This window comes from Klebsiella oxytoca NBRC 105695, from assembly GCF_001598695.1.
GTDB classification, from domain to species: Bacteria; Pseudomonadota; Gammaproteobacteria; order Enterobacterales; family Enterobacteriaceae; genus Klebsiella; species Klebsiella oxytoca.
Genome location: NZ_BCZK01000023.1, coordinates 1 through 45,602, shown reverse-complemented (window position 1 = coordinate 45,602; position 45,602 = coordinate 1). Strand labels below are relative to the sequence as shown.

Here is a 45,602-nt window from a genome sequence, read left to right as displayed (position 1 = left end):
TTCACCGCCGTCTGCCAAACGGTAGCCCGGACAGGCGCAGCGCGCCGCCTCCGGGATTTTCCTCCATCCCCCATCCTCTGCACCTTTTCCCCATCCTGACCGCTGGCGGCCAACCCGCTCATTTTGTGATCGAGTTAAAGTAAATCACTCCCGACGGTTTAATTTAGTAAAACTTTTACTAAAATACTTTCTATCCGTTTAGTCCGTTCAGGGAGGCGATATGAATCGCTGGGAAAATCTTCAACTCACTCATGAAAACCGGCTGCCTCCGCGCGCCTATTTCTTCTCTTACGATTCGCAGGCCCAGGCGCGAACCTTCGCCCGTGAAACCAGCAGCCGCTTTTTGTCCCTTAGCGGACAGTGGAAATTCTGCTTCTTTAACAACCCGCTGCGGGTGCCGGAAGCGTTCACCTCGCAATACATGAGCGACTGGGGGCCGATTACCGTACCGGGAATGTGGCAGATGGAAGGACACGGCCAGCTACAGTACACCGACGAAGGCTTTCCCTTCCCGATTGACGTTCCCTACGTGCCGACCGACAACCCTACCGGCGCCTATCAGCGCATCTTTACCCTCAGCGAGGGCTGGCAGGACCAGCAGACCCTGATTAAATTTGATGGCGTCGAGACCTATTTTGAAATTTACGTTAACGGTCAGTACATCGGTTTCAGCAAAGGCAGCCGCCTGACGGCGGAGTTTGATATTAGTCACGCGGTAAAAAACGGCGACAACCTGCTTTGCGTGCGCGTCATGCAGTGGGCGGACTCCACCTATATAGAAGATCAGGATATGTGGTGGTCGGCGGGTATCTTCCGTGACGTGTATCTGGTGGGCAAAAACCCGCTTCACGTCCAGGACTTCACTCTGCGCACCGATTTTAACGATGACTACGTCGACGCCACCCTCTCCTGCCAGCTGGTGCTGGAAAATCTCGCCGCGCAGCCGGGCGCAGCCACACTGGAATACGCGCTGTTCGACGGCGAAAAGGCGCTGTATGAAGGCGTAACGCCGCGCCTGAGCATCAGCCAGCAGCTGAACGTCAACTTTGCGATCGACGTGAAGGCGCCGCAGCAGTGGTCGGCGGAAAATCCTTATCTCTATCACCTGGTGATGACGCTGAAAAACGCCGCCGGAGAGATTATCGAAGTTATCCCGCAGCGCGTCGGTTTTCGCGATATCAAAGTGCGCAACGGCCTGTTCTACATCAATAACCGCTACGTGATGCTGCATGGCGTTAACCGCCACGACAACGACCATCTGAAGGGGCGCGCCGTAGGGATGGACCGCGTTGAGAAAGATCTGCTGCTGATGAAGCAGCACAATATCAACTCGGTACGCACCGCCCACTACCCCAATGACCCGCGTTTCTATGAGATGTGCGACATTTACGGTCTGTTCGTGATGGCGGAAACCGATGTCGAATCCCACGGCTTCGCCAACGTCGGCAATCTGAGCGCCATCACCGATGATCCGGCATGGGAGCATATATACGTCGAACGAATCGTGCGCCACATTCACGCGCAGAAAAACCATCCGTCGATCATTATCTGGTCGCTGGGTAACGAGTCCGGCTACGGCTGCAACATTCGGGCGATGTATCACGCCGCTAAAGCGATCGACGATACCCGTCTGGTGCATTACGAAGAGGATCGCGACGCGGAGGTGGTGGATATCATCTCCACCATGTATACCCGCGTGCCGCTGATGAATGAATTCGGGGAATATCCGCATGCCAAGCCGCGAATTATCTGCGAATACGCCCATGCGATGGGCAACGGTCCCGGCGGGCTGAGCGAATACCAGAACGTGTTCTATCAACACGACAGTATTCAGGGCCACTACGTCTGGGAGTGGTGCGATCACGGGATTCAGGCCACCGATGACAGCGGCGCGGTTTGGTACAAATTCGGCGGCGACTACGGGGACTATCCTAATAACTACAACTTCTGTCTTGACGGTCTGATTTTCTCCGACCAGACGCCTGGGCCCGGCCTCAGAGAGTACAAACAGGTTATCGCCCCGGTAAAAGTTCAGGCGACCGACATCGCCCGCGGCGAACTGCGCATCGATAATAAGCTCTGGTTCTCGACGCTGGATGACTATACCCTGCGCGTGGAAGTTCGCGCCGAAGGGGCTACGCTTGCCAGCCAGCAGCTTAAGGTGCGCGATCTTGCGGCAAACAGCAGCCGCGATATCACCATTGACCTGCCAGAACTGGACGATCGCGAAACCTTCCTCAACATCCTGGTGACCAAAGACTCGCGCACGCCGTATAGCGAGGCCAACCATCCGATCGCCGTTTACCAGTTCCAGCTAAAAGAACAGACGGCAACGAAATCGCCGCTGATGAATGCCAGCGCAACCCCGCTACAGATAGTTGATGAACGACTGAGCTACAACATCACCGGGCATAACTTCCGCGTGGTCTTCTCTAAAGTCAGCGGCAAACTGAGCGAATGGCAGGTGAACGGCGTAGACCAGGTGACCCGTGAGCCGAAGATTAACTTCTTCAAGCCGATGATTGATAACCACAAGCAGGAATATGAGGGGCTGTGGCAGCCCAGTCACCTGCAAATTATGCAGGAGCATCTGCGTGAATTCAGCGCCGAACAGCGTGGAGACACGGTGATTATCACCACCCGCAGCATTATCGCTCCGCCGGTTTTCGATTTTGGCATGCGTTGTACCTATCGCTGGCAGATTACCCCGCAGGGCCATATTAACGTTGAGCTTGCGGGGGAACGTTATGGCGACTATCCGCATATCGTGCCGTGCATCGGTTTTATGCTGGGCATTAACGGTCAGTTTGAACAGGTGAATTACTACGGTCGCGGTCCCGGTGAAAACTACGCCGACAGCCAGCAGAGCAACATCATTGATGTCTGGCGCACCACCGTGGACGACATGTTCGTGAACTACCCGTTCCCGCAGAACAACGGCAACCGCCAGCACGTCCGCTGGGCCGCGTTTACCGACCGTCACGGCAGCGGCCTGATGGTGGTCCCGCGCGATCCGCTCAATATCAGCGCCTGGCACTATACGGCGGAGAATCTGCACGCCGCGCAGCACTGTAACGAACTGCGTCGCAGCGATGACATCACCCTGAATATCGACGCCCAACTGCTCGGCCTGGGCTCTAACTCCTGGGGGAGCGAGGTGCTGGATAGCTGGCGGGTGTGGCTCAAACCGTTCAACTATGGCTTTACGCTGCTGCCGCTGGAAGGCGGGAGCGCTTCCTCGCAGACGCTGGCGAATCATAGCTTTGGCGCCGGTTTCTTTTCCTCCGATTCATACAGCGAGGCTGAAAAATGAGAATTCTCGATAATTTAGAACAATTTAAGCAAATTTATCACAGTGGACGTAAATGGCAGCGCTGCGTAGAAGCTATCAATAATGTCGATAATATCCGGCCTGGAGTTGCCCATTCGATAGGCGATTCGCTCTCCTATCGCGTGGCAAGCGACAGCACCACGGATGCGTTGTTCGTTGGCAACCGCCGCTATTTCGAGGTGCATTACTACCTCCAGGGTCAGCAAAAAATTGAGTTTGCCGCTAAAGAGCAGCTGCAGACCGTCGCCTGCTATCGCGATGAAACTGACCGTGAATATTTGAAAGGCATTGGTGAAACCGTGCAGGTCCATGAAGGACAAATGGTGATTTGCGATACCCACGAAGCTTATCGCTTTATCTGTGACTCGCCGGTCAAAAAGGTGGTGCTCAGAGTGACTATCGAAGACGGCTACTTCCTGAATAAGTAAGCCCGCGTTACGCAAGGTGAGGCCAGCGGATCGACTCGTTGGCCTTCCCGGTCCCAGCCCTCAATGCGGGCCAGATCATTTTCCGGAGGACTTATGTCCGAATCAGTTCGTGCCAAAATAGGGAAGTTCGCCCTACTGTCGATGGCGTTTGCCGCCGTATTTAACGTACGAAATATCGTTAATAATAACATAGAGTTAGGGCTCAGTTCCGCCCCTATCTTTCTGTTTGCCACGGTGGTCTATTTTATTCCGTTTGTCTTTATCATCGCCGAATTCGTGTCAGCAAATAAAAATTCCGAATCAGGTATGTACGCCTGGCTGAAGCAGCCTTTAGGTACCCGCGCGGCCTATCTCGGCTCGTTCCTGTACTGGTTTGTGAACCTGTTCTTTTTCCTGTCGCTGCTGCCGAACGTGGTGGCCTACGCCTCGTACGCCATTATGGGTTACGCCATTCCCTTCTCGCCGATGGTCACTTCGCTGATCTCTATCGTTCTGTTCGCCATGGCCACCCACATTTCCACCAAAGGCGCGACCTGGCTGGGGAAAATCTCCGAATGTGTGGCTTATGGCGTCTTCGCGCTCTTTGCGATTTACGTGGTCGGTGCTATTACCGCGCTGGGCGCGGGCCATGTCCCCGCGCAGCCGATTACGCTGCACGCCATGGCGCCTACCATCAACTGGGCGACGCTGGGGATTATGTGCTGGATCTTCCAGGCGGCTGGCGGGGCTGAAACCGTTGCCGCATATCTGAACGATACTAAAGGCGGCCAGAAATCGTTTATTAAAGTCATCATCACCGCCGGGATCCTGATTGGCGGCATGTATGCGCTGGGTTCTCTGCTGGTCAACGTCTTTGTGGCACGGGAAGACCTGACCTATGCAGCCGGTATGGTGGAAATTTTCACCGGTCTCGGCGCTTATTTCCATATTTCCGAAGCGCTGATGGGCCGCTTCGTCGGCATCATTCTGTTTATCGCCATTTTCGGCAGCATGATGATGTGGACCGCCGCACCGGTAAAAATTCACTTCTCGGAAATTCCTGCCGGCATCTATGGCAAAAAAACCACCGAGCTGAACGTCCACGGCGTGCCGGTGCGCGCCGCCTGGTGGCAATTTGTCTTCGTCTTTCTGATGCTCATCGTGAATGGTTTCGGCTCCGCCAGCGTTCAGCAAATGATGAACACCGCCATCAACCTGACCGCCGGGACCGCAATGCTACCGCCGCTGTTTATCATGGCCGCCTACTTTGTTTTCCGCTGGAAACATGACGACACGCCGCGCGACTTCCGCATGGGTTCAAGAAAAGTTGGGATGGCCGTGGTGTCGATGCTTATCGTTATTTTCCTGGTCAGCATGACCGCCTCCGCTTTCCCGCCAGGAGTCGACCTGGTGAACGCCTTCTTCATTAACGTCTTTATGACCGCAGTCTTCTCCGGACTCGCATGGTGGTGGATAACCCGCTTTGAGAAAAAACAGCGCAAGAACCAACAACCAGGCCTGAAATCAGCGGCAAATACGGTGAAATAAGCCACCGTTGCTCCCGCCAGCGGTATATCCCCTGGCGGGATTTTTTTACCCGCAAGCCATGATCTGTCGCCCAACCATTTTCGTGATCGAGTTAAAGCAATTCATTTTTACCGCTTTTATTTACTAAATATTTTACTAAAATTAACCACAATACTTAACTGCCTCTACCCTACAAACAACACAATCCCCTTCGGCCATTCTCTGAAGGACAATGTGTGGAGATGTGTTATGTCTGATATCAAACGTAATACCATCGGCAAGTTTGGCCTGCTATCGCTAACCTTCGCCGCCGTCTTCAGTTTTAATAACGTGATCAATAACAATATTGAGCTGGGACTGGCGTCGGCGCCGATGTTCTTCCTTGCAACCCTGCTCTACTTTGTTCCTTTCTGTCTGATCATCGCGGAATTCGTTTCGCTGAATAAAAACTCCGAAGCGGGCGTTTATGCCTGGGTAAAAAGCTCGCTAGGGGGGCGCTGGGCCTTTATTACCGCCTATACCTACTGGTTCGTGAATCTGTTCTTTTTTACCTCGCTGCTGCCGAGGGTAATCGCTTATGCCTCCTACGCTTTCCTCGGATACGAGTACATTCTGACGCCCGTGGCCACCACGATGTTGAGCATGGCGCTGTTCGCCCTGTCGACCTGGGTTTCCACCAACGGCGCAAAAATGCTGGGCCCAATCACCTCGGTCACCTCATCGTTAATGCTGCTGCTGACGCTCTCCTACATTCTGCTTTCCGGCGGCGCGCTGGTGGGCGGTATTCAACCAGCGGATCCGATTACCGTGGATGCAATGATCCCGAACTTTAACTGGGCGTTCCTCGGCATCACCACCTGGATCTTTATGGCGGCCGGCGGGGCGGAGTCCGTCGCGGTGTACGTCAATGACGTGAAAGGCGGATCGAAATCATTTGTTAAGGTCATTATCCTCGCCGGGATCGTGATTGGCGTGCTGTACTCCATTTCCTCGGTACTGATAAACGTGTTTATCAGCAGTAAAGAGCTGAAATTTACCGGCGGATCGGTACAGGTCTTCCACGGTATGGCGGTATGGTTTGGCCTGCCCGAAATCGTGGTCAACCGTTTTGTCGGCCTGGTCTCCTTTACCGCCATGTTTGGTTCGTTATTAATGTGGACCGCGACGCCGGTCAAAATCTTTTTCTCCGAAATCCCGCCCGGAATATTTGGTAAAAAAACCGTTGAGCTCAATCAAAACGGCGTACCGGCGCGCGCGGCGTGGATCCAGTTCCTGATTGTGATTCCGCTAATGATAATTCCGATGATGGGCTCCAGTACCGTGCAGGATTTAATGAATACCATCATCAATATGACCGCCGCCGCCTCGATGCTGCCGCCGCTGTTTATCATGCTGGCGTACCTTAATCTGCGCCGCAAGCTCGATCATCTGCCGCGCGATTTTAAAATGGGTTCCCGCACCACCGGTATTACGGTGGTCTCCATGCTGATTGTTATTTTCGCTATCGGCTTCGTCGCCTCAACCTTTCCCACCGGCGGCAATATTCTGACGATTATTTTCTATAATGTCGGCGGAATCGTTATCTTCCTCGGATTTGCATGGTGGAAATACAGCAAATACGTGAAAGGTTTAACTCGGGAAGAAAAAAGAATTGAAGCAGCGCCAGCCTCTGACGCGTCTTAATCTATTTTTCTTAAATAAAAAACCACAATACCTCTAAATAAAATGATGAAAAAGAACAGGCCTATTTACTGGGCGCTTGCCGCCCTGGCTTTTTGCACACCGGCTATTGCCGTCGATGTGGCGCATCCGGCGGAACATGATGACATGAAAACGCCTGAACTTAATGTCACCTCATACCGTTTTTACGGTGAATTGGGGGTTGGCGGATATATGGATCTAGAAGGCGAGGACAAGCATAAATATAGTGATGGCACCTATATTGAAGGCGGACTGGAAATAAAGCACGGCAGCTGGTTTGGTTTAATTTATGGCGAAGGCTGGACGGTTCAGGCCGATCGTCAGGGAAATGCCTGGGTAGCGGACCACGGCTGGGGCGGATTTGAAGGTGGAATAAACCGCTTCTACGGCGGATATAAAACCGAGAGCAGCACCGAGATTATGCTCAGCCTGCGCCAGGATTCATCGCTCGACGATCTGCAGTGGTGGGGCGATTTCACGCCCGACCTCGGCTACGTGATCCCCAATACGCGCGATATCATGTACGCGCTCAAGGTGCAGAACCTGGCGGGAGATTTTCGCTACAGCGTGACCGCGACCCCCTCCGGGCACCACGATGAAGGCAAAGCGTGGCTCCATTTCGGCAAATACGACCGCTACGACGATAAATATACCTACCCGGCGATGGTCAACGGCTACATCCAGTACGATCTCGCGAACGAGGTGACCTGGATGAATGGGCTTGAGGTGACGGATGGGACCGGCCAGCTATTTTTGACCGGTATTCTCACCCCCAACCTCGCCGCCCGCGCCTGGCATCATACCGGGCGCGCCAGGGGAAAAGACGTGCCGGGAACGGAGACCGGCTTTATGGCCAGCGCTATGTATGAAGCGCTCAAGGGCGTGTATCTCTCTACCGCCTATAGCTACGCCAAACACCGCCCGGATCGCGCCGCCGAGGAAACCACCTCGTTTATGCAGTTCGGCATCTGGTACGAATACGGCGGCGGACGTTTTGCCACCGCTGCGGACAGCCGCTTCTACATGAAAAATGCCTCCGGCAACCCGAGCGATCAGGTTTTCCTGATGCAATATTTCTATTGGTAAAAAGGGATATCAATACCGTGAAGATTACCACTACTCTTACGCCGCTGGCCTGCGCCCTACTGCTAAGCTTTTCCGCCCACGCGCTGACCGCGGATGACTTTAAAAATGTTATCAACCGCAGCGGCGCGCCGCAGGCGATGCAGGATTTTGATAACGATGACCACCAGCGCTTCAACCCGTTTTTCGATTTGGGCGCATGGCATGGGCATCTGCTGCCTGATGGTCCGGCCACCATGGGCGGATTTCCCGGACCCGCGCTGCTCACTGAGGAGTACATCAACTTTATGGCGACCAATTTCGATCGCCTGACGGTATACCAGAACGGCAAAAAAGTCGCCTTCACCCTGCAGGCCTGGAGCCTGCCCGGCGCGCTGGTGCAAAAGCTCTCCGCGGCCGGCGTACAGGTCGAGATGACCCTGCGCTTTGCCAGCGCGCACACCTCTTTACTGGAGACTAAAATCACCAGTAGCAGCCCGCTTAAGCTGGTCTGGGACGGCGAGTTGCTGGAGAAACTCTCCGCCAAAGAGGGGAAACCGCAGTCAACGCAAACCATCGACCAGGCTTTCCCGGACTATCAGCGCCGCCTGAGCGCGACCCACGACGGCCTGACCGTCAGCTTCGGCAAAGTCCGCTCCGCATCGGATTTAATGACCTCCGGCGAATCGCAGTATCAGATCCATCGCTCCCTGCCGACGGTCACCCAAATCGACGGCCATCGATTCACCAGCAGCGCGCAAATCAACGGCTCGACCACGCTCTATACCACCTACTCGCACCTGCTGAACGCCGAGCAGGTTCGGCTCGAGAAAGCGCAAATCCGCGATATTCTTGCGCGACCGGCACACTATCTGCGCGCTTCCGAGGCGCGCTGGAACGGCTATCTGCAAAAGGGGCTGACCAATCCTGATGCTACGGCGCAGCAAACCCGGGTGGCGGTAAAAGCGATCGAAACCCTTAACGGTAACTGGCGCGCGCCGGGCGGCGCCGTTAAGCACAACACCGTCACGCCGTCGGTAACCGGGCGCTGGTTCTCAGGCAACCAGACCTGGCCGTGGGATACCTGGAAGCAGGCCTACGCCATGGCCCACTTCAACCCGGAGATCGCGAAAGAGAACATCCGTGCCGTCTTCTCTTGGCAGATTGCCGCCGACGATAAAGTGCGGCCGCAGGATGCCGGGTTCATTCCGGATCTGATCGCCTGGAACCTGAGCCCGGAACGCGGCGGCGACGGCAGCAACTGGAACGAGCGAAATACCAAACCGAGCCTGGCGGCCTGGTCGGTGATGGAAGTCTATAACGTTACGAAAGATAAAGCCTGGCTGGCGGAGATGTATCCGAAGCTGGTGGCCTACCATGACTGGTGGCTGCGCAACCGCGACCACAACGGCAACGGCGTGCCGGAGTACGGCGCGACCCGCGATAAAGCGCACAACACCGCCGATGGCGCGATGCTGTTTACCGTGAAAAAGGGCGATAAAGAACGGACGCTTTCCGGCCTGAAAACCTACGAGCAGGTGACGGCGAAAGGCGATTACGACAGCCTGGAGATCCCGGCGCAGGTGGCCGCCTCCTGGGAGTCGGGGCGCGACGACGCGGCGGTTTTCGGCTTTATCGATAAAGTTCAGTTGGATAAGTACATCGCTGGCGGCGGCAAGCGTAGCGACTGGACGGTGAAATTTGCTGAAAACCGGGATAAAAGCGGCAATCTGCTCGGCTATTCGCTGCTGCAGGAGTCGGTCGATCAGGCCAGCTACATGTACAGCGACAACCACTATCTGGCGGAGATGGCGGCCCTTCTCGGTAAGCCGGAGGAGGCAAAACGCTACCGGGCGCTGGCGAAAAAGCTCGCCGACTATATCAACACCTGCATGTTCGACCCGCAGAGCAAATTCTATTACGACATTCGCATTGAAGCGCAGCCGCTGGCAAACGGCTGCGCCGGTAGGCCGATCGTCGAGCGCGGCAAAGGCCCGGAGGGCTGGTCGCCGCTGTTCAACGGCGCGGCCACTCAGGCGCATGCCGATGACGTCATTTCGGTGATGCTGGACGCCAAAGAGTTCAACACGTTCGTACCGCTGGGTACCGCCGCATTAACGAATCCGGCGTTTGGCGCGGATATTTACTGGCGCGGCCGCGTGTGGGTGGACCAGTTCTGGTTCGGCCTGAAGGGGATGGAGCGCTACGGCCACCGCGAAGAGGCGCTGCAGCTGGCGGACGCCTTCTTCAGACACGCCCGGGGACTCACCTCCGATGGCCCGATTCAGGAGAACTACAATCCGCTCACCGGCGCTCAGCAAGGCGCGCCGAATTTCTCCTGGAGCGCGGCGCATCTGTACATGCTGTATAACGAGTTTTTCCGTAAACCATAGGCTAGTGCCCTCACCCTAACCCTCTCCCACAGGGAGAGGGAACGGTCCGGCTCCCGATTTAACAGACGGCTCCTCTTTTCCCCCTCTTTCCGTGGGAGAGGACTCGTCTTACACCTCCGGCAGCAGGCCGATAAAGCTGCGTTTCTGCCGCGGCTGCGACATCAGCGCCTCCAGCTTCTCTACGCAGGCCAGATAGTGCGGGGTTTTCTTGTGCGCCAACACCGCTTCATCATCTTTATAGGCTTCATAAATAAAAAAGCGCGTCTTCACCTCCGGGTCCTGCAGGACATCAAAGCGAAGATTGCCCGGCTCCTGCAGCGCCCCTTCGTGGTTGGCGCGGAATACCTCAAGAAACTCGTCGACCCGTTCCGGTTTGATATTGATTTCTACCAGCGTTACGTTCATTGCAGCTCTCCCTGTTTTTCCTCCTGCCAGAACTGATACGCCTCGCGGGCGCTCAGGTTCTCATGCACCACTTTTTTCACCGCCTTCAGCATCGCGCGCGGCGCGCTGGACTGGAAGATATTCCGCCCCATATCGACGCCGGATGCGCCCTGGTCAATCGCCCGCCAGCACATCTCGAGCGCCTCCTGCTCCGGCAGCTTTTTGCCCCCGGCGATGACGATCGGCACCGGGCAGCTGGCGGTCACTTTCTCAAAGCCTTCCTCAACAAAGTAGGTTTTTACAAACTGCGCCCCCATTTCAGCGGCAATGCGGCTGGCCAGCGAGAAGTAGCGGGCGTCGCGGGCCATCTCTTTACCCACCCCGGTTACCGCCAGCACCGGCATACCGTAGCGGTTGCCGGCGTCCACCAGCTTGATGATGTTGTTGATGGACTGATGCTCATGTTCGCTGCCGATATAGACCTGCGCCGCCACCGCGCAGACGTTCAGGCGCAGCGCATCTTCCATCGCCACCGCCACGCACTCGTTGGAAAGTTCGCTGAGGATCGAGTTGCCGCCGGAAGCGCGCAGCACCACCGGTTTGTTGGTCGCGGCCGGCACCTGACTGCGCAGTACGCCGCGGGTGCACATCAGCACGTCGGTCTCCTCGAACAGCGGCGCGATAGAGAGATCGATACGCTCCAGACCGGTAGTCGGCCCCTGAAAATAGCCGTGATCGAAAGCCAGCATCACCGTGCGATTGCTCTGCGGATTAAAGATACGCGCCAGCCGCGACTGCATCCCCCACTCCAGCGACCCACAGCCCTTCAGCGTATAGAGCGTGTTCTGCTGCGGACGGTCTAAGCCGAAGTTTTTTCCCTCTTTGATATCGTCTAAATCAGCCATCTCATCCTCCATCAGAAATCGTAGTTATTGATATTCTCTTTGGTGAACACCACCCGCTCCGGCAGCAGCACGATGCCGTTGCCTTTCGCTTCATACTGATAACCCTGCACGCTGTTGGGCTCGACTTTCAGGGTGCCGAGATCTTTCACATCAACGCTGTCGCCGACGTTAAGATCGCCCTTTTTCAGCAGACGATCGGCGACGTTAACCGCGATCTTGCCCTGCTGTACCACGTCCCACAGGCCGAAGGCTTTTACCGTGCCGCGCTCTACATAGGGGCGCATCACGTTCGGGGTACTGAAGCCGACAATCGCCACGCCCTGGCGCTTGAGATTCTCTGCCGCCTGGGCGGCGGCCGGAAGCGCGTTGGCGTCCGGGGCGATAATGGCGTCGAGATCCGGGTACGCTTTTAAGATCCCCTCGGCGGTTTGCAGCGATTTGGTGGCGTCGTTATAGCCAAACTGCGTGGTCACCACTTCCCACTGCGGATGCGCTTTTTCAATTTTGGCTTTCGCCTCTTTTACCCACTGGTTCTGATCGGTCACCGTTGGGCTGGAGTAGAAAAACGCGACTTTGGCGGTGGGTTTCGTCACCTGTTTTTCCGCCATCTCCACCAGCAGGCCGCCAAGCTGCTGCGGCGTCCCCTGGTTGATATAGATGCTGCGGCACTCTGGTTTGGTATCGGAGTCCCAGGTCAGAACCTTGACCCCGCGCTGCATCGCCCGCTTCAGCGCCGGGCACAGGCCGTCCGGTGATACGGCGGAGACGATAATCGCGTTGTAGCCCTGGTTGACGAAGTTGTTGATCAGCTGCACCTGGCCGGAGACACTCGGTTCGGTCGGGCCGTCATAGGTGACGTCCACGCCGAGCGCTTTGCCCGCCTCTTTCGCGCCGTTACCGCCGCTGGTAAAGAAGCCGACGCCGACCAGCTTAGGAATAAAGGCGATGCGGTCCGCCGCCTGAGCGGTTGCCACGCTTAACGCCAGCGCCAGGGCGCTCGTTTGCAGGATTCGTTTGGTTTTCATCGTATGTTTATGCTCCGATTGTCTTATGCGCGAGAAAGACGCCGCCAGGTCATCCGCACCCACTCACGGTGCAGACTCAGCGAACGCCCCATCACCACCACAACCAACAGCGCCCCTGACAGCGCGCTCGACACCTGGTTGGGGATGCCGACCATTTGCAAACCTTGTTGTAAATAGCCCACCAGCAGCGCGGCAAGCGCCGTGCCGACGATCGAGCCGGAACCGCCGTAGATATTGGCCCCGCCGAGCACCGCGGCGGTCAGCGCTGGCATCAGCAGGTCGCGGCCTAAGTCCGAGCGCGCCGAGCCGAAATAGGAGACCATCACCAGCGCCGCCACCGCCGACGCCACGCCCACCAGGCCATACAGCGCGTAGGGCATCCCGTTAACGGAAAGCGCGGCGTAGCGCGCGGCGCGCGGGTTCTGCCCGAGCAGAAAAAGGTGCCGCCCAAAGCGCCCGCGGTGGGCCAGCAGCCAGAAAAAAAAGGTGATAACGGCGAACAGCACCAGCGGTATCGGCAGGCCGAACAGGGTCAGATTGGCGAAGGCGGTAAAGCTATCCGGGAATCCGCCGATGCCTTCGTAGCCGGTCGCCCCGGCCATGCCCGAAAGCAGCAGCGCGCCGCCGCCGTAGAGGTACAGGGTGCCAAGGGTAATCACCAGCGGGCTAATGCCGGTGTAGTGAATCAGCGCCGCGTTCAGCAGCCCGCACAGCAGGCCGAGCAGCAGCGTCAGGGGGATCGCGAGGCTCATCGGCCAGCCCGCCTGCATCATCACCCCCAGCGCGATGGCGCACAGGCCGATGGTGGAACCGAGCGAAATATCAATCCCGCCGCTGATGATCACCAGCGTCAGCGGCAGCGCCACGATGCCGATGCAGATAAAGTCGCTGGTGCTGAACAGCAGCATATTGAGATCGAGCATGCGCGGATTCAGGGTGCCAAACAGCAGGATCTCCACCACCAGTAATCCCAGCAGCGCGCTTTCCCAGTTGAGCTTCATTTACGCCACCTCTTTATTTTTACGTTCAGGAAACGGGGCCACGCGCTTGCCCCCTTTATTGCCGGGCTGAAAGCGACTGTATTTCAGCGCCCGCTGATGGCGGGTCAGCGCCTGACGCAGCCGCCCGTCGAGCACCAGTACGCCGAGCAGCACCAGGCCGGCAATGAAGTCGTTCCACCACGCCGGGAGACGAAACAGCACCAGCACGGTATCGATTTGGGTGAGGAAGAAGGCGCCGAGAAAAGCGCCGAGCAGCGTGCCGGTACCGCCCAGCAGCGAGATCCCGCCGAGCACGCAGGCGGCGATGGCTTTCATCTCCAGGCCGCTGCCGGTCTGATTGGGCACAAATCCAATCTGCGCGGCGAACACAATCCCGGCGCAGGCCGCCAGCATGCCGTTAAGGGTGAATGCCAGCATCCGCGTGCGGTTCACCGCCACCCCAAGCTGGCGGGCAGCGGCAAGGTTATCGCCGACGGCGTAAAAATCACGGCCAAAGGCAGTACGCGATAGTATCCCGCCGCCCGCCAGCAGTAGCGCCAGCACCAGCCAGCCCAGCGGAGAAATGCCGATGAATGCCGGTTCCGACAGCGCTTTCAGGCTGTTCGGCAAACCTTCAATCCACTTACCGCCGGTCCACAGCAGCATCACCCCGCGATAAAGGCCGAGGGTGCCGAGAGTGGCGACAATCGCCGGGATGCGCAGCCCCACCACCAGCAGGCCGTTAAAGGCGCCAGCCAGCGCGCCGATCGCCAGCGCAAAGGCGATGGCGGTCATCAGCCCATACCCGCTATTTAGCGCCACGCCTGTCGCGATAGCGCTCAGGCCAACGGTGGAGCCCACCGAAACGTCAATATTGCGGGTGAGCATCACCAGCGTCGCCCCCAGCGCCAGCAGGCAAAGGATTTGCGAGCTGGCGAAAATCATGCCCAGGGTTTGTAAGCTGAAATAAGCCGGGTTGAGCGCCACCAGCCCGGCAAACAGCACCACGATGGCGAGGAAGGCGCTCAGTTCGCGATTCTTTAATAACGTTTTCATGCCTGCCCTCCGAAGGCCAGGGTCATCATCCGGTCAACGCTGACCGCCTGCTGCGCCAGCTCGCCGCTCTGCCTGCCCTGATGCATTACAACCACCCGATCGGCCAGGCCAACGAACTCGTCGAGATCGCTGGAGATCATCAATACCGCCACGTTCTGCGCGGCGACGCTTTTCAGCAGCTGATAGATGTCGGCTCGGGCGGAAACGTCCACGCCGCGGGTCGGTTCATCGACGATCAGCAGCAGCGGGTTAGCCTCCAGGCAGCGCGCCAACAGTACCTTCTGCTGGTTACCGCCGGAGAGCGTGCGCACCGGGCGATCGCCATCGGCCATTTTGATCCCCAGCGCCCGGTGATAGCGCTCCACCACCGCCGCTTCGCGCCGGTTCTGCTGCCACAGCGACGGCTGGTTAAACATCACCGTGTTCCAGCGCACCGGCGCATCGAGAAACAGACCGGAAACCTGTCTGTCCTCCGGCAGATAGACCAGCCCGCTGGCCAGCCTGGCGCGCGTGCTGTCGCGGCTGATATCGCGGTTTTCCAGCCACACCCGCCCTGCGCGAGCCGGCCGCAGACCATAGAGCGTTTCAGCAAATTCGGTACGCCCGGATCCGACCAGCCCGGCGAGGCCGACGATCTCCCCGGCGCGGATCTCCAGATTGAGATCGATAAAGCCCTCTCCGGTCAGATCTTCGACCCGCAGCACCGGAAAATCCTGCGCCTGAGTGCGACGATTGCCCGGCAGCGCCAGCCACAACTTTTGCGTGTCGCTCAGGGCTCGATCGCGACTGACCGGCGTCATTGCGCCAATCAGCTGGTTGTCGCCGTAGTGCGCGGTTTCCCCGCTCAGCACCACCGCGCCATCGCGCATCACCGAAACGTGGCTGGCGACCTGGCGGATCTCCGGCAGCTTGTGCGAGATAAACACGATCCCGACACCGAGCGCCTGCAAAGAGCGGATCTGGCGAAACAGGCGATCGGTTTCTCCCGGCGTCAATGAGGCGGTGGGCTCATCGAGGATCAGGATCTGCGCGTCGCGCATCAGCCCGCGCAGGATCTCCACCATTTGCTGATCGGCCACTTCCAGCGTGCTGGCCGCCGCCTCAAGGTTAAGCTGGCAATTAAGCTGCTGAAGCTTTTCCTGCAGATGGTTCTCGTTATCCGCCCGCTTCGGCAGACGAAAAAGAATATTTTCCCGCACCGTCAGATTGGGGAATAACATCGGTTCCTGCGGCACCAGATACACGCCCTGCTGATGGGCCTGGGCGGGAGTAAGGCGCGCAAATGTACGTTCGCCGAGGATGAGCTCACCGCTGTCAGGGGTCTCTACCCCGGCAATAATCTTCATCAGCGTCGATTTTCCGGCGCCGTTGCCGCCCATCAGCGCGTGCACCTGGCCGGAAAGCAGCGTGAAATCAATATGCTTCAGCACGGTCACGCCGGAGAACTGTTTGCAGATTTGGCGAGCTTCAAGCAGTGGCTTCATCATCGCGCCTCGTTTTGAACAAAAGATTTTTTGAATTAATAATGTTCAAAAGCGTAGACGGTGAACTATATTTACAACCGTGCAACGATCACAGTTTTATGCTTTCGATCGTTTGAATAAAACCAGCGAACAACGAAAGATCGGTTTTGCCAGTCGGCTCACATTTTCCGACCACGCAATAACGAACATATGATCTAAATTTTTATAAGAGTTCACTTTATGAGCGAAAAACGCATTACGGAAGAGAGCCGCTACGCCGGGCTGGCGTTAGCCGAGGAAGAGCTGGTGGCGCGGGTGGCGTGGTGTTACTACCACGACGGCCTGACGCAGAACGACATCGGCGAGCGTTTAGGGCTGCCGCGGTTAAAAATCTCCCGCCTGCTGGAAAAAGGTCGCCAGTCGGGAGTGATCCGCGTACAGATTAATTCGCGCTATGAGGGCTGTCTGGCGCTGGAAACCGAACTCCAGCAGCGCTTTGGCCTGAAAATCGCCCGCGTGCTGCCGGCGCTCAATACCCCGCCGATGAACACCCGCCTGGGGATTGGCGCGGCGCAATCGTTAATGGGCGTGCTGGAGCCAGGACAACTGCTGGCGGTGGGCTTTGGCGAAGCCACCATGAGCTGCCTGCAGCATCTGAGCGGGTTTATCGGTTCCCAACAGGTTCGGCTGGTGACGCTTTCCGGCGGCGTAGGTCCGTATATGACCGGCATTGGCCAGCTGGATGCCGCCTGTAGCGTCAGCATGATCCCCGCGCCGCTGAGGGTGTCATCGGCGGATGTAGCGGAGATCCTGCGCCGGGAATCGAGCGTACGCGATGTGATCCTGGCCGCCACGGCGGCGGATGCGGCAGTGGTAGGTATCGGCGCCATTGACCAGCGCCGGGACGCCACCATCCTGCGCTCCGGCTACATCAGCGAAGGCGAGCAGCTGATGTACGCCCGCAAAGGCGCGGTCGGCGACATTTTAGGTTATTTCCTGCAGGCCGACGGTAAACCGGTTGAAGGGCTGGAGATCCATCGGGAACTGCTCGGCGTCACCCTTGATGAACTGGCCCAGCTGCCGACCATCGTGGGCGTCGCCGGGGGCACAGAAAAAGCGCAGGCGATTTACGCGGCCCTTATCGGCAAGCGGATTAATGGCCTGGTAACGGAAGAGACAACAGCACGCGCGGTGCTGACGCTGGCCTCATAAATGGCCCTGCGCCGCGCAACATGAGCGAGGCGCATGTCATGAGTTACCTGTTAGCGTTAGATGCCGGGACCGGCAGCGTTCGGGCGGTCGTATTCGATCTCCAGGGCCGTCAGATTGCGGTCGGTCAGGCCGAATGGAAGCACCTGAGCGTGGACAATGTCCCCGGCTCGATGGAGTTCGATCTCAGCGTCAACTGGCAGCTGGCCTGTCAGTGTATCCGCCAGGCGCTGGCCGCCGCCCATCTCTCTGCGGCGGATATTCAGTCCGTGGCCTGCTGCTCGATGCGTGAAGGCATCGTGCTTTACGACCGCAACGGCGAGGCCATCTGGGCCTGCGCCAACGTTGACGCTCGCGCCAGCCGCGAGGTGGCGGAGCTCAAAGAGATCCACGACGACCGTTTTGAATCCGAAGTGTACAGCGTGTCGGGGCAGACCCTGGCGCTGAGCGCCATGCCGCGCCTGCTTTGGCTGGCCCACCATCGCCCGGATATCTACCGCAAAGCGGCGACCATCACCATGATCAGCGACTGGCTGGCGGCGAAGCTCTCCGGCGAGCTGGCGGTCGACCCTTCTAACGCCGGAACCACCGGCATGCTCGACCTGTTCAGCCGCGACTGGCGCCCGGCGCTGCTGGATATGGCCGGACTGCGGGCCGATATTCTCTCGCCGGTCAAGGAGACCGGCAGCGTACTGGGGGCGGTGACCGACGCAGCGGCGGCGCAAAGCGGGCTGCGCGCAGGCACGCCGGTGGTGATGGGCGGCGGCGACGTCCAGCTCGGCTGCCTGGGTCTCGGCGTGGTGCGCGCCGGGCAGACGGCGGTGCTCGGCGGCACTTTCTGGCAGCAGGTGGTTAACCTGCCGGAAGTCCGTACTGACCCGGAGATGAATATTCGCGTTAACCCGCACGTCATACCCGGCATGGCGCAGGCGGAGTCCATCAGCTTTTTTACCGGCCTGACCATGCGCTGGTTCCGTGATGCTTTCTGCGCAGAAGAGAAGCTCATTGCCGAGCGGCTTGGCGTTGACGCCTACAGCCTGCTCGAAGAGATGGCCAGCCGCGTACCGGCGGGTTCCCACGGGGTGATGCCGATTTTCTCTGACGCCATGCACTTTAAGCAGTGGTACCACGCTGCGCCATCGTTTATTAACCTCTCCATCGACCCGGAAAAATGCAATAAGGCCACGCTTTTCCGTGCGCTGGAAGAGAACGCGGCGATTGTCTCCGCCTGCAACCTGGCGCAGATTTCGCAGTTTTCCGGCGTGCAGTTTGATAGCCTGGTCTTTGCCGGCGGCGGTGCAAAAGGGGCGCTGTGGAGCCAGATCCTCAGCGATGTCACCGGTCTGCCGGTGCGGGTGCCGGAGGTCCGCGAAGCGACGGCGCTGGGCTGCGCGATCGCCGCCGGCACCGGCGCCGGGCTATACGCCGATATGGCGACAACGGGTGAGAGACTGGTGAGCTGGTACCGGGAATTTACGCCTAATCCCGCGCATCGGGAGCTGTATCAGGAGATGATGACCAAATGGCAGTCGGTGTACGCCGAGCAGCTCGGTCTGGTGGACAGCGGATTGACGACCTCCATGTGGCAGGCGCCGGGTCTGGCGCGCCGCGAGCGCGTTGCCCCCTCACCCTAAGCCTCTCCCCGACAGGAGAGAGAACAGTCCGGGCTTCACTGGCCCCCTGCGCTATTCCGCCCTTCTCCCTTTCCCGGTGGGAGAAGGGAGAACCTTCCGCCGTTCTTTGAATCCCATCACAATCGCCGCACTCCCCTTTTCCCTTTTTGCCCGCGGCGGCTAAATTAGTAACTCATCCGACCACATAACAATAATTTTACACTGGAAGAGATTATGAGCCGCTACCCGTCGCTTTTCGCCCCGCTTGAGCTGGGGTTCACTACGCTCAAAAACCGCGTGTTGATGGGCTCAATGCATACTGGCCTGGAGGAGCTCCCGGATGGCGCGCAACGGCTGGCGGCTTTTTACGCCGAGCGCGCCCGCCACGGGGTAGCGCTGATCGTCACCGGCGGAATTGCCCCCGCCCCTTCCGGCGTCACCATGGCGGGCGGGGCGGTGCTTAACGACGCCAGCCACCTCTCCCATCATCGCTATATTACCGACGCGGTACACGAGGAGGGCGGCAAAATCGCCCTGCAGATCCTGCATACCGGGCGCTACAGCTACCAACCGAAGCTGGTGGCCCCTTCCGCGCTGCAGGCGCCGATCAACCCCTTTACGCCTCACGAACTGAGCCACGAAGAGATCTTACAGCTGATCGATGATTTTGCCCGCTGCGCCCAGCTGGGGCGAGAAGCCGGGTACGACGGCGTCGAAGTGATGGGCTCGGAAGGCTATCTGATTAACGAATTTCTTGCCGCGCGCACCAACCTTCGCGACGACCAGTGGGGCGGCGACTACGCCCGACGCATGCGTTTTGCCATAGAGGTGGTCAGAGCCGTGCGGGAGCGCGCAGGCAACGACTTTATTATTATCTATCGTCTGTCAATGCTTGACCTTGTCAGCGGCGGCAGCACCCTGGCGGAAGTCACCGAGCTGGCAAAAGCCATTGAGGCCGCAGGGGCAACGATTATCAATACCGGCATCGGCTGGCACGAGGCGCGTATTCCCACCATCGCCACACCGGTACCGCGCGGCGCCTTTAGCTGGGTCACCCGTAAGCTGAAAGGCGCGGTGTCGATCCCGCTGGTCACCACCAACCGGATTAACGATCCCGATGTGGCGGAAGCGATCCTGGCTCGCGGAGACGCCGATATGGTATCAATGGCCCGCCCTTTCCTCGCCGACAGCGAATTTCTCTCCAAAGCACAAAGCGGACGGGCGGAAGAGATCAATACCTGCATCGGCTGCAACCAGGCCTGCCTCGATCGGATCTTCGCCGGCAAGGTCACCTCGTGCCTGGTCAACCCGCGCGCCTGCCATGAAACCCTGATGCCGATAGCGCCCGCGACCACGCCGAAGCGGCTGGCGGTGGTCGGCGCTGGTCCTGCCGGGCTGGCCTTTGCGGTTAACGCCGCCTCGCGCGGACATCAGGTTACCCTTTTTGATGGTCATTGCGAGATTGGCGGCCAGTTTAATATCGCCAAGCAGATCCCCGGCAAAGAGGAGTTCTACGAAACCCTGCGCTACTATCGCCAGATGCTCGATCTTCACGCTGTCGATCTGCGATTGAATACCCACGTCACGGCCGGGGATCTGCGGGCATTTGATGAAATCGTCCTCGCCACCGGGATCGCCCCGCGGATGCCGGATATCGCCGGGATCGAGCATCCCAAAGTGCTGAGCTACCTCGATGTCCTGCGCGATAAAGCGCCGGTAGGCGAGAAGGTGGCGATTATCGGCTGCGGCGGGATCGGCTTTGATACGGCCATGTACCTCAGCCAGTCCGGCATTGCCACCAGCCAGAATATCGGCGAGTTCTGTGCAGAATGGGGGATCGATACCAGCCTGCAGAACGCCGGCGGACTGCGCCCGGAGGGGATGCAGCTGGCTAAAAGCCCGCGCCAGATCGTGATGCTGCAGCGCAAAACCAGCAAGCCCGGCGACGGGCTGGGGAAAACTACCGGCTGGATCCATCGCGCTACCCTGCTGGCCCGCGGCGTCAAAATGATCCCCGGCGTCAGCTATCAACGGATCGATGATGCCGGCTTACATGTGACGATCGGCGGCGAATCTCAGGTGCTTAACGTTGATCATGTGATTATCTGCGCCGGTCAGGATCCCCGCAGCGAGCTGGCCGATCCGCTGCGGGCGGCGGGTAAAACGGTGCATTTGATCGGCGGCTGCGACGTGGCGCTGGAGCTGGACGCCCGGCGGGCTATCGCTCAGGGTACCCGGCTGGCGCTGTCGATTTAGGGAAAGGAAACCCGGCCGGTATCCCGGCTAAGGTATCAACCGGTAGCCCGGCTAAGGCGTCAGCCGCAAGCCGGGGAAACCGGGAAAGCCGATACACCTCAACGCTGTTTGCGCATCTTTGTCGCTTTCAACACCACAAATTTATTATTAGTGGCGATCGTCGTGCAGTTACCGAACGCGCGCTTCAGCTTGCGGAAATAATCGAGGTGGCGGTTACCGACGACATACAGCTCGCCGCCGTACTTCAGGCTACGACGGGCATCGTTAAACATCTGCCAGGCAATATGATCGGTGATCGCATGCTGCTGATGGAACGGCGGGTTGCAGAGGATGGCGGCGAAGCGGTCCGGTTCAATATCGGACAGCGCGTTATTCACCATAAACTCGCAGCGCTCGAGGTCATCCGGCAGATTGGTTTCGACGTTCAGTCGGCTGGAAGCGACCGCCATATAGGACTCATCGGTAAACATCACCCGGGCGTCGGGGTTTAAAGCCAGCGCTTTCAGGCCAATCACGCCATTGCCGCAGCCGAGATCGGCGATCTCGCCTTCAATATTTACTGGCAAGTGTTCCAGGAAGAAGCGCGCGCCAATATCCAGGCCGCTGCGGGCAAACACGTTGGCGTGGTTGTGAATCGTCCACGGTGTACCGTCCAGCTGCCAGCTGTAAGTTTGCGGCGCATCGGCTACCTCAGGCGCGGTAAAGGTACAGAAAATCAGCCGCGCCTTTTTCCAGGCCAGCGATGTGGTGGTGGTGCCAAGGATTTTCTCAAACAGCGCCAGGGTGGAATTGTGGACGTCGCGAGCTTTCGCAGCGGCGATGATGCGGGTTTCTGGCGTGACAACCGCGCGCAGAGCGCGCAGCTGCTGCTCCAGCAGCGCCAGCTGTTTTGGTACTTTAATTAGCACCAGTGCCGGAGCTGCGGGCAGTTCGCTCAGGGGATCCTGAAAACGTACGCTCTCTTCATCAATGCCGTTCATCCGCAGGTTGTAGCGGGTCGCCAGCTCAGAGACGTAGGAATCGTTGATGCTGACCGGATTGCGTTCCGCCAGCGCGCAGCCCAGCGCGCCGAAGCTGTCATTGAAAATGAGCGTCAGGCCGTCGACATCATTCACCTGTTGCAGCAGATATTCATCCGCCGCTTCCCACGCCTGAAGCGCTTCCTCTTCAGCATTCGGCGGGAACCGCTCTAATGTGAATAACTCACCGTTTAACTCTACCTGGCTCATCGCCTTTGTGCCTCCGGAACTCTAAAACCCGCGAGTTTATACGCAAACTCCGCCCAGTAGAATAGAGATGCGCCGATTATCTCCTTCTTCCGGGCGATAGCCCGTTACGCCGGGAGGTCGTCCTGCGCCATGCGCGACAGGCGCTTATCGTCCAGACTATATTTGCTCATGATAACAATCAGCAGCGCCACCAGCACGCCGGGGAAGACGGTAAACAACAGCTTAATCATCTGCAGCGCGGACTCGGTTTGCTGGGCTGCGCCGCCGACGTAGTCGCCCCAGGCCAGCATATAGCCCACCAGCGCGCCGCCGATGGCGATCCCCAGCTTGATGGCAAACAGGTTCGTTGAAAAAACGATCCCGCTGAGCTTTTTACCGCTGCGTTTTTCTTCCGCATCGATGATATCGGACAGCATGCTCCACTGCAGCGGCGTGGCGGCCAGCTGGATAATATTGATGATAATCACCAGCGCAAAGATAGCGGCTACGTTCCCCGCCGGGACGAAGTACATGCCCGTCAGCAGCGCCGCCTCGATGGCCATCGAGATTTTAAACCCTTTCACTTTATCAATATTTTTAAAGATAAACGGTGAGAGCATCGCCCCCAGCACGCCCGAGGCCAGGGTGGTGGTCAGCAGCAGGCTACCCAGATCCGCCCGCCCCATAATGTTGTTGACGTAATAGAGCGTGGTCCCGCCTTTAAACAGCACCGCAATCAGGTTAACGACGTTGAGCGCGAACAAAATGCGCCAGTCCTTGTTGGCGAGCAGAGTTTTTAGATCGTCAAGAATGCTGCTTTGGTTGTTGACCGCGATATCCGTGGTGTAACGCTCTTTCGTCAGGCCAAAACAGATAAAGAACAGGATGATGCTCAGGCCCCCCATTACGATCATGGTGTAAAAATAACCGTTTTGTACGTTCCCCTGGCCCAACCACGCCACCAGCGGTAGCGCGGTCAGCGAAACAATCAGGCCGCCAAGCGTACTGAGCGCAAAGCGCCAGGACTGGAGCGATACGCGCTCGCGGGAGTCGTTAGAAATATTATTGATCATCGCGCAATACGGAACGTTAATCGCCGTATAAACCAGCGATAATAAGGTATAAGAAACATAGGCATAAATGAGCTTGCCGGTATAGCCGAAATCCGGCGTATAAAAAGTTAAGCAGCAAAGAACGCCAAAAGGAATGGCGAACCATAAAATATAAGGTCGGAATTGCCCATATTTAGTTCGGGTACGATCCGCCACCGCCCCCATTAATACATCGGTCACCGCGTCTAATACCCTTACCGCGAGAAACATGGTTCCCATATGCGCCGGACTTAAACCAAATACATCGGTATAAAACCAGGCCATAAACAGCATCACTGTTTGCCAGACTAAATTACAGCCGGTATCCCCTAACCCATAGCTAAATTTTTCTTTAATACTGATACGGGCAGTGTTCATCGCGCCTCCGCCAGAAACATCATTAATATTTGTCCTCTGTACGTTATTGCGAAGGGCCTACCGATTATGTATAAATCATCCTGTTAAATATAAGAAGAGTGTACCCGATGAGTGACGAATCTCCCGTTTTCGAAAAGATCCCCGTGGGCGCCGGCGAGCTATTTACCTTACGGGTAGATAACATAAATGATTTCAATGGTATAAACGTAGTCCCCCATTTTCATATGATGGACGAACTGATGTGGTTCAGAGAGTCGGCAGGCAGCTATTCGATTGGTGATGAAAAATTTACGATAAAAAACAATACTCTGGTTTTCGTCCCTGCCTTATTGATCCATGAAATGACGCTGCCGGCCGCTGCCAGCCACAAGCGTTATCTTATGCAATTCGAAAAAGAGTGGCTTGAGGGATATGACCTGTCGCTACCCGCCGCGCACTGCGGCGCAGTCGCTTACCTTTCCGGCGAGGAAGCCGAGCGTCTGGAGCTGCTCCTGAGCTGGTGCGGCGAGTTCAGCGACTTTGCCGATTCGCTGTTCCGTTCCCTGATGCAGCGCGTGCTGCTGCATGCCTTTAACAGCCTGAAAGATTCCGTCCCCATTACCGAACGGACCAACCACCGCTACCTCAGCGAGCTGATTGAACTTCTGCAATCCATTGATGAAAATGAAAATTTTGAGATGACGACCGAAGAAGCCGCCCGCCGCTGCCGGTGGTCGAAATCCTGGTTTTCCCGCACCTTTAAATCCGCCTTCGGTATCAGCTTCAAAAAATTTATGCTGCTGCGCAAACTCAATATCGCTATCAACCTGCTGACCAATACCGACCTGAAGATCAGCGATATCTCGCAAAGCGCCGGCTTCACCGACAGCGCCTACTTCTGCCTCAAGTTTAAGGAGATGATGAACGACACCCCGCTGGCCTTCCGTCATAAAGTCAGAAGCACCGATGCCGTAGGCAGCCGGGCGGAGAAATAACGCGGTTTTGTGAGCGCCGTCACCGGATAAGTAGACGTTTATTATATAAATAGCCAGAGTCTATATATCCCCTTTGCTATCGCCTGTTTACAATCATCGCTATATTTTGCGCATTAAGGGTAAATACGATGATTCAGAATCCTGTTTTTAAAGGTTTTAATCCGGACCCCTGTATCTGTCGGCGCGGCGATGATTATTATGTAGCTGTCTCTTCCTTTGAATGGTTTCCCGGCTTGCCGATTTACCATTCGAGAGATCTCAAACATTGGCAATTACTCACCCACGTTCTCACCGATGATACGAATCCGGATTTAAAAAAGCTGCCCTCCGCCAAAGGTATTTGGGCGCCAAGCCTTACCTGGTGTGAAGAGGAAAAGCTGTTCTACGTTATTTATGGCGTAATGAATTCCATGAATTCGCGTTATTTTGATGTAGATAACTATCTTATTACCGCCAGTGAAATCAGCGGCCCGTGGAGTGAGCCGGTTTATCTTCACTCGGCCGGCTTCGATGCTTCTATCCTGCACGACAGCGACGGTAAAAAATGGATCGTTTCACTGGAGTGGGAAACCCGCGAAGGTTACGAAAAACCGGGCGCCATTTGCCTGGTGGAGTATTCACCGCAAAGGCAAAGCGTTGTCGGCTATCCGCAGCGGATCTGGCGCGGCGGGACCGATCGCGGTTGTATAGAAGCACCGCATTTGACGCGCCGCGGCGACTATTACTATCTGATGGTCGCTGAAGGCGGCACCGGTTACGGCCATGCGGTCACTATGGCGCGCGCAACGCAGGTCGCTGGCCCCTATGAAGGCGATCCGCAAAATCCTATCGTCACCGCCTGGCCGGAGAATTTTAACGAGCGCCACGATGCAGGTCATCTCAAACCACACTACTTCAATCCGCAAACCTATCTGCAAAAGGCCGGGCACGGCAGCTACGTCGAGTCCCCGACGGGGGAAGTCTGGTTAACCCACCTTTGCAGCAGACCCTTCCGCCAGGAGTTGCGCTGCCCGCTAGGCCGCGAGACGGCGATACAAAAGATGGTATGGAGCGACGATGGCTGGCTGCGCATGGCGGCCGGGGGGAACCTCGCTCAGCACCAGGTGGAAGAGTCTAATCTGCCTTCTCAGCCGTTTCCGGCTAAACCAGACAGGGATGATTTTGATGGGCAGACGCTGGATAACGCCTTCTATGCGCCGCGGATCCGCTTTCAGCGCTTTACCAGCCTTGAGCGTAAAGCGGGTTACCTTGCCTTACGCGGTCAGGAGTCGCTGAGCTCGCTGAATAAAGTCAGCCTGCTGGCGAAAAAGCTCACCTCGGTATACGCCACCATCACCACGAAAATGGATTTCAGCCCGGAGATTTATCAGCATAGCGCGGGCCTGGCGCTTTACTACGACAATATGAACTATCTGTTTTTGCATAAAACCAGGGATGAAGCCTCCGGCGCAGCGCAGCTGGCCATCATTTATATGGACAACGGTGAGCGTCACGACGACCCGCAGAAAATCTGCCTTACGGAGGGGGAAATCTATCTGGCGATGGCGATTAATGGCCGGGAGATACAGTGCTCGTGGTCCGTGGATGGCGAAAAATACCTCAACATCGGCGCGGTCTACGACACCTCGCTTTTTTCCGATGAATACAGCCGCTATGGCGAGTTTACCGGCGCGTTTGTCGGCATGGCCTGCGTGGATAGCATGCTGCATCGTAAAGAGGCGCTGTTTGACTTCTTTAGCTACCGGGCGGTCGAAGACGCGATAATCGAGTAACGCTGCCTTTCTGGCATCCTGCCCGCGCGGGGTGCTAGAATCCGCGGCTGTTGTCGCTGAATTACGCAAACAGGCCGCATGAGCACTTTAACCTATCTCCAGGGCTACCCTGAATCCCTGCTGGCGCAGGTCACCGCGTTAATCGAACAGAACCGTCTCGGCGAGGTGCTGAAAAAGCGCTATCCGCAGGGCCACGATATCAACAACGATAAAGCGCTGTATCAGTACACCCAGGATCTGAAGTCCCGCTATCTGCGCGGCGCGGCGCCTATTAACAAAGTAATGTACGACAACAAGATCCACGTGCTTAACAACGCGCTCGGCCTGCATACCGCCATCTCCCGCGTTCAGGGCGGCAAGCTGAAGGCCAAAGCCGAAATTCGCGTCGCCACCGTTTTTCGCGATGCGCCGGAGGATTTTCTGCGGATGATCGTGGTGCACGAGCTGGCGCACCTGAAGGAAAAAGAGCACAACAAAGCGTTCTATCAGCTGTGCTGCCATATGGAGCCGCAGTACCATCAGCTGGAGTTTGATACCCGCCTGTGGCTGACCCAGCTTTCGTTAGAGCGTTCTGCGCCATAGCGCACTGGTTTTGTCATGATGCCGTGCTACAGTGACGAAAGGTCCCTTTTACGGAGTTCGTCAACGTTTATGATACGTTTCGCAGTTGTTGGCACAAACTGGATAACCAAGCAGTTTGTCGATGCCGCCCATGAAACCGGCAAATATAAACTCACCGCCATCTACTCCCGCAGCCTTGAGCAAGCCCAGGCTTTCGCCAGCGACTATCCCGTCGAACATCTCTTCACTTCGCTGGAAGATTTAGCGCAAAGTCCTGACGTTGACGCGGTCTATATCGCCAGCCCAAACTCGCTGCACTTTCCGCAAACCCGCCTGTTTCTGCGCCATAAAAAGCACGTCATTTGCGAAAAACCGCTGGCCTCGAATCTGCAGGAAGTGGAAGCCGCCATTAAGACGGCGCGGGAAAATAACGTGGTGCTCTTCGAAGCGTTCAAAACCGCCAGCCTGCCAAACTTCCTGCTGCTTAAACAATCATTCGACAAGATCGGCAAGCTGCGCAAAGCCTTTATTAACTACTGCCAGTACTCTTCCCGCTATCAGCGCTATCTCGACGGTGAAAATCCCAACACCTTCAATCCGGCCTTCTCTAACGGCTCGATTATGGACATCGGCTTTTACTGCCTGGCCTCGGCGGTCGCGCTGTGGGGCGAGCCTCGCGCGGTGCACGCAACCGCCAGCCTGCTGGAGAGCGGCGTCGATGGCCAGGGCACGGTCGTTCTCAGCTACGGGGATTTTGATGTCACTTTGCACCACTCAAAGGTCAGCGACTCGGCGATCCCCAGCGAAATTCAGGGCGAAGCCGGCGCGCTGGTGATCGAAAAAATCTCCGAATGCCAGAAAGTGTGTTTCGTGCCGCGCGGCGGCAAATCTCAGGATCTCACCCAGCCGCAGCATATCAATACGATGCTGTATGAAGCGGAGGAGTTAGCGCGTCTGGTCGAAGCCAACGAGGTGGTTCATCCGGGTCTGGAAGTGAGCCGCATCACGGCGATGCTGCTGAGCGAAATTCGTCGCCAGACCGGGGTCGTGTTCCCGGCGGATAGTCAACCGGTGGCGTAAAGCTGTGTAAATGGTCCGTCGGCCTCCATTGACGCCATTTATAACCTGTAATACTTTGTTACGCGCAAAGGGGAGTAACTTCCTTGCCGGCCGATCGTCATTACGATGCGTGAAAAACCGCATCCGGTCGCCGGGCAACAGATTCTTGTTGTAAGTGAGACCTTGCCGGAAGGCGAGGTCTATGCATAAAAGCGCAGCGGCTGCCGTCTTCCGACGTCAGCCGTTTTGTTTTTATGTAAGGAAAATAGTAATGAATACTGTCGGCACACCGTTGTTATGGGGCGGATTCGCAGTGGTCGTAGTCATTATGCTGGCTATCGATCTGCTGCTGCAGGGACGGCGTGGTGCACATAGCATGACCATGAAGCAGGCCGCTGGCTGGTCAATTCTCTGGGTTACCCTCTCGCTGCTGTTTAACGCCGCTTTCTGGTGGTATCTGGTGCAGACCGAAGGTCGCGCCGTGGCCGACCCGCAAGCGCTGGCGTTCCTCACCGGCTATCTGATTGAAAAAGCGCTGGCCGTGGATAACGTCTTCGTCTGGCTGATGCTGTTCAGCTACTTTGCCGTTCCGCCTGCGCTACAGCGCAGAGTGCTGGTTTACGGCGTACTGGGCGCGATCGTACTGCGTACGATCATGATCTTCGCCGGTAGCTGGCTGATCTCTCAGTTTGAGTGGCTGCTCTACGTCTTCGGCGCCTTCCTGCTGTTTACCGGCGTGAAGATGGCGCTGGCGAAAGAGGATGATTCCGGGATCGGCGATAAACCGCTGGTGCGCTGGATCCGCAATCATCTGCGCATGACGGATAAAATCGAGGGTGAGCGCTTCTTTACCCGCAAAAACGGCGTTATCTACGCCACGCCGCTGCTGCTGGTGCTGATCCTGGTCGAGCTGAGCGACGTTATCTTTGCCGTGGACAGTATTCCGGCCATCTTCGCCGTGACCACCGATCCGTTTATCGTGCTGACCTCCAACCTGTTCGCGATACTTGGCCTGCGCGCGATGTATTTCCTGCTGGCGGGCGTCGCGGAGCGCTTCTCAATGCTGAAATATGGCCTGTCGGTGATTCTGGTGTTTATCGGCATCAAGATGCTGATTGTCGATTTCTTCCATATTCCTATCGGCATTTCTCTGGGCGTGGTCGGCGGTATTCTGGTGCTCACCCTGCTTATCAACGCCTGGGTCAACAAGCAGAACGATAAGAAAAAACAGCTGCAATAAAAGGTAAACGACCGGGTGAAGACCCGTTTCACCCGGTCGGCAACGTTCGCCGCGCATTATCCTTACTCATGTCACAAAATAGTTAATGCATAGTTAAAAAATAAGATCTCAGCGCGATAAACAGCATTTTACCCTTCCCCAAGAGCGTTCTTTCCGTATACTCAACCAGGCAAACATCTATTTACATCCGGACATAAACGTTACAAATAATACGTAGCCGGGACGGACAGCGACATCACTGGAAGGAATGAATTATGGCAACCCCATCACCCCGATCGACCCTGCTACGGCGGCTGGCTCAGGGCAGTCTGGTCAAACAAATTTTAATCGGTCTGGTACTCGGCGTACTGCTGGCGACGGTCTCAAAACCCGCCGCCGTCGCGGTTGGACTACTGGGTACGTTGTTCGTCGGCGCGCTGAAAGCGGTAGCGCCGGTGCTGGTATTGATGCTGGTTATGGCCTCCATCGCCAATCATCAGCAGGGGCAAAAAACCAGCATCCGCCCGATTCTGTTCCTCTATCTGCTGGGGACTTTTGCCGCCGCGTTAACCGCGGTGCTGTTTAGCTTCCTCTTTCCGTCAACGCTGCACCTGAACGCAGCGGCAGAGAGCATTACTCCGCCGTCGGGCATCGTTGAAGTCCTGCGCGGGCTGCTGATGAGCATGGTTTCTAACCCGATTGACGCCCTGTTGAACGCTAACTACATCGGGATTCTGGTCTGGGCCGTCGGTTTAGGGTTCGCGCTGCGCCACGGCAATGAAACCACCAAAAATCTGATCAACGATATGTCCCACGCGGTGACCTTTATCGTTAAGGTGGTGATTCGCTTTGCGCCGCTGGGTATCTTTGGGCTGGTCGCGTCAACGCTGGCGACGACCGGGTTTGAAACCCTGTGGGGCTACGCCCAGCTGCTGCTGGTGCTGGTTGGCTGTATGCTGCTGGTGGCGCTGGTGATTAACCCGCTGCTGGTGTTCTGGAAAATCCGCCGCAATCCCTATCCGCTGGTGATGACCTGCCTGCGCGAAAGCGGCGTATACGCCTTCTTTACCCGCAGCTCCGCCGCCAACATTCCGGTGAATATGGCGCTGTGCGAAAAGCTTAATCTGGATCGCGATACCTATTCGGTCTCTATTCCGCTGGGCGCGACCATCAACATGGCCGGCGCGGCGATTACCATTACGGTACTGACCCTGGCGGCAGTACACACGCTGAATGTTCCGGTCGATCTGCCGACCGCGCTGCTGCTCAGCGTCGTTGCTTCGCTGTGCGCCTGCGGCGCTTCCGGCGTGGCGGGCGGGTCGCTGCTGCTGATCCCGCTGGCCTGTAATATGTTTGGTATCCCGAACGATATCGCCATGCAGGTGGTCGCCGTCGGCTTTATTATCGGCGTCCTGCAGGACTCCTGCGAAACCGCGCTGAACTCCTCAACCGATGCGCTGTTCACCGCTGCCGCCTGTATCGCTGAAGACGAACAGCTGGCGAAGAACGCCCTGCGCAGTTAATCTCCCCCCCTCCGCTAACGTGCGGAGGGGGCTTCCTTCTGTACCGCCTTTTCCACTTTAAACGGATCGATACCGCGCTTCTGCATCCGCCGGAAACGAATGATATTCAGGCCGTTCATCAGCAGGAAGCTGCCTTCAATCAGAGTGCCGCCGATCGAACCCAGCCAGAAGTTGTGGATCACCCAGCAGGCGGTTGCGCACCACATCACGCAGCGGACGGTGAGCCCGGAGCAGCGAAAGAGCGCCCAGGTACTGGCCAGGGTGCCAATAATCGGCAGCAGCTCCATAGCGTGCTGCAGCTTCGCCAGCCCCAGTACCAGCGTGAGCACAATAAACAGGGTCATCACCCACAGCCTGCGGGTGCGCATGGAGACGAGGGTACGGACGGTATTCAGCTCGGCGCTCATACCCGCCGGCCAGGCGCCCATCAAAAAGAAATGCACGCCAATGGTAGCGCTATAAACGGCTAGCTGGAGCTTAAAGCGGCGCTCATCGCGATTGAAAAATGTCGTAATACCGATCAGAAAGGCGATAACGCCAACGCTCTGGGCAAGCCAGTATGCGGTCATGGGAAATCCTTATATACCCGTCATACTTCAAGTTGCATGTGCGTTAGCCGCGTTACTCGGCCTGCGGTCTCGCCCCTTCGGGGCCAGCGCCAGCGCTGTTCAAAGCACAAGTGCTTTGTCCTGCAACTCGAATTATTTAGGGTATAAGACAAAACGGCGCATCATACTCAGAAACGCCGCTTTTGAAACGCCTCCCTTTATTACTCAATAAGGTTTCACGCCGCAGCTGTGGCGTGAAAGATAACGAGTACTTAAAGGGTGACGCCGCTTTTGAATATCGCCAGTTCGCGGAAATCATTACGCTCGTTGCAGGTTTGCTTACCGTTGGCAAAGGCCACAATGGTATCGACAAACTCTTCCAGCAGCTGCGGCATCGCTTTACCGTGAATCAGCTGACCGGCATCGAAGTCGATCCAGTGTTTTTTCTTCGCCGCCAGTTCGCTGTTGGTGGCAATTTTCACCGTCGGAACGAAACCGCCGTATGGCGTGCCGCGTCCGGTGCTGAAGAGCACCATATGGCAGCCCGCGCCGGCCAGGGCGCTGGTCGCTACCGCATCGTTGCCCGGCGCGCTCAGCAGGTTAAGGCCGTGCACTTTCAGCCGCTCGCCATAGCGCAGGACGTCAACCACCTGGCTGGAGCCCGCTTTCTGCGTACAGCCCAGCGACTTATCCTCAAGCGTAGTGATGCCGCCCGCTTTGTTGCCCGGCGATGGGTTCTCATAAATCGGCTGGTCATGAGCGATAAAGTACTGTTTGAAATCATTAACCATCGTCACCAGCTTGCCAAACGTCTCTTCATCGCGACAGTGGCTCATCAGCAGCTGTTCGGCGCCGAACATTTCCGGTACTTCGGTCAGCACGGTAGTACCGCCGTTAGCAATCAGGTAGTCCGAGAAACGGCCCAGCATCGGGTTAGCGGTGATGCCTGACAGACCGTCTGAACCGCCGCACTCGAGACCAAACTTCAGTTCACTCAGCTTACCCGGCTCGCGCTTATCGTGGCGCATCACGTCATATAGCTGACGCAGATGCTCCAGCCCGGCTTCCACTTCATCATCCTGATGCTGGCAGATCATAAAGTGGACGCGGTCAGGGTCGAACTCGCCCAGCGTTTCGCGAAATGCATCAACCTGATTGTTTTCGCAGCCCAGGCCGACCACCAGCACCGCCCCCGCGTTCGGATGGCGCACCATGTTTTGCAGCATGGTACGGGTGTTGATGTGATCGTCACCGAGCTGTGAGCAGCCGTAGGTGTGACTGAAGAGATGTACGCCGTCAATATCTTCCGCGTCGTTCGTCTCTTTCAGGAATCGATTCTGCATTTGACGCGCCATGGCGTTGACGCAGCCGACGGTCGGCAGGATCCACAACTCGTTGCGCACGCCGACTTCGCCGTTGGCGCGACGATAAATCTGGATATCGCGATCCGCCGGCTGCGCGGCGGGTTCGATAAGATCCGGTTGATAGCTGTACGCGTCGAGATCGCTTAAGTTAGTACGCGTATTATGGGAGTGGATATGTTCCCCCGGCGCGATATCCGCCAGCGCATGCCCTATCGGCAGACCGTACTTAATGACGTTGTCTCCCTTCGCAATGCCGCGCAGCGTAAACTTATGCCCGCGCGCAATATCCTGAGCCAACGTGACCGTATCGCCGTCAATGGTGACTACCGTGCCTGCCGCCATATCCGCCAACGCTACCGCGACGTTATCTTGCGAATGGATTTTAATGTATTGCATATCAACCGACCTCTGGTCTTAGTTCAGTTCAATGGCGAAGTAGTCACGCGCATTGTTAAAGCAAATATTTTTCACCATCTCGCCCAGCAGCTGAATGTCCGCCGGGGCTTCTCCCGCTTCAACCCAGCGACCAATCATCTGGCACAGGATGCGACGGAAATATTCATGACGGGTGTAGGAGAGGAAGCTGCGGCTATCGGTCAGCATCCCGACAAAGCGGCTCAGCAGGCCAAGCTGTGCCAGCTGGGTCATCTGACGTTCCATACCGTCTTTCTGATCGTTAAACCACCAGCCGGAACCGAACTGCATTTTGCCCGGCATACCTTCCCCCTGGAAGTTGCCGATCATGGTGCCCAACACTTCGTTGTCGCGCGGGTTCAGGCAGTAGAGGATAGTTTTTGGCAGCAGATTTTCTTCGTTCTGTTTGCTGAGCAGTTTGGACAGCTCTTCCGCCATCGGACGGTCGTTGATGGAGTCAAAACCCACATCCGGCCCTAACAGTTTGAACTGGCGCAGGTTGTTGTTGCGCAGCGCACCGATGTGATACTGCTGTACCCAGCCGCGACGGGCGTATTCCGCGCCGAGGAAAACCAGAACCGCCGTCTTGAACTGCGCAACCTCATGCTCGCTAAGGGCCTCGCCCGCCAGACGACGCGCCAGGATGCTATCCAGTTCGCTTTCGTTGGCTTCGGCAAACAGCACCACGTCCAGCGCATGGTCAGAAACTTTACAACCGTGAGCGGCGAAGTGATCCAGACGTTTAGTCAGCGCGGACTGGAGATCGGCAAAGCGGCGGATATCGGTGTCAGACACTTCGCCCAGCTTCGCCATGTAGTCGTTGAAGGTCGCCTGTTCGATATTGAAGGCTTTGTCCGGACGCCAGCTTGGCAGCACTTTCACGGTGAAGGAGCTGTCTTTAGCGACGGAAGCGTGATGCTCGAGAGAATCGACCGGATCGTCGGTGGTGCCGACCATTTTCACATTCATCTGCTGCATGATGCCGCGAGCGGAGAAGCTCTCCTGCGCCAGCAGATCGTTGCACTGATTCCAGATTTCGTCCGCCGTAGCCGGAGAGAGGACTTTACCTGTAATACCAAAAGGACGACGCAGCTCAAGATGCGTCCAGTGGTATAACGGGTTACCGATGGTATGCGGTACGGTGGCCGCCCAGGCGTCAAATTTCTCGCGATCGGAAGCATCACCGGTGCACAGACGCTCGGCTACGCCGTTGGTACGCATCGCACGCCATTTATAGTGATCGCCTTTTAGCCAGATGTCATACAGATTTTTAAAGCGGTAATTTTCCGCAATCTGCTGCGGCGGCAGGTGGCAATGGTAGTCGAAAATCGGCTGGTCTTTCGCGTAATCGTGGTACAGACGGCGGGCAAACTCGGTATCAAGCAGGAAATCTTCGGTCATAAACGGTGTCATTTTCGTGTCCTCTTCGCCCCTGGGGGAGCCCATCAGATGATTGACTATAATGCTGACAAAGTTATCACACCAATTTCTACAGACCGAAGTATTTTTCGTGAGTTAGATCAATAAACGATGACAAAAAAAGTACCATGAAAGGAGTAAACGGCCCGCCAGAGCGCGCCAGCTCTGGCCTTTCTCGCATGAACGAATGCCCACACAAACTTTCCCACTTTTGTGACGTCACTCAACTTTTGAAGTTGTATGACAAGTTATCTTGCTGCCGTCGAAACATATAAACCGACGGAATGCATTACCGACGAAATATCACGTCGGATTTACCGGTATGGACACCGAATTAGACACAACAGTTAATGGCAAGGTTCGGGCCATACGAGGTTTCCTCTCCTGAACCCTCCGTTTCACCTTCTTCGCCACCGTTACAGGCAAGAAGATAGCCGCACCCGCTGCGGATATATAACAAACGATGAGGTTTACATGCGTAAAATTAAAGGGTTACGTTGGTACATGATCGCACTGGTGACCTTAGGCACCGTGCTGGGGTACCTGACGCGTAACACTGTGGCGGCAGCTGCGCCGACTCTGATGGAAGAGTTACACATCTCCACCCAACAGTATTCCTATATCATCGCGGCCTATTCCGCTGCCTATACCGTCATGCAGCCTGTCGCCGGCTACGTACTGGATATTTTAGGTACCAAAATCGGCTATGCCTTCTTTGCTATCGCCTGGGCCGTGTTCTGCGGCTCTACCGCGCTGGCGGGAAGCTGGGGCGGTCTGGCGCTGGCGCGCGGCGCGGTGGGTGCCGCCGAAGCGGCAATGATCCCGGCGGGTCTGAAAGCCAGTTCCGAATGGTTCCCGGCGAAAGAGCGTTCTATCGCCGTCGGCTACTTCAACGTCGGCTCCTCTATCGGCGCTATGATTGCTCCGCCGCTGGTGGTTTGGGCTATCGTTATGCACAGTTGGCAGATGGCCTTTATCATCTCCGGCGTACTGAGCTTTGCCTGGGCAATGGCGTGGCTGGTGTTCTATAAACACCCGCGCGATCAGAAAAAATTAACTGACGAAGAACGCGACTACATCATCGGTGGCCAGGAGTCTCATCACCAGACTAACAACGGCAAGAAAATGTCTCCGTGGCAGATTCTGCGTAACCGTCAGTTCTGGGGTATCGCCCTGCCGCGTTTCCTTGCCGAACCGGCATGGGGGACCTTTAACGCCTGGATCCCTCTGTTCATGTTTAAAGTCTACGGCTTTAACCTGAAAGAAATCGCCATGTTCGCCTGGATGCCGATGCTGTTTGCCGACCTCGGCTGTATTATCGGTGGATACCTGCCGCCGCTGTTCCAGCGTTGGTTTGGCGTGAACCTGATTGTTTCCCGTAAAATGGTCGTGACGGTGGGCGCGCTGCTGATGATTGGCCCAGGGATGATCGGTCTGTTCACCAGCCCGTTCGTCGCTATCGCCCTGCTGTGCGTCGGCGGTTTTGCTCACCAGGCGCTGTCCGGTGCGCTGATCACGCTCTCTTCCGACGTATTTGGTCGTAACGAAGTGGCAACCGCGAACGGTATGACCGGCATGGCCGCATGGCTAGCCAGCACCATGTTTGCCCTGGTGGTTGGCGCGCTGGCGGATACTATCGGCTTTAGCCCGCTGTTCGCCGTACTGGCCATCTTCGATGTGCTGGGCGCGGTGGTCATCTGGACCGTACTAAAAAATAAATCTGCGGATGACGACAGCACTCCGCTGGAAACCAGTAAGCCTGCCACGCAAAGCTAGTTAAACGCGGGCTCCCCCCTCCCGAAGCCGCCTTGATGAAGGCGGCTTTTTCATTTCTTCTTGTGGTGAGAAGCACGTAAAAGTGGTATAACAAATCCAATATTGTCGCCATCTCCCGGGAGCGAATATGGAAATCACTGAATCGCGTCGTTTGTATCAGCAGCTTGCCGCTGAGCTTAAGACGCGTATTGAACAAGGTGTCTACCTTGTAGGCGATAAGCTACCCGCAGAGCGGTTTATCGCTGACGAAAAAAGCGTAAGTCGTACCGTCGTTCGCGAAGCCATCATTATGCTGGAAGTGGAAGGCTACGTTGAAGTCCGCAAAGGTTCCGGTATCCACGTTATCTCCAATCATCCGAAACATCAGCAAATTGCCGATGAATCGCTGGAATTCGCCAATTATGGCCCTTTTGAGCTGTTGCAGGCCCGCCAGCTGATCGAAAGCAACATTGCCGAATTCGCCGCCACTCAGGTGACCAAGCAGGACATCATGAAGTTGATGGAAATTCAGGAAAAAGCGCGTAAAGAGAAGTGTTTTCGCGATTCCGAATGGGATCTTCAGTTTCATGTGCAGGTGGCGCTGGCAACGCAAAACACCGCCCTCGCCGCTATCGTGGAAAAGATGTGGACCCAGCGCGTACATAACCCGTACTGGAAAAAGCTGCATGACCATATCGACTCGCGTACCGTCGATAACTGGTGCGACGATCACGATCAAATTCTGAAAGCGCTGATTCGCAAAGATCCCCATGCGGCTAAGCTGGCCATGTGGCAGCATCTGGAAAATACCAAGCTGATGTTATTCAATGAAACCAGCGATGACTTTGAATTCAATGCCGATCGCTACCTGTTTGCCGATAATCCGGTAGTTCATCTCGATACGGCCGCCAACGGCGCAAAATAGCCCTTTATCTCCCTGCCGGGCAGCAACTCCTGCGCTGCCCGAAAAGCCCTCAGGGTAAGCAAAGCATATATAGTGTCAGCCTGTGTAAATACACTCGCCACCCTCCGCCGCAATCAGCAAAATCAGAATGCAACAAACTGCAATTTCTCTGACGTAAAGTCAGCGGGTTTGTTACAATTAGATGCATTTTGTCGTTCTGAGAGTAAGCTTTTGCTTACTTCACTTTTAAACAGGGAACCGTTCAGAGCGCAGTAGCGACCATAATCCAATAAGAAGCTATGTCGCCATGCATATGCCGCGTTCAGACGTGCCGTTAACCGATGTACCAGGAATCGTGAATGGAACTATTAACCCAATTATTGAATGCCTTGTGGGCTCAGGATTACGAAACTCTCGCTAATCCCTCCATGATTGGCATGCTGTACTTTGTCTTATTTATGATTTTATTCCTTGAGAACGGTCTGCTGCCCGCCGCCTTCTTACCAGGCGATAGCCTGCTTGTTCTGGTGGGCGTACTGATTGCCAAAGGCGCGATGGGTTTTCCACAAACGCTGCTGCTGCTTACCGCGGCGGCAAGCCTGGGCTGCTGGCTAAGTTATATTCAGGGCCGCTGGCTGGGCAATACGCGTATCGTACAAAACTGGCTGTCGCATCTCCCTTCGCACTACCACCAGCGCGCGCATCATCTGTTCCATAAGCACGGGCTTTCCGCCCTGCTGATTGGCCGTTTTATCGCTTTCGTGCGCACGCTGCTGCCGACCATTGCCGGCCTGTCGGGCCTGAGCAGCGCGCGTTTCCAGTTTTTTAACTGGATGAGCGGGCTGCTGTGGGTGCTGATTCTGACTTCGCTGGGATATCTGTTGGGGAAAACGCCGGTATTCCTGAAATATGAAGATCAGCTGATGTCCTGCCTGATGCTGCTGCCCGTCGCGCTGCTGGTATTCGGCCTGATTGGCTCGCTGATCGTCCTGTGGAAGAAAAAATACAGGAGCCGGGGCTGACAATGGCGATAAAGCGCGCCTCTCTACGTCAGATAAGCTGGATGCTGGGCGGTTCGTTACTCCTGTGCGGCCTGTTCTGGCTCTGGCTCACCGTGCAGCAGCAGGAATCAACCCTGGCTATCCGTCCCGTTAGCCAGGGTATTAGCATGCCGGACGGTTTTTCCGTCTGGCACCATCTCGATGCCAACGGCATCCGTTTTAAGAGCATTACGCCACAGAATGACGGTCTGCTCATCAAGTTTGACTCCAGCGCTCAGGGAGCCGCCGCCAAAGAAGTTTTGGGTCGCGCTCTGCCGCATGGTTATATTATCGCTTTAGTGGAAGACGATGATTCGCCGACGGCCTGGATTTCCCGCCTGCGCGATACGCCACACAGATTCGGGTAATCAACGAAAATTCCGAATATTTTCACCCGGTTTGGTGATTTCCCGGTTTACTTACTATCATTAAGTTTGCGGAAGTCACCAGACTCACGTTTATCAACTGGATCGGGGTTATTCCCCCGCACAATGGAAGGTAGTATCCATGAAACACCGCATCGCTTTGCTCCTGGTTCTGTCATCACTTAGCGCCAGCGCCTTTGCCATCTCCCCTTGCCAGGAAAAAGAGCAGGATATCCAGCGGGAGATCAGCTATGCAGAAAAGCATAATAACCAGCATCGTATTGACGGTCTGAAAAAGGCGCTGAGCGAAGTGAAGGCTCACTGCAGCGACAGCCAGCTCAAAGCCGATCACCAGAAAAAAATCGCCAAACAGCAGGAAGAAATTGCCGAACGCCGCAACGACCTGCGCGAAGCCGAACAGAAAGGCGATGCTGATAAAATCAGCAAGCGCCAGCGTAAACTTGAAGAAGCGCAGCAAGAACTGAAAGAGCTGCAATCTCGCGAGTACTAATCGCTTAAGCAAGACCAATATGGACCACTTTAACAGGAGATAAACATGGCTAAAGATAACGTTGCAGAAGACCTGCGTGCGGAACTGAAGACGCTGGCTGATACCCTGGAAGAAGTGCTGAACTCCTCCACGGATAAGTCGAAAGAAGAGATCGGTAAGCTACGTAGTAAAGCTGAAAGCGCGCTGAAGGAAAGCCGTGTACGCCTGGGTGAAACCAGCGACGCTCTCATGAAGCAGACGCGAGAAACCGCTGCGCGTGCAGATGAATACGTCCGTGAAAACCCGTGGACCGGCGTGGGGATTGGTGCTGCCGTCGGGCTGGTGCTGGGTGTCCTGCTGACGCGTCGTTAATTATGGCGAATTCTAAAAGCACGCAAGGCCCCGGACAAAGCGTTTTCGGCATCGGTCAGCGCATCGTCACTTTGCTGGTTGAGATGGTGGAAACGCGCCTGCGCCTGGTCGTCGTGGAGCTGGAAGAGGAGAAAGCCAACCTCATCCAGCTATTCCTGATGCTCGGATTGACGCTGCTGTTCGCCGCGTTTGGTTTGATGAGCATGCTGGTTCTGATCATCTGGGCGGTCGATGCGCAATATCGATTAAACGTGATGATCGGCACCACGGCGGTTCTGCTGCTGGCAGCGCTCATTGGCGGTATCTGGACCTTACGCAAAGCCCGACGTTCAACGTTCCTGCGCTTCACGCGTCAGGAGCTGGCAAACGACCGCGCATTGCTGGAGGACGATAAGCCATGAGCCGCGAACAGCAGGAACGCGAACGACAAAAAGCGCTTTTGCTGCGCCTGATCCAACAGCAGCGGCTGGACCTTAGCGCCAGCCACCGCCATTGGCTTGAGGCAACTGCGCCCATTGATCGGGGCTGGAATACCCTGCTGAATCTGCGTTCATGGGCAATGGTCGGCAGCGGCCTCGTGGCAATATGGTCAGTTCGTCATCCGCGCTTTTTGATGCGCTGGGCAAAACGCAGCCTCGGTATCTGGAGCACCTGGCGGATGGCCCGCAATCTGCTGCGCCAGTCGTCATCACGCTGAGGCTAATGTTCATAGCGGAATGATATAAGCCGGGTCAGGCGCCAGCCGCCTCCCGGCATCATGAGCAGGCCTGCTTCCTCCTTGAATTTCATGACAGCCGCATCGCTTCTCCTTTCTTCTTTTCTCATCTCCAGCGCCGCTATAGCGGTTCTTCTATTCATTTGGTTTATCAATAATCACTCAGAATCTTTGAAGAAGATCTACAGTTTTCCTTGCTAACAATTCCGTCACGGCCCCGCTAATATTCACTCCATCGACAGCAACCCCGCGTAACACGCTGGATTACTTTGAAAAACAAAATCGCCGCCCTTTGGGTTTTCTGGAGTAGGAAATGAAAAAATTAGAAGATGTTGGTGTACTGGTAGCGCGCATTCTGATGCCCATTCTGTTCATTACCGCAGGTTGGGGAAAAATTACCGGGTATGCGGGTACACAACAATATATGGAAGCCATGGGCGTCCCTGGGTTTATGCTGCCGCTGGTGATCCTGCTTGAATTCGGCGGCGGTCTGGCAATCCTGTTCGGTTTCCTGACCCGCACTACCGCGCTGTTCACCGCCGGCTTCACCGTGCTGACCGCGTTCCTGTTCCACAGCAACTTTGCTGAAGGCGTGAACTCGCTGATGTTCATGAAAAACCTGACCATCGCGGGCGGCTTCCTGCTGCTGGCTATCACCGGTCCAGGCGCCTTTAGTATCGACCGCGTACTGAATAAAAAGTGGTAAGCGCACTATACTGAATAAATATAAAGCGAGGAGACATCTCCTCGCTTTTATTATCTATGCCCTAAATAATTCGAGTTGCAGGACAAAACGGTTAACCGTTTTGAACAGCGCTTGCGCTGGCCCTGAAAGGGTGAGCGAGGAAAGCCAACGCACAAGCAACTTGAAGTATGACGGGTATAAAGGAGGAAATAATGGGACAATTAGTTGACGGCGTCTGGCACGACACCTGGTATGACACCAAATCCACCGGAGGGCGATTTAAGCGTTCTGTTTCCGCCTTTCGCAACTGGTTAACCGCCGACGGCGCGCCGGGCCCAAGCGGCGAAGCCGGATTCGCTGCGGAGAAAGATCGCTATCATCTGTACGTTTCTCTTGCCTGCCCATGGGCGCATCGCACCTTAATTCTGCGTAGCCTGAAAGGACTGGAGCCGTTTATCTCCGTCTCCGTGGTTAATCCCTTGATGTTCGAGAACGGCTGGACTTTCGACGATAGCTTCCCGGCAGCCACCGGCGATACGCTCTACCAGCACGAATATCTTTATCAGCTTTATCTGCATGCCGATCCCCACTACAGCGGGCGCGTTACGGTGCCGGTGCTGTGGGACAAAAAGCAGCACACCATCGTCAGCAATGAGTCGGCGGAAATCATCCGCATGTTTAATACCGCCTTCGACGGGCTGGGCGCCCGCGCAGGAGATTACTACCCGCCTGAGCTGCGCGATCAGATTGATGAGCTGAACGGCTGGATCTACGACAATGTGAATAACGGCGTCTATAAAGCCGGGTTCGCCACCAGCCAGCAGGCCTATGATGAAGCGGTCGATGCAGTGTTTACCGCTCTGGAGCGTCTGGAGCAAATCCTTGGCCAGCATCGTTTCCTGACGGGTAACCAACTGACGGAAGCTGATATTCGCCTGTGGACCACCCTGGTTCGTTTCGATCCGGTGTACGTGACCCACTTTAAATGCGACAAACGCCGCATCAGCGATTACCTCAACCTGTATGGCTTCCTGCGCGATATCTACCAGATGCCGGGCATTGCGGAAACGGTGGACTTCGCCCATATCCGCAACCATTACTACCGTAGCCATAAAACCATCAACCCGACCGGGATTATCTCCGTTGGTCCGCAGCAGGATCTTAACGAACCTCACGGCCGCGATCTTCGTTTCCGCTAGGCAATTGGGCGCGATTTGCTGCGCCCAATAATTCACAAAACAAATATTTACCATCATTTCATTCACGTCTATTCTTATTTCGATCGCTTTAAAAACAAGTGATTGACGGTTAACAGAGGCGTAGAAATGGACTGGTATCTTAAAGTATTAAAAAACTACATTGGATTTGGCGGCCGCGCCCGGCGCAAAGAGTACTGGATGTTTATTCTGGTCAACATCATCCTCACCGGCGTACTCAGCATCATTGATAAGATGCTGGGATGGCAGCGCGCCGGAGGAGAAGGGATTCTGACCACTATCTATGGCGTGCTGATATTCTTACCGTGGTGGGCCGTGCAGTTCCGTCGATTGCACGATACCGACCGCTCGGCATGGTGGCTGTTATTGCTGCTGATTCCCGTTATCGGCTGGCTGGTGATCCTGGTATTCAATTGCCAGAACGGCACCCCAGGCAATAATCGCTTCGGGCCGGATCCTAAACCGACTTCTTACTAACGATGCGCCCCTCGACAAAAAAGGGGCGCATTTTGTTTTATCTTCCCATAAACAGCTTCGGGATTTCCCGCAGACACCATGACTTCGCCTCACCCATGCTGTCGCGACGCCAGGCCATAATAATGTCGATCTCGTTGCTGTATTCCGGACTGACCACCCGCAGACGCCCTTCGGCAATATCCTGCTCTACGAGCGGATACGGCATCGTCGCAACGCCCAATCCTGCCAGCAGCGCCTGACGCTTATCTTCGATGGTGCTCACGGTTAAGCGCGGTTGTTTATCGAGCAGCTGCACGGTCAACACCGGGCGCTCGCGGGCGGTATCCGCGACCGCCACGCCGCGGTACTTAACGCGCGTAACTTCAGAAAGCGGCTCCGGCTCCTGGTGAATAGGATGATCCGGCGCGGCTACATAGACGCTCATCACCGAATAGAGCTTGCGGGAGTTGATTTCCGAAGAGGAGCGAAAATGCATATCCGGCGCAACGACAATATCCGCCCGCCCCTGCTCAAGGCGTTCCCATGCCCCGGCCAGTACTTCGGTAATAATCGACAGTTGAGTATTCGATTTGGTCGCCAGCTTTTCAATTAAAGGAAAAAGGTCGGTGGTGGGCACCAGCGCCTCGGTGACGATAGTGAGGTGCGTTTCCCAACCGCGCGATAGCGCTTCGGCATCCGTCGTCAGCTTATCGGCCGCCTCCAGCAGTACGCGCCCGCGCTCCAGCAACATTCGGCCCACGTTAGTGAATTTTGTTCGATGACCTGAACGGTCAAACAGCACGACGTCCAGCTCCTCTTCCAGCTTTTGCATGGTATAGCTCAGCGCTGAAGGCACCCGACCCAGCTCATCGGCCGCCGCCGCAAAGCTTCCGCGTCGGTCAATTGCATCCATAACGCGCAATGCTTCCAGCGTTAATGCTCTCTCTTTAGCCATCGCAGTCTCATTCAGGAAATTTGAATATACCGGGCAGAATATCTGGCTAACAATACAGCGTCCATACCTTTACCATTGATTTAGTGTAAAGAGAGGTCAAGAAGATGATTACAACCCGAACAGCCAAACAGTGCGGTCAAGCAGACTTCGGCTGGCTGCAGGCCCGCTACACCTTTTCCTTTGGCCACTACTTCGACCCCAAATTGCTGGGCTACGCATCGTTGCGCGTGCTCAATCAGGAAGTTCTGGCGCCCGGCGCGTCGTTTCAGCCGCGGACCTACCCGAAAGTCGACATTCTGAACCTGATTCTGGAAGGTGAAGCGGAATACCGCGACAGCGATGGCAACCATATTCAGGCAAAAGCCGGCGAAGCGCTGCTGATATCAACTCAGCCTGGCGTAAGCTACAGCGAGCATAACCTGAGTAAAGATCGCTCGCTGACGCGAATGCAGCTGTGGCTGGATGCCTGTCCACAGCACGAAAACCCGCTGGTGCAAAAAATCGCTATCGCCGCTGGATCGCAGCAGCTGCTGGCTTCGCCGGACGGCAGCCAGCATAGCCTCCAGCTGCGCCAGCAGGTATGGATCCACCATATCGACCTGGCGAAAGGCGAGCAGCTTAACGTGCAGCTTCACGGCCCCCGCGCCTACCTGCAGTCGATTCACGGTACGGTGCATGCGCGGGTGCAGGAAGAAGAGAAGCAGGCTCTGACCTGCGGCGATGGCGCTTTTATTCGTGACGAAGCTAACATTACCCTCGTTGCTGATACGCCGCTGCGCGCTTTGCTGATAGATTTACCAGTGTAACAACGGCAGTAAGGGAGTATGTCAGTGGGCAAGAAGAAAACAAAAAAAGTGGCGCTATCGGCGCAACAGCCGCAATCGGAAACCGTCACTACGATGAGTTTTGGCTATGAAGAGATGTTAAGCGAGCTGGAAGCGATCGTCGCGGAAGCGGAGATTCGGCTCCAGGAAGAAGAGAGCGTCGCCTGATGCAAATATCGGCCCCGGGCGCGGGGCCGATGGATTTACTCACTCAGCTCCTGAGCTAAGTCTTTTTGTACCTGCTTACGCTGTTCTGGCGTCAGCACCTGGTTCACATCAAAATAGTACTTCACGCGATAATAGCGAGCCTGCTGCTCTACCTGGCTAAATGCCGCCAGCTGCTCTTTGACCGCCTTTTCGTTCCATTTTCCAGAATCAATAACCTCAAACAACACGCCGTCTTTAATATCTTTCTGGGAAATCTGCTGAACGTTTTTTTCCAGCTGCTGATGCAGGCTTTTAATTTTCGTTATCTGATCGTTAGTCAGTTTTAAGTGCTGGACAATCGGGTCCTGCGCCGGAGCGGGTGCAACCTTAACATCCGCAGCCTGAGCCGCCATGGAGAACCCAGTGGCGAGAGCGGCTGTTAATGCAATGCGGGTCATTAATTTCATTGTTGTATCCTGATTAATTATCGTCGATGTGGCGGTCTATTATTTTTCAGAAGCTAATGACGAAATGTAAGAAATAGTACGTATAAATGTAGTTAAATCAGTAATATATACTAAATACGAATGCTATAATTCAATTCATTTATTTAAAATATATAAAACCAGGCGAGGAGAATGCATGGCCGTATGAGTCATGATGCGGTTGATGGCAGCCCGGTTTCCCACATACTGCCCGCGTTCTTTGTTCAAACCCGAAGCCAGAAGCAAAAACCCCCGCCATTTCTGACGAGGGTTTTCTTTGAATGTGGAAGCTGACCGTTAAGCCGCTTTCTTTCGGGTATAGCGTCGTGGACAGTCATTCATCTGCCCCA

General features: G+C 56.1%; 40 protein-coding genes and 1 pseudogene. 28 read left to right on the top strand and 13 right to left on the bottom strand.

Going from position 1 to position 45,602, the window contains the following annotated elements:
* Positions 1-220: 220 nt before the first annotated feature.
* The 6 genes from ebgA to ygjK all read left to right on the top strand — a co-directional run bounded on the left by ebgA (position 221) and on the right by ygjK (position 10,421).
* The gene (ebgA, locus tag KO1_RS25625) at positions 221-3,313 is read left to right on the top strand and encodes a beta-galactosidase subunit alpha (protein WP_024274744.1); all 3,093 of its coding nucleotides are present in this window, start codon (positions 221-223) and stop codon (positions 3,311-3,313) included.
* Positions 3,310-3,759: a beta-galactosidase subunit beta gene (locus tag KO1_RS25620; protein WP_004105933.1), complete on the top strand. Its 450-nt coding sequence runs from the start codon at positions 3,310-3,312 to the stop codon at positions 3,757-3,759. Before ebgA ends, KO1_RS25620 begins: the two co-directional genes overlap by 4 nt.
* A gap of 93 nt (positions 3,760-3,852) precedes the next feature.
* On the top strand, positions 3,853-5,286 hold the full coding sequence (locus KO1_RS25615) for an amino acid permease (protein ID WP_004105934.1): 1,434 nt from the start codon (positions 3,853-3,855) through the stop codon (positions 5,284-5,286).
* A gap of 228 nt (positions 5,287-5,514) precedes the next feature.
* The gene (locus KO1_RS25610; protein WP_049593642.1) at positions 5,515-6,948 is read left to right on the top strand and encodes an amino acid permease; all 1,434 of its coding nucleotides are present in this window, start codon (positions 5,515-5,517) and stop codon (positions 6,946-6,948) included.
* 45 nt (positions 6,949-6,993) lie between these two features.
* Positions 6,994-8,052 (top strand): protein YgjJ, encoded by a 1,059-nt coding sequence (gene ygjJ, locus KO1_RS25605; protein WP_024274746.1) that lies wholly within the window; start codon positions 6,994-6,996, stop codon positions 8,050-8,052.
* Between the two features lie 17 nt (positions 8,053-8,069).
* On the top strand, positions 8,070-10,421 hold the full coding sequence (gene ygjK / locus KO1_RS25600; RefSeq protein WP_024274747.1) for an alpha-glucosidase: 2,352 nt from the start codon (positions 8,070-8,072) through the stop codon (positions 10,419-10,421).
* Positions 10,422-10,529: 108 nt separating this feature from the next.
* Here the strand turns inward: ygjK and lsrG are convergent, their stop codons facing one another.
* The 6 genes and pseudogenes from lsrG to lsrA form a co-directional block, all read right to left on the bottom strand.
* Positions 10,530-10,826 (bottom strand): (4S)-4-hydroxy-5-phosphonooxypentane-2,3-dione isomerase, encoded by a 297-nt coding sequence (lsrG, locus tag KO1_RS25595; protein ID WP_004105938.1) that lies wholly within the window; start codon positions 10,824-10,826, stop codon positions 10,530-10,532.
* The gene (gene lsrF / locus KO1_RS25590; protein WP_004105939.1) at positions 10,823-11,710 is read right to left on the bottom strand and encodes a 3-hydroxy-5-phosphonooxypentane-2,4-dione thiolase; all 888 of its coding nucleotides are present in this window, start codon (positions 11,708-11,710) and stop codon (positions 10,823-10,825) included. Before lsrF ends, lsrG begins: the two co-directional genes overlap by 4 nt.
* An 11-nt stretch (positions 11,711-11,721) precedes the next feature.
* Positions 11,722-12,735, bottom strand: coding sequence for an autoinducer 2 ABC transporter substrate-binding protein LsrB (gene lsrB / locus KO1_RS25585; RefSeq protein WP_004105940.1), 1,014 nt, complete (start codon positions 12,733-12,735; stop codon positions 11,722-11,724).
* 7 nt (positions 12,736-12,742) lie between these two features.
* Positions 12,743-13,736, bottom strand: a pseudogene (gene lsrD, locus KO1_RS25580) (autoinducer 2 ABC transporter permease LsrD).
* A complete protein-coding gene (gene lsrC / locus KO1_RS25575) occupies positions 13,737-14,771 on the bottom strand; it encodes an autoinducer 2 ABC transporter permease LsrC (RefSeq protein WP_017145390.1) in 1,035 nt (344 codons plus the stop codon).
* Positions 14,768-16,255, bottom strand: coding sequence for an autoinducer 2 ABC transporter ATP-binding protein LsrA (gene lsrA / locus KO1_RS25570; RefSeq protein ID WP_024274748.1), 1,488 nt, complete (start codon positions 16,253-16,255; stop codon positions 14,768-14,770). The genes lsrC and lsrA overlap by 4 nt, the downstream gene beginning before the upstream one ends.
* A gap of 219 nt (positions 16,256-16,474) precedes the next feature.
* Between lsrA and lsrR the strand changes: the two genes are divergently transcribed.
* The 3 genes from lsrR to KO1_RS25555 all read left to right on the top strand — a co-directional run bounded on the left by lsrR (position 16,475) and on the right by KO1_RS25555 (position 21,312).
* On the top strand, positions 16,475-17,446 hold the full coding sequence (gene lsrR, locus KO1_RS25565; protein ID WP_004105944.1) for a transcriptional regulator LsrR: 972 nt from the start codon (positions 16,475-16,477) through the stop codon (positions 17,444-17,446).
* A gap of 38 nt (positions 17,447-17,484) precedes the next feature.
* Positions 17,485-19,077: an autoinducer-2 kinase gene (gene lsrK / locus KO1_RS25560; RefSeq protein ID WP_004105945.1), complete on the top strand. Its 1,593-nt coding sequence runs from the start codon at positions 17,485-17,487 to the stop codon at positions 19,075-19,077.
* A 213-nt stretch (positions 19,078-19,290) separates the two neighbouring features.
* Complete coding sequence (locus tag KO1_RS25555; RefSeq protein WP_024274749.1) at positions 19,291-21,312, top strand: NADPH-dependent 2,4-dienoyl-CoA reductase; 2,022 nt, start codon at positions 19,291-19,293, stop codon at positions 21,310-21,312.
* Positions 21,313-21,410: 98 nt separating this feature from the next.
* On the opposite strand, the gene rlmG is transcribed toward KO1_RS25555, so the two are convergent.
* Together rlmG and KO1_RS25545 are read right to left on the bottom strand one after the other, a co-directional pair.
* Complete coding sequence (gene rlmG / locus KO1_RS25550) at positions 21,411-22,541, bottom strand: 23S rRNA (guanine(1835)-N(2))-methyltransferase RlmG (RefSeq protein ID WP_023330067.1); 1,131 nt, start codon at positions 22,539-22,541, stop codon at positions 21,411-21,413.
* Positions 22,542-22,645: 104 nt separating this feature from the next.
* Positions 22,646-23,989 (bottom strand): glycoside-pentoside-hexuronide (GPH):cation symporter, encoded by a 1,344-nt coding sequence (locus tag KO1_RS25545; protein WP_004105949.1) that lies wholly within the window; start codon positions 23,987-23,989, stop codon positions 22,646-22,648.
* A 107-nt stretch (positions 23,990-24,096) separates the two neighbouring features.
* Between KO1_RS25545 and KO1_RS25540 the strand changes: the two genes are divergently transcribed.
* The 6 genes from KO1_RS25540 to sstT all read left to right on the top strand — a co-directional run bounded on the left by KO1_RS25540 (position 24,097) and on the right by sstT (position 31,097).
* Complete coding sequence (locus KO1_RS25540) at positions 24,097-24,963, top strand: helix-turn-helix domain-containing protein (protein ID WP_064407173.1); 867 nt, start codon at positions 24,097-24,099, stop codon at positions 24,961-24,963.
* Between the two features lie 128 nt (positions 24,964-25,091).
* The gene (locus KO1_RS25535) at positions 25,092-26,735 is read left to right on the top strand and encodes a glycoside hydrolase family 43 protein (RefSeq protein WP_024274750.1); all 1,644 of its coding nucleotides are present in this window, start codon (positions 25,092-25,094) and stop codon (positions 26,733-26,735) included.
* A 78-nt stretch (positions 26,736-26,813) separates the two neighbouring features.
* On the top strand, positions 26,814-27,317 hold the full coding sequence (locus KO1_RS25530) for a M48 metallopeptidase family protein (RefSeq protein ID WP_014839612.1): 504 nt from the start codon (positions 26,814-26,816) through the stop codon (positions 27,315-27,317).
* A 69-nt stretch (positions 27,318-27,386) separates the two neighbouring features.
* Positions 27,387-28,376, top strand: a complete 990-nt coding sequence (locus tag KO1_RS25525; protein WP_024274751.1) for a Gfo/Idh/MocA family protein — start codon at positions 27,387-27,389, stop codon at positions 28,374-28,376.
* 250 nt (positions 28,377-28,626) lie between these two features.
* Complete coding sequence (locus KO1_RS25520) at positions 28,627-29,595, top strand: TerC family protein (RefSeq protein WP_004115718.1); 969 nt, start codon at positions 28,627-28,629, stop codon at positions 29,593-29,595.
* Between the two features lie 254 nt (positions 29,596-29,849).
* On the top strand, positions 29,850-31,097 hold the full coding sequence (gene sstT / locus KO1_RS25515) for a serine/threonine transporter SstT (protein WP_004105963.1): 1,248 nt from the start codon (positions 29,850-29,852) through the stop codon (positions 31,095-31,097).
* 14 nt (positions 31,098-31,111) lie between these two features.
* On the opposite strand, the gene KO1_RS25510 is transcribed toward sstT, so the two are convergent.
* The 3 genes from KO1_RS25510 to uxaC form a co-directional block, all read right to left on the bottom strand.
* Positions 31,112-31,666 (bottom strand): YgjV family protein, encoded by a 555-nt coding sequence (locus tag KO1_RS25510; RefSeq protein WP_024274752.1) that lies wholly within the window; start codon positions 31,664-31,666, stop codon positions 31,112-31,114.
* A 251-nt stretch (positions 31,667-31,917) separates the two neighbouring features.
* Positions 31,918-33,405, bottom strand: a complete 1,488-nt coding sequence (locus tag KO1_RS25505; protein WP_004105968.1) for a UxaA family hydrolase — start codon at positions 33,403-33,405, stop codon at positions 31,918-31,920.
* Positions 33,406-33,423: 18 nt separating this feature from the next.
* Positions 33,424-34,836, bottom strand: coding sequence for a glucuronate isomerase (gene uxaC, locus KO1_RS25500; protein WP_004105970.1), 1,413 nt, complete (start codon positions 34,834-34,836; stop codon positions 33,424-33,426).
* A gap of 480 nt (positions 34,837-35,316) precedes the next feature.
* Here uxaC and KO1_RS25495 point away from each other — a divergent pair, with 480 nt between their 5' ends.
* The 11 genes from KO1_RS25495 to KO1_RS25445 all read left to right on the top strand — a co-directional run bounded on the left by KO1_RS25495 (position 35,317) and on the right by KO1_RS25445 (position 42,862).
* Entirely contained in the window at positions 35,317-36,618 is a 1,302-nt protein-coding gene (locus tag KO1_RS25495) for an MFS transporter (RefSeq protein WP_064407171.1), read from the top strand.
* A 127-nt stretch (positions 36,619-36,745) separates the two neighbouring features.
* Positions 36,746-37,522 (top strand): transcriptional regulator ExuR, encoded by a 777-nt coding sequence (gene exuR / locus KO1_RS25490; protein WP_004105974.1) that lies wholly within the window; start codon positions 36,746-36,748, stop codon positions 37,520-37,522.
* Positions 37,523-37,860: 338 nt separating this feature from the next.
* Positions 37,861-38,523, top strand: coding sequence for a DedA family general envelope maintenance protein YqjA (gene yqjA / locus KO1_RS25485; protein ID WP_004105976.1), 663 nt, complete (start codon positions 37,861-37,863; stop codon positions 38,521-38,523).
* A gap of 8 nt (positions 38,524-38,531) precedes the next feature.
* Positions 38,532-38,909 (top strand): EnvZ/OmpR regulon moderator MzrA, encoded by a 378-nt coding sequence (gene mzrA, locus KO1_RS25480; RefSeq protein ID WP_160886235.1) that lies wholly within the window; start codon positions 38,532-38,534, stop codon positions 38,907-38,909.
* Between the two features lie 139 nt (positions 38,910-39,048).
* Positions 39,049-39,417: a DUF1090 domain-containing protein gene (locus tag KO1_RS25475; protein WP_004105978.1), complete on the top strand. Its 369-nt coding sequence runs from the start codon at positions 39,049-39,051 to the stop codon at positions 39,415-39,417.
* A gap of 45 nt (positions 39,418-39,462) precedes the next feature.
* Complete coding sequence (locus tag KO1_RS25470) at positions 39,463-39,768, top strand: ElaB/YgaM/YqjD family protein (protein ID WP_004105979.1); 306 nt, start codon at positions 39,463-39,465, stop codon at positions 39,766-39,768.
* Between the two features lie 2 nt (positions 39,769-39,770).
* Positions 39,771-40,169 carry a phage holin family protein gene (locus tag KO1_RS25465; protein WP_004105980.1) on the top strand — a complete coding sequence of 133 codons (399 nt, stop codon included), beginning with the start codon at positions 39,771-39,773 and terminating at the stop codon, positions 40,167-40,169.
* A complete protein-coding gene (locus tag KO1_RS25460; RefSeq protein ID WP_004105981.1) occupies positions 40,166-40,465 on the top strand; it encodes a YqjK-like family protein in 300 nt (99 codons plus the stop codon). The genes KO1_RS25465 and KO1_RS25460 overlap by 4 nt, the downstream gene beginning before the upstream one ends.
* Positions 40,466-40,796: 331 nt before the next feature.
* Positions 40,797-41,189, top strand: coding sequence for a DoxX family protein (locus KO1_RS25455; RefSeq protein ID WP_004105982.1), 393 nt, complete (start codon positions 40,797-40,799; stop codon positions 41,187-41,189).
* Positions 41,190-41,380: 191 nt separating this feature from the next.
* Entirely contained in the window at positions 41,381-42,367 is a 987-nt protein-coding gene (locus tag KO1_RS25450) for a glutathione S-transferase family protein (protein ID WP_004105983.1), read from the top strand.
* A 126-nt stretch (positions 42,368-42,493) separates the two neighbouring features.
* Positions 42,494-42,862, top strand: a complete 369-nt coding sequence (locus KO1_RS25445) for a DUF805 domain-containing protein (protein WP_004105984.1) — start codon at positions 42,494-42,496, stop codon at positions 42,860-42,862.
* A gap of 37 nt (positions 42,863-42,899) precedes the next feature.
* Here the strand turns inward: KO1_RS25445 and KO1_RS25440 are convergent, their stop codons facing one another.
* Positions 42,900-43,796 (bottom strand): LysR family transcriptional regulator, encoded by an 897-nt coding sequence (locus KO1_RS25440; RefSeq protein WP_004105985.1) that lies wholly within the window; start codon positions 43,794-43,796, stop codon positions 42,900-42,902.
* Between the two features lie 104 nt (positions 43,797-43,900).
* On the opposite strand from KO1_RS25440, the gene KO1_RS25435 reads away from it, so the two are divergent.
* Positions 43,901-44,602: a pirin family protein gene (locus KO1_RS25435; RefSeq protein WP_004115739.1), complete on the top strand. Its 702-nt coding sequence runs from the start codon at positions 43,901-43,903 to the stop codon at positions 44,600-44,602.
* Positions 44,603-44,620: 18 nt separating this feature from the next.
* The gene (locus KO1_RS28555) at positions 44,621-44,788 is read left to right on the top strand and encodes a protein YhaL (RefSeq protein ID WP_016808040.1); all 168 of its coding nucleotides are present in this window, start codon (positions 44,621-44,623) and stop codon (positions 44,786-44,788) included.
* A 35-nt stretch (positions 44,789-44,823) separates the two neighbouring features.
* Here KO1_RS28555 and KO1_RS25430 read toward each other — a convergent pair whose 3' ends face one another.
* Positions 44,824-45,234 carry a Spy/CpxP family protein refolding chaperone gene (locus KO1_RS25430; protein WP_024274753.1) on the bottom strand — a complete coding sequence of 137 codons (411 nt, stop codon included), beginning with the start codon at positions 45,232-45,234 and terminating at the stop codon, positions 44,824-44,826.
* Positions 45,235-45,602 lie beyond the last annotated feature (368 nt).

What these genes read in the sequence shown, in the direction of transcription:
- KO1_RS25475 (WP_004105978.1), top strand. Translation starts at nt 39,049, where the DNA reads ATGAAACACCGCATCGCTTTGCTCCTGGTTCTGTCATCACTTAGCGCC.
- KO1_RS25505 (WP_004105968.1), bottom strand. Translation starts at nt 33,405, where the DNA reads ATGCAATACATTAAAATCCATTCGCAAGATAACGTCGCGGTAGCGTTG.
- KO1_RS25510 (WP_024274752.1), bottom strand. Translation starts at nt 31,666, where the DNA reads ATGACCGCATACTGGCTTGCCCAGAGCGTTGGCGTTATCGCCTTTCTG.
- uxaC (WP_004105970.1), bottom strand. Translation starts at nt 34,836, where the DNA reads ATGACACCGTTTATGACCGAAGATTTCCTGCTTGATACCGAGTTTGCC.
- KO1_RS25495 (WP_064407171.1), top strand. Translation starts at nt 35,317, where the DNA reads ATGCGTAAAATTAAAGGGTTACGTTGGTACATGATCGCACTGGTGACC.
- KO1_RS25465 (WP_004105980.1), top strand. Translation starts at nt 39,771, where the DNA reads ATGGCGAATTCTAAAAGCACGCAAGGCCCCGGACAAAGCGTTTTCGGC.
- KO1_RS25430 (WP_024274753.1), bottom strand. Translation starts at nt 45,234, where the DNA reads ATGAAATTAATGACCCGCATTGCATTAACAGCCGCTCTCGCCACTGGG.
- rlmG (WP_023330067.1), bottom strand. Translation starts at nt 22,541, where the DNA reads ATGAGCCAGGTAGAGTTAAACGGTGAGTTATTCACATTAGAGCGGTTC.
- KO1_RS25445 (WP_004105984.1), top strand. Translation starts at nt 42,494, where the DNA reads ATGGACTGGTATCTTAAAGTATTAAAAAACTACATTGGATTTGGCGGC.
- KO1_RS25440 (WP_004105985.1), bottom strand. Translation starts at nt 43,796, where the DNA reads ATGGCTAAAGAGAGAGCATTAACGCTGGAAGCATTGCGCGTTATGGAT.
- lsrG (WP_004105938.1), bottom strand. Translation starts at nt 10,826, where the DNA reads ATGAACGTAACGCTGGTAGAAATCAATATCAAACCGGAACGGGTCGAC.
- KO1_RS25620 (WP_004105933.1), top strand. Translation starts at nt 3,310, where the DNA reads ATGAGAATTCTCGATAATTTAGAACAATTTAAGCAAATTTATCACAGT.
- lsrC (WP_017145390.1), bottom strand. Translation starts at nt 14,771, where the DNA reads ATGAAAACGTTATTAAAGAATCGCGAACTGAGCGCCTTCCTCGCCATC.
- KO1_RS25540 (WP_064407173.1), top strand. Translation starts at nt 24,097, where the DNA reads ATGAGTGACGAATCTCCCGTTTTCGAAAAGATCCCCGTGGGCGCCGGC.
- lsrR (WP_004105944.1), top strand. Translation starts at nt 16,475, where the DNA reads ATGAGCGAAAAACGCATTACGGAAGAGAGCCGCTACGCCGGGCTGGCG.
- KO1_RS25555 (WP_024274749.1), top strand. Translation starts at nt 19,291, where the DNA reads ATGAGCCGCTACCCGTCGCTTTTCGCCCCGCTTGAGCTGGGGTTCACT.
- lsrF (WP_004105939.1), bottom strand. Translation starts at nt 11,710, where the DNA reads ATGGCTGATTTAGACGATATCAAAGAGGGAAAAAACTTCGGCTTAGAC.
- lsrK (WP_004105945.1), top strand. Translation starts at nt 17,485, where the DNA reads ATGAGTTACCTGTTAGCGTTAGATGCCGGGACCGGCAGCGTTCGGGCG.
- KO1_RS25615 (WP_004105934.1), top strand. Translation starts at nt 3,853, where the DNA reads ATGTCCGAATCAGTTCGTGCCAAAATAGGGAAGTTCGCCCTACTGTCG.
- ebgA (WP_024274744.1), top strand. Translation starts at nt 221, where the DNA reads ATGAATCGCTGGGAAAATCTTCAACTCACTCATGAAAACCGGCTGCCT.
- yqjA (WP_004105976.1), top strand. Translation starts at nt 37,861, where the DNA reads ATGGAACTATTAACCCAATTATTGAATGCCTTGTGGGCTCAGGATTAC.
- KO1_RS25525 (WP_024274751.1), top strand. Translation starts at nt 27,387, where the DNA reads ATGATACGTTTCGCAGTTGTTGGCACAAACTGGATAACCAAGCAGTTT.
- KO1_RS25435 (WP_004115739.1), top strand. Translation starts at nt 43,901, where the DNA reads ATGATTACAACCCGAACAGCCAAACAGTGCGGTCAAGCAGACTTCGGC.
- KO1_RS25530 (WP_014839612.1), top strand. Translation starts at nt 26,814, where the DNA reads ATGAGCACTTTAACCTATCTCCAGGGCTACCCTGAATCCCTGCTGGCG.
- sstT (WP_004105963.1), top strand. Translation starts at nt 29,850, where the DNA reads ATGGCAACCCCATCACCCCGATCGACCCTGCTACGGCGGCTGGCTCAG.
- exuR (WP_004105974.1), top strand. Translation starts at nt 36,746, where the DNA reads ATGGAAATCACTGAATCGCGTCGTTTGTATCAGCAGCTTGCCGCTGAG.
- KO1_RS25470 (WP_004105979.1), top strand. Translation starts at nt 39,463, where the DNA reads ATGGCTAAAGATAACGTTGCAGAAGACCTGCGTGCGGAACTGAAGACG.
- KO1_RS25460 (WP_004105981.1), top strand. Translation starts at nt 40,166, where the DNA reads ATGAGCCGCGAACAGCAGGAACGCGAACGACAAAAAGCGCTTTTGCTG.
- ygjJ (WP_024274746.1), top strand. Translation starts at nt 6,994, where the DNA reads ATGAAAAAGAACAGGCCTATTTACTGGGCGCTTGCCGCCCTGGCTTTT.
- lsrB (WP_004105940.1), bottom strand. Translation starts at nt 12,735, where the DNA reads ATGAAAACCAAACGAATCCTGCAAACGAGCGCCCTGGCGCTGGCGTTA.
- KO1_RS25455 (WP_004105982.1), top strand. Translation starts at nt 40,797, where the DNA reads ATGAAAAAATTAGAAGATGTTGGTGTACTGGTAGCGCGCATTCTGATG.
- lsrA (WP_024274748.1), bottom strand. Translation starts at nt 16,255, where the DNA reads ATGAAGCCACTGCTTGAAGCTCGCCAAATCTGCAAACAGTTCTCCGGC.
- KO1_RS25450 (WP_004105983.1), top strand. Translation starts at nt 41,381, where the DNA reads ATGGGACAATTAGTTGACGGCGTCTGGCACGACACCTGGTATGACACC.
- KO1_RS25545 (WP_004105949.1), bottom strand. Translation starts at nt 23,989, where the DNA reads ATGAACACTGCCCGTATCAGTATTAAAGAAAAATTTAGCTATGGGTTA.
- KO1_RS25520 (WP_004115718.1), top strand. Translation starts at nt 28,627, where the DNA reads ATGAATACTGTCGGCACACCGTTGTTATGGGGCGGATTCGCAGTGGTC.
- KO1_RS28555 (WP_016808040.1), top strand. Translation starts at nt 44,621, where the DNA reads ATGTCAGTGGGCAAGAAGAAAACAAAAAAAGTGGCGCTATCGGCGCAA.
- KO1_RS25610 (WP_049593642.1), top strand. Translation starts at nt 5,515, where the DNA reads ATGTCTGATATCAAACGTAATACCATCGGCAAGTTTGGCCTGCTATCG.
- KO1_RS25535 (WP_024274750.1), top strand. Translation starts at nt 25,092, where the DNA reads ATGATTCAGAATCCTGTTTTTAAAGGTTTTAATCCGGACCCCTGTATC.